General features: G+C 59.7%; 53 protein-coding genes and 1 pseudogene (1 of these 54 running past the window's edge). 26 read left to right on the top strand and 28 right to left on the bottom strand.

Going from position 1 to position 56,333, the window contains the following annotated elements:
• A protein-coding gene (locus tag ACR0ES_RS17730; protein WP_480482885.1) for a PhzF family phenazine biosynthesis protein crosses the window boundary here: on the bottom strand, positions 1-668 show its 5' portion. The gene continues 244 nt to the left of window position 1, outside the view; 668 of the gene's 912 nt are visible here — the first part of the coding sequence; its start codon is at positions 666-668; its stop codon lies beyond the left edge, outside the window.
• A gap of 136 nt (positions 669-804) precedes the next feature.
• On the opposite strand from ACR0ES_RS17730, the gene ACR0ES_RS17725 reads away from it, so the two are divergent.
• A complete protein-coding gene (locus ACR0ES_RS17725; protein ID WP_480871430.1) occupies positions 805-1,707 on the top strand; it encodes a LysR family transcriptional regulator in 903 nt (300 codons plus the stop codon).
• Between the two features lie 337 nt (positions 1,708-2,044).
• On the opposite strand, the gene ACR0ES_RS17720 is transcribed toward ACR0ES_RS17725, so the two are convergent.
• Both ACR0ES_RS17720 and ACR0ES_RS17715 read right to left on the bottom strand, forming a co-directional pair.
• Positions 2,045-3,700, bottom strand: coding sequence for an FAD-binding oxidoreductase (locus ACR0ES_RS17720; protein WP_480871429.1), 1,656 nt, complete (start codon positions 3,698-3,700; stop codon positions 2,045-2,047).
• Between the two features lie 69 nt (positions 3,701-3,769).
• The gene (locus tag ACR0ES_RS17715) at positions 3,770-4,390 is read right to left on the bottom strand and encodes a glutathione S-transferase family protein (RefSeq protein WP_480774255.1); all 621 of its coding nucleotides are present in this window, start codon (positions 4,388-4,390) and stop codon (positions 3,770-3,772) included.
• Positions 4,391-4,561: 171 nt separating this feature from the next.
• Here ACR0ES_RS17715 and ACR0ES_RS17710 point away from each other — a divergent pair, with 171 nt between their 5' ends.
• Positions 4,562-5,449 (top strand): LysR family transcriptional regulator, encoded by an 888-nt coding sequence (locus tag ACR0ES_RS17710; RefSeq protein WP_480774256.1) that lies wholly within the window; start codon positions 4,562-4,564, stop codon positions 5,447-5,449.
• Between the two features lie 571 nt (positions 5,450-6,020).
• Here the strand turns inward: ACR0ES_RS17710 and ACR0ES_RS17705 are convergent.
• Positions 6,021-6,338: a DUF3775 domain-containing protein gene (locus ACR0ES_RS17705; protein WP_209505065.1), complete on the bottom strand. Its 318-nt coding sequence runs from the start codon at positions 6,336-6,338 to the stop codon at positions 6,021-6,023.
• An 86-nt stretch (positions 6,339-6,424) separates the two neighbouring features.
• On the bottom strand, positions 6,425-7,198 hold the full coding sequence (locus tag ACR0ES_RS17700; RefSeq protein WP_209505066.1) for a DUF1365 domain-containing protein: 774 nt from the start codon (positions 7,196-7,198) through the stop codon (positions 6,425-6,427).
• 146 nt (positions 7,199-7,344) lie between these two features.
• On the opposite strand from ACR0ES_RS17700, the gene ACR0ES_RS17695 reads away from it, so the two are divergent.
• Positions 7,345-8,001, top strand: a complete 657-nt coding sequence (locus tag ACR0ES_RS17695) for a sigma-70 family RNA polymerase sigma factor (RefSeq protein WP_209598534.1) — start codon at positions 7,345-7,347, stop codon at positions 7,999-8,001.
• Between the two features lie 10 nt (positions 8,002-8,011).
• Entirely contained in the window at positions 8,012-8,662 is a 651-nt protein-coding gene (locus tag ACR0ES_RS17690; protein ID WP_209505067.1) for a ChrR family anti-sigma-E factor, read from the top strand.
• A 63-nt stretch (positions 8,663-8,725) separates the two neighbouring features.
• Here the strand turns inward: ACR0ES_RS17690 and ACR0ES_RS17685 are convergent, their stop codons facing one another.
• From ACR0ES_RS17685 to ACR0ES_RS17660, 6 genes are all read right to left on the bottom strand, one after another.
• Entirely contained in the window at positions 8,726-9,955 is a 1,230-nt protein-coding gene (locus ACR0ES_RS17685; RefSeq protein WP_480774258.1) for a DNA recombination protein RmuC, read from the bottom strand.
• Between the two features lie 57 nt (positions 9,956-10,012).
• Complete coding sequence (gene mutL / locus ACR0ES_RS17680) at positions 10,013-11,875, bottom strand: DNA mismatch repair endonuclease MutL (protein ID WP_480774259.1); 1,863 nt, start codon at positions 11,873-11,875, stop codon at positions 10,013-10,015.
• A gap of 262 nt (positions 11,876-12,137) precedes the next feature.
• The gene (locus ACR0ES_RS17675) at positions 12,138-13,067 is read right to left on the bottom strand and encodes a metal ABC transporter permease (RefSeq protein ID WP_480833346.1); all 930 of its coding nucleotides are present in this window, start codon (positions 13,065-13,067) and stop codon (positions 12,138-12,140) included.
• Entirely contained in the window at positions 13,064-14,269 is a 1,206-nt protein-coding gene (locus tag ACR0ES_RS17670) for a metal ABC transporter permease (RefSeq protein WP_480833345.1), read from the bottom strand. The genes ACR0ES_RS17675 and ACR0ES_RS17670 overlap by 4 nt, the downstream gene beginning before the upstream one ends.
• 3 nt (positions 14,270-14,272) lie before the next feature.
• Positions 14,273-15,076: a metal ABC transporter ATP-binding protein gene (locus ACR0ES_RS17665; RefSeq protein WP_480871428.1), complete on the bottom strand. Its 804-nt coding sequence runs from the start codon at positions 15,074-15,076 to the stop codon at positions 14,273-14,275.
• A 3-nt stretch (positions 15,077-15,079) separates the two neighbouring features.
• Entirely contained in the window at positions 15,080-16,033 is a 954-nt protein-coding gene (locus ACR0ES_RS17660) for a metal ABC transporter solute-binding protein, Zn/Mn family (RefSeq protein WP_480871427.1), read from the bottom strand.
• Between the two features lie 198 nt (positions 16,034-16,231).
• On the opposite strand from ACR0ES_RS17660, the gene deoC reads away from it, so the two are divergent.
• The 3 genes from deoC to ACR0ES_RS17645 all read left to right on the top strand — a co-directional run bounded on the left by deoC (position 16,232) and on the right by ACR0ES_RS17645 (position 20,645).
• The gene (gene deoC / locus ACR0ES_RS17655; RefSeq protein ID WP_480474226.1) at positions 16,232-17,230 is read left to right on the top strand and encodes a deoxyribose-phosphate aldolase; all 999 of its coding nucleotides are present in this window, start codon (positions 16,232-16,234) and stop codon (positions 17,228-17,230) included.
• Between the two features lie 47 nt (positions 17,231-17,277).
• Positions 17,278-19,611 carry an aldehyde dehydrogenase family protein gene (locus tag ACR0ES_RS17650; protein ID WP_480871426.1) on the top strand — a complete coding sequence of 778 codons (2,334 nt, stop codon included), beginning with the start codon at positions 17,278-17,280 and terminating at the stop codon, positions 19,609-19,611.
• A 224-nt stretch (positions 19,612-19,835) separates the two neighbouring features.
• Complete coding sequence (locus ACR0ES_RS17645) at positions 19,836-20,645, top strand: SDR family oxidoreductase (RefSeq protein WP_480538540.1); 810 nt, start codon at positions 19,836-19,838, stop codon at positions 20,643-20,645.
• 22 nt (positions 20,646-20,667) lie between these two features.
• On the opposite strand, the gene ACR0ES_RS17640 is transcribed toward ACR0ES_RS17645, so the two are convergent.
• The 7 genes from ACR0ES_RS17640 to ACR0ES_RS17610 all read right to left on the bottom strand — a co-directional run bounded on the left by ACR0ES_RS17640 (position 20,668) and on the right by ACR0ES_RS17610 (position 29,140).
• Positions 20,668-21,978 (bottom strand): M16 family metallopeptidase, encoded by a 1,311-nt coding sequence (locus ACR0ES_RS17640; RefSeq protein WP_480560499.1) that lies wholly within the window; start codon positions 21,976-21,978, stop codon positions 20,668-20,670.
• Positions 21,975-23,315 (bottom strand): M16 family metallopeptidase, encoded by a 1,341-nt coding sequence (locus ACR0ES_RS17635; protein ID WP_480487775.1) that lies wholly within the window; start codon positions 23,313-23,315, stop codon positions 21,975-21,977. Before ACR0ES_RS17635 ends, ACR0ES_RS17640 begins: the two co-directional genes overlap by 4 nt.
• Before the next feature lie 82 nt (positions 23,316-23,397).
• Positions 23,398-23,913, bottom strand: a complete 516-nt coding sequence (locus ACR0ES_RS17630; protein ID WP_480482853.1) for a DUF3035 domain-containing protein — start codon at positions 23,911-23,913, stop codon at positions 23,398-23,400.
• Positions 23,914-23,963: 50 nt separating this feature from the next.
• Positions 23,964-24,440, bottom strand: a complete 477-nt coding sequence (gene lspA / locus ACR0ES_RS17625) for a signal peptidase II (protein ID WP_480487777.1) — start codon at positions 24,438-24,440, stop codon at positions 23,964-23,966.
• Positions 24,440-26,029 carry a bifunctional phosphoribosylaminoimidazolecarboxamide formyltransferase/IMP cyclohydrolase gene (purH, locus tag ACR0ES_RS17620; protein ID WP_480871425.1) on the bottom strand — a complete coding sequence of 530 codons (1,590 nt, stop codon included), beginning with the start codon at positions 26,027-26,029 and terminating at the stop codon, positions 24,440-24,442. Before purH ends, lspA begins: the two co-directional genes overlap by 1 nt.
• 22 nt (positions 26,030-26,051) lie before the next feature.
• Entirely contained in the window at positions 26,052-27,791 is a 1,740-nt protein-coding gene (locus tag ACR0ES_RS17615) for a heparinase II/III family protein (protein ID WP_480871424.1), read from the bottom strand.
• 89 nt (positions 27,792-27,880) lie between these two features.
• Positions 27,881-29,140 (bottom strand): RsmB/NOP family class I SAM-dependent RNA methyltransferase, encoded by a 1,260-nt coding sequence (locus tag ACR0ES_RS17610; RefSeq protein ID WP_480871423.1) that lies wholly within the window; start codon positions 29,138-29,140, stop codon positions 27,881-27,883.
• A gap of 88 nt (positions 29,141-29,228) precedes the next feature.
• Here ACR0ES_RS17610 and ACR0ES_RS17605 point away from each other — a divergent pair, with 88 nt between their 5' ends.
• Positions 29,229-29,411 carry a DUF1674 domain-containing protein gene (locus ACR0ES_RS17605; RefSeq protein WP_209505084.1) on the top strand — a complete coding sequence of 61 codons (183 nt, stop codon included), beginning with the start codon at positions 29,229-29,231 and terminating at the stop codon, positions 29,409-29,411.
• Positions 29,412-29,415: 4 nt separating this feature from the next.
• Here the strand turns inward: ACR0ES_RS17605 and ACR0ES_RS17600 are convergent, their stop codons facing one another.
• The gene (locus ACR0ES_RS17600) at positions 29,416-30,270 is read right to left on the bottom strand and encodes a LysR family transcriptional regulator (RefSeq protein ID WP_480622587.1); all 855 of its coding nucleotides are present in this window, start codon (positions 30,268-30,270) and stop codon (positions 29,416-29,418) included.
• A 99-nt stretch (positions 30,271-30,369) separates the two neighbouring features.
• On the opposite strand from ACR0ES_RS17600, the gene tmpA reads away from it, so the two are divergent.
• Genes tmpA through ACR0ES_RS17585 form a run of 3 tightly spaced genes read left to right on the top strand, consistent with a single transcriptional unit; the run spans position 30,370 to position 32,758 of the window.
• Complete coding sequence (gene tmpA, locus ACR0ES_RS17595) at positions 30,370-31,506, top strand: 2-trimethylaminoethylphosphonate dioxygenase (protein WP_480774268.1); 1,137 nt, start codon at positions 30,370-30,372, stop codon at positions 31,504-31,506.
• A complete protein-coding gene (tmpB, locus tag ACR0ES_RS17590) occupies positions 31,503-32,093 on the top strand; it encodes a (R)-1-hydroxy-2-trimethylaminoethylphosphonate oxygenase (RefSeq protein ID WP_267363507.1) in 591 nt (196 codons plus the stop codon). The genes tmpA and tmpB overlap by 4 nt, the downstream gene beginning before the upstream one ends.
• Positions 32,090-32,758, top strand: coding sequence for an ureidoglycolate lyase (locus ACR0ES_RS17585; RefSeq protein ID WP_267363508.1), 669 nt, complete (start codon positions 32,090-32,092; stop codon positions 32,756-32,758). Before tmpB ends, ACR0ES_RS17585 begins: the two co-directional genes overlap by 4 nt.
• On the opposite strand, the gene ACR0ES_RS17580 is transcribed toward ACR0ES_RS17585, so the two are convergent.
• Positions 32,745-33,428 carry a DUF2306 domain-containing protein gene (locus tag ACR0ES_RS17580; RefSeq protein WP_480487788.1) on the bottom strand — a complete coding sequence of 228 codons (684 nt, stop codon included), beginning with the start codon at positions 33,426-33,428 and terminating at the stop codon, positions 32,745-32,747. The genes ACR0ES_RS17585 and ACR0ES_RS17580 overlap by 14 nt on opposite strands.
• Positions 33,429-33,467: 39 nt before the next feature.
• Positions 33,468-34,277: a 4-hydroxy-tetrahydrodipicolinate reductase gene (dapB, locus tag ACR0ES_RS17575; RefSeq protein ID WP_480487790.1), complete on the bottom strand. Its 810-nt coding sequence runs from the start codon at positions 34,275-34,277 to the stop codon at positions 33,468-33,470.
• Positions 34,278-34,369: 92 nt separating this feature from the next.
• Here dapB and rbfA point away from each other — a divergent pair, with 92 nt between their 5' ends.
• The 6 genes from rbfA to rpsO all read left to right on the top strand — a co-directional run bounded on the left by rbfA (position 34,370) and on the right by rpsO (position 38,533).
• Entirely contained in the window at positions 34,370-34,765 is a 396-nt protein-coding gene (gene rbfA / locus ACR0ES_RS17570; protein WP_209505090.1) for a 30S ribosome-binding factor RbfA, read from the top strand.
• Positions 34,762-35,505, top strand: a complete 744-nt coding sequence (locus ACR0ES_RS17565) for a phosphodiester glycosidase family protein (RefSeq protein ID WP_480506508.1) — start codon at positions 34,762-34,764, stop codon at positions 35,503-35,505. The genes rbfA and ACR0ES_RS17565 overlap by 4 nt, the downstream gene beginning before the upstream one ends.
• Before the next feature lie 54 nt (positions 35,506-35,559).
• Complete coding sequence (gene truB, locus ACR0ES_RS17560) at positions 35,560-36,465, top strand: tRNA pseudouridine(55) synthase TruB (RefSeq protein ID WP_480774280.1); 906 nt, start codon at positions 35,560-35,562, stop codon at positions 36,463-36,465.
• Between the two features lie 21 nt (positions 36,466-36,486).
• Positions 36,487-36,990: a DUF1643 domain-containing protein gene (locus tag ACR0ES_RS17555; protein WP_209598417.1), complete on the top strand. Its 504-nt coding sequence runs from the start codon at positions 36,487-36,489 to the stop codon at positions 36,988-36,990.
• A gap of 94 nt (positions 36,991-37,084) precedes the next feature.
• Positions 37,085-38,119 carry a calcium-binding protein gene (locus ACR0ES_RS17550; protein WP_480774269.1) on the top strand — a complete coding sequence of 345 codons (1,035 nt, stop codon included), beginning with the start codon at positions 37,085-37,087 and terminating at the stop codon, positions 38,117-38,119.
• Positions 38,120-38,263: 144 nt separating this feature from the next.
• Positions 38,264-38,533, top strand: a complete 270-nt coding sequence (rpsO, locus tag ACR0ES_RS17545; protein WP_170329634.1) for a 30S ribosomal protein S15 — start codon at positions 38,264-38,266, stop codon at positions 38,531-38,533.
• 88 nt (positions 38,534-38,621) lie between these two features.
• Here rpsO and ACR0ES_RS17540 read toward each other — a convergent pair whose 3' ends face one another.
• Complete coding sequence (locus tag ACR0ES_RS17540; protein ID WP_480560525.1) at positions 38,622-39,521, bottom strand: hypothetical protein; 900 nt, start codon at positions 39,519-39,521, stop codon at positions 38,622-38,624.
• Positions 39,522-39,682: 161 nt separating this feature from the next.
• The gene (locus tag ACR0ES_RS17535; RefSeq protein ID WP_480774270.1) at positions 39,683-41,395 is read right to left on the bottom strand and encodes an adenylate/guanylate cyclase domain-containing protein; all 1,713 of its coding nucleotides are present in this window, start codon (positions 41,393-41,395) and stop codon (positions 39,683-39,685) included.
• A 330-nt stretch (positions 41,396-41,725) separates the two neighbouring features.
• On the opposite strand from ACR0ES_RS17535, the gene pnp reads away from it, so the two are divergent.
• The gene (gene pnp, locus ACR0ES_RS17530) at positions 41,726-43,876 is read left to right on the top strand and encodes a polyribonucleotide nucleotidyltransferase (RefSeq protein WP_209505097.1); all 2,151 of its coding nucleotides are present in this window, start codon (positions 41,726-41,728) and stop codon (positions 43,874-43,876) included.
• Between the two features lie 176 nt (positions 43,877-44,052).
• Positions 44,053-45,057, top strand: coding sequence for a Hint domain-containing protein (locus ACR0ES_RS17525; protein WP_480871422.1), 1,005 nt, complete (start codon positions 44,053-44,055; stop codon positions 45,055-45,057).
• 12 nt (positions 45,058-45,069) lie between these two features.
• On the opposite strand, the gene ACR0ES_RS17520 is transcribed toward ACR0ES_RS17525, so the two are convergent.
• Entirely contained in the window at positions 45,070-45,705 is a 636-nt protein-coding gene (locus ACR0ES_RS17520; protein ID WP_480871421.1) for a DUF1326 domain-containing protein, read from the bottom strand.
• A 267-nt stretch (positions 45,706-45,972) separates the two neighbouring features.
• On the opposite strand from ACR0ES_RS17520, the gene ACR0ES_RS17515 reads away from it, so the two are divergent.
• Positions 45,973-46,662, top strand: a complete 690-nt coding sequence (locus ACR0ES_RS17515) for an outer membrane protein (RefSeq protein WP_480871420.1) — start codon at positions 45,973-45,975, stop codon at positions 46,660-46,662.
• Between the two features lie 130 nt (positions 46,663-46,792).
• Here the strand turns inward: ACR0ES_RS17515 and ACR0ES_RS17510 are convergent, their stop codons facing one another.
• Positions 46,793-47,443 (bottom strand): peroxiredoxin, encoded by a 651-nt coding sequence (locus tag ACR0ES_RS17510; protein ID WP_480871419.1) that lies wholly within the window; start codon positions 47,441-47,443, stop codon positions 46,793-46,795.
• A 214-nt stretch (positions 47,444-47,657) separates the two neighbouring features.
• Between ACR0ES_RS17510 and ACR0ES_RS17505 the strand changes: the two genes are divergently transcribed.
• Entirely contained in the window at positions 47,658-49,097 is a 1,440-nt protein-coding gene (locus ACR0ES_RS17505; RefSeq protein WP_480871418.1) for an aldehyde dehydrogenase family protein, read from the top strand.
• Positions 49,098-49,158: 61 nt separating this feature from the next.
• Here the strand turns inward: ACR0ES_RS17505 and ACR0ES_RS17500 are convergent, their stop codons facing one another.
• Both ACR0ES_RS17500 and ACR0ES_RS17495 read right to left on the bottom strand, forming a co-directional pair.
• On the bottom strand, positions 49,159-49,593 hold the full coding sequence (locus ACR0ES_RS17500; RefSeq protein WP_480871417.1) for a glyoxalase superfamily protein: 435 nt from the start codon (positions 49,591-49,593) through the stop codon (positions 49,159-49,161).
• Positions 49,594-49,770: 177 nt separating this feature from the next.
• Positions 49,771-50,622: a bifunctional helix-turn-helix domain-containing protein/methylated-DNA--[protein]-cysteine S-methyltransferase gene (locus ACR0ES_RS17495; RefSeq protein ID WP_480871416.1), complete on the bottom strand. Its 852-nt coding sequence runs from the start codon at positions 50,620-50,622 to the stop codon at positions 49,771-49,773.
• Positions 50,623-50,739: 117 nt separating this feature from the next.
• Here ACR0ES_RS17495 and nth point away from each other — a divergent pair, with 117 nt between their 5' ends.
• The 3 genes and pseudogenes from nth to ACR0ES_RS17480 form a co-directional block, all read left to right on the top strand.
• Positions 50,740-51,384 carry an endonuclease III gene (gene nth, locus ACR0ES_RS17490; protein WP_480871415.1) on the top strand — a complete coding sequence of 215 codons (645 nt, stop codon included), beginning with the start codon at positions 50,740-50,742 and terminating at the stop codon, positions 51,382-51,384.
• Complete coding sequence (locus tag ACR0ES_RS17485) at positions 51,381-52,370, top strand: adenosine kinase (protein WP_480774276.1); 990 nt, start codon at positions 51,381-51,383, stop codon at positions 52,368-52,370. Before nth ends, ACR0ES_RS17485 begins: the two co-directional genes overlap by 4 nt.
• A 265-nt stretch (positions 52,371-52,635) precedes the next feature.
• Positions 52,636-52,734: pseudogene (locus ACR0ES_RS17480) on the top strand (IS6 family transposase); the annotation flags it as partial.
• 83 nt (positions 52,735-52,817) lie between these two features.
• Here ACR0ES_RS17480 and ACR0ES_RS17475 read toward each other — a convergent pair.
• Positions 52,818-53,723 carry a LysR family transcriptional regulator gene (locus tag ACR0ES_RS17475; protein ID WP_480871414.1) on the bottom strand — a complete coding sequence of 302 codons (906 nt, stop codon included), beginning with the start codon at positions 53,721-53,723 and terminating at the stop codon, positions 52,818-52,820.
• 97 nt (positions 53,724-53,820) lie between these two features.
• Between ACR0ES_RS17475 and ACR0ES_RS17470 the strand changes: the two genes are divergently transcribed.
• Positions 53,821-55,347 carry a sulfatase family protein gene (locus ACR0ES_RS17470; protein WP_480871413.1) on the top strand — a complete coding sequence of 509 codons (1,527 nt, stop codon included), beginning with the start codon at positions 53,821-53,823 and terminating at the stop codon, positions 55,345-55,347.
• A gap of 38 nt (positions 55,348-55,385) precedes the next feature.
• A partial coding sequence (locus tag ACR0ES_RS17465) for an ABC transporter substrate-binding protein (RefSeq protein ID WP_480871412.1) occupies positions 55,386-56,333 on the top strand: 948 nt, incomplete at its 3' end.

Below are 56,333 nucleotides of genomic sequence, written 5' to 3'. Positions count from 1 at the left end.
AACATGCGTGCAGTAGCGTCGCGCCCGTCCGAGCATTGGGCCGTTGTGAACACATAATATCCTATCAGGTCCAGACGGTCGCTGATCGTTTTGATCTGCTCGAAATCGGGTTTGATCGAAGCCAGAGTTTCCCTGTCAGCTACTCCGATCACGACAAAACTGTTGCCGGTATTGACCAGAACGGGCGGCATTTCGTGATCCAGATTGCTCGGGGACAACCCCAAAGAGCCCAAAACGTCCTGCAAACTGACACCCTGAGAGGTCCAATCTTCTGGCGTTTCATATCTAGGGGCCAACTGTTCCATAAACGCGGCACCATCCTTGATCAGAATCCGGCGCGGGCCGTCCACAGTTTCTTTTGAGGTTACAGGATCAGGAATACGGCCAAGTGCTTCCAGATGGGAAAAAGCGGCAATGGTCGCATGGCCGCAATGCGCGATCCTGCGGTTCGGGGTGAAGAAGTCCAGTTTGAAACCTTCGGTCGCGGATTGCGAGACAAAAGCGGTTTCGGACAGGCCAACCTGTGACGCGACCTTCAGCATCTGCGCCTCGGTTAACCCGTCGGCATCCAGAACAACCCCAGCAGGGTTGCCCCCTAGCCCGTTGTCCACAAAACCGTGCACGATCTGAACAGTCACGTTTTGGCCGATGGCTTGGCTTACATTCATGGCATTTCTCCCATTTCCTGCGGGCGCTTTTGCCTTAGCGGAGTGATTGTGTCTTCGCCTGAGACATAGTGTGTTTCAATTGTTGGCAGAATGATATTAAGCTTGAATTTATTATTCACTATTTTGGAATAATTACATGGACAAGTTTCGCGCGCTTCTGGTCTTTTCGAAGGTGGCCGACCTGGGTGGCTTTGCTGCTGCTGCGCGCAACCTGAACATGTCGCCACCGGCTGTGACGCGCACCATTTCGGTACTGGAGGGCGAGTTGGGCGTCCGTTTATTCGTAAGAACGACACGATCTGTCATGTTGACCGAAAGCGGGCGCAGATTTCTGGAAGATGCCAAGCGCATTCTCGTTGATCTGGAACAGGCAGAAAACGCTGCGGTCGGGACCTATGCGGAACCTAAAGGATTGCTCAACCTCACTTCGTCTGTGTTGTTTGGCAGATTGTTCATCACACCAATTCTTGCTGATTTTCTGGGGCACTATCCCAAAATCGAGGCGCGAACGCTGTACGTGGACCGGATCGTGAATTTAATAGACGAAGGTGTGGATGTTGGCGTCAGGATAGGTCCGCTTGCGGATTCCAGCCTTATGGCGATGCGTTGCGGTTCTGTCAGACAGGTTGTTTTTGCAGCACCCGAATACCTTGAACAAGCAGGCGAACCCGAAAGCCCGGATGACCTGAACAGACATGTCCTGATCAATTCCCTAGCCCTGTCGCCGTCAGGCCAGTGGCAGTTTGACCACCTGGGCAACCCGAAGCTTGTGCGTGTTCATCCACGGATCAGCATGAATACCAACGATGCTGTAATCGAAATGGCACTTCGCGGTCAGGGTCTGGCCCGGCTTTTGTCCTATCAAGTCGCACCATATCTGGCGGACGGACGGCTAAAGGCAGTGTTATCTGATTTTGAACCGGCTCCTGCACCGGTTCACATCGTGCACCACGAAGGGCGGATGGTGTCCGCAAAGATTCGCGCATTTGTCGATTTTGCCGCAAGCCGCCTGAAACGTGAGGCAGCACTGGAATACTGAAGCGTCGAACTTCGACCTGCCACTCTTACTGCAGCTTGGGGAGGTTTCTGTGTCGGCAGGCGGCCGAGGGCGTCGCACTTTTCCTAAGACGTATATGCAATCGTAGGAACGACTTAGGAATAACAGCGAGAGGAACTGAGGAGTTGGTGTCTGACGCCTAAAAACTCGAACTACTCAAATACAAGCCGGTGAGTTTCGATTGAAAGCTGGAATGGCGAAATCATTCCGGCCGGTGAACGCTATCCCAACAACACAATGCAAACGAAACGAACAAAAGGCACGTATGTCCTTGCTCTGGTGGTTTGAGCTTCATTTGCCCACGCAGGATCACGTCAAATCACCCAGTGGGGCCAAAACTTTCGGTGTGAATATGTTCCGGAGAGATGCCGCGGCGTTCCAGATCGGCCTGGATCTCGGCCATGAAACTGACAGGGCCGCACAGAAAGTAATGCGCGCTGGCATCGTTGATCAGTTGCGCCAGAAGCGCCCCATCGACACGGCCATGCGAGTCATAGTCCATTCCGAACTCATCCTCTGGCGTTGGTTGGCTATAGGCCACATGCGTCGTGATCCCCGGCCGCCTAGAGGCCAGATCGTGAACTTCACCGGCCATTGGATGGTGCTGACCGTCCCGAGCACCGTGGATGAACCAGACAGGGCGGTTGCCGCGCTCGTCTGCGACCTTATTCAGAATGCTCAACATCGGTGTGATACCAACACCTGCGCTGACCAGAACCAATGGGCACCGGTCGCAAGTCATTGTGAAATCACCCGCTGGCCGACGGCTGTTGATGATTGCGCCCAGTTCCAGATGATCGTGCAGAAACTGCGATGCGATCCCTTTTGGCTCACGCTTGACCGTAATCCGATAGCGATGATTGTTCGGTCCGTTACTGAGCGAATAGGTCCGGCGCACCGGTTCGGCGATCCCTGGAATTTCAAGCTCGATTGGCAGGTATTGCCCGGGCTCGAACCCAGCCAAGTGGCCACCGTCGCGAGCTTCGAAAACAAACGAGGCGACATCGACGCTTTCACGGATCTTTTCGATCAGGCGGAGCGATCGGACAGAATCTGCATCCGAAGTCCATCTGAGGCTGACTGCCGCGCGGATTTCCACGACCTCGTCAATCTCCAGTGTCACCAGCCGCCGCGCCCCCGGGAAATTTGTGATCTCATCGCTGGCCCAGTCGATCGAGGCGACGCCGGTCAGTTGCAGCAAGCTGCCGCTTTCGAAATCGACGAACAGAAATCCCGCCCTTGGGTAGAGCAACAGGTTGCCGATAGTGTTGAAGTGGTTATTGCCGGCATAGTCGGGAAACCGCAGCCGCCGGTTGTCCAGAACCTGCACGAAACCACGGTCGCCACCGCGATGGGACGCATCCATCCCGTAAGTCGGGCTTTCGCCCTCTTCGCGATAGCCGCTGGCGATAAAGAAAGTATCGGCTGTTTCGATCCACCGGACCTGATCCGGCGTCAAGTATTGGCCGAGTGTTGTCGGTCCGGGCCTCGAGTCATCAACCCGGTGCCACGCGCGTTCACGGATATACTGCGGGCAGTTGCCAAAGGTCTGGTCAACGTGAAAATCAAAACCGGTCGGAGTGACGCGTCCGGCGCGGCCATTGATACGGTTGCGCCGACGCGTGGCCAGTTCAATACCAAGGATGCCAACATCGCTTTTGGGGTGAAGGGCACCGTGCAATGCATCGCCTTGGGCTGGCAAGGCAGTAATGGAAAGCGTTTTGTTATCTGGTGCAGAGACGAACCCGTCTGGCCCTTCCAATAACGTAACCCAGGGCCGACCTTGCGCATCGCGCGCGGCCATCACAAGAAACGGCAGGGCGGTATGAAAATCCCGATGCTGTTCGGGCATGTGGTCGCGGACAACTTTCCGTGCCCAGTGTTCAATGTCGCGGACACCCAGCCGCGCCTGCGCCATGTGTTCACCCCGATGAAAAGGGGAAGTGCTGCTGTCGCTGGGTTCGATGGAAATCATGGGGTCTCTCCTGGGGCGGCAAAGTTTGGACGCATGCGCCCGGTCCTGACGGCCGGGCGCGCTCTGGTGTCAGGCGGCGAGGCCGACCTTGGTGCTTTGCATGGCCACAAAGCCGGGCAACGCCTCAACCCGGGCCAGCAGGGCGCGGATATTGGGATAATCATCCAGTGAAACGTTTCCCTCAGGCGCATGGGCCGTATAGCTGTAGATCGCGACATCAGCGATGGATGGGCTGGTTCCGACCAGCCAGTCGCGTCCGTTCAAATGCGCCTCAAGCCGGTCAAAGGCGGATTTGGCGATGGCCTTGGCACGTTCTGCATCCAGTTGAGCGCCAAAAACGGTGATCAATCGTGCTGCCGCAGGGCCGTGGGCGATGTCGCCGGCGGCCAGCGACAAGAACTTCTGAACTTCCGCCTCGCGCACCGGATCAGTCGGCAGCCAATCAGGCGCGTATTTCCGCGCAAGGTACACGAGGATAGAGTTGGAGTCGGCGATCGCGATTTCACCGTCCTCAATCACCGGCACCTGCCCGGCAGGGTTCAGGGAAAGAAACGGCTCTTTCTTGTGTTCGCCAGACAGCAGGTCGACATCGATCAGCTCGTGATTGATGCCGCCAAGCTTGGCGAATAGTTCCACCCGGTGTGAATGCCCGGACAAGGGATGACGGTGGATACGGATTGCGTTTGGCATGTCTGTTTCCTTTCGGAGGAGTTTCTTGGGAGCGAGCTGGCGATGTTCGTCAGCGGTCACTGGCTAGAACATGGCAAAACCTTTCTTAGTTATAATCCTGCGTTTTATTCAGTAACTATGAACAAATTGGGTATAATTGACCAAACACCAACCTGACGAAGGAGCGCTGCGTTGGATACAATTGACACGATGCGGGCATTTATGGCGGTTGCTCATGAGGGATCGTTCACTGCCGCGGGGCGGCGGCTGGGCCTGTCTACCAAACTGGTCAGCAAGTATGTTGCCCAGTTGGAGGCCAAGCTATCGACGCAGCTGTTCAACCGGACAACCAGAAGCGTTTCGTTGACGGACGTCGGCATCGCGTACCTTGAACGCTGCCGCCCGATCGTGGAACAAATCGACGAGCTGGAAGACCTTGTTCAGGAGCGGCAATCGGCACTGGCCGGGCCAATCCGATTAACCGCACCAACCGGGTTCGGCAGCATCAACCTGACTCAGGCTTTGGCTTCGTTTCTGCGGGCGCATCCGAAGGTCGATATCGACCTTAAACTGTCGGACTCGCGCGTGGCGCTTGTTGAAGAGGGGTTCGATCTTGCCATACGGATCGGGGTGTTGCGGGATTCGACCCTGATTGCGCGGAAGCTGTCCGATATGCCGCTGATCGTCTGCGCGTCGCCTGATTATCTAGCGGAAAGGGGGCGTCCGGGTGATCCGATGGCACTGGCCACACATAACTGCCTGATTGACGAAAATCCGGCCGACGCAACAGCATGGAGGTTTCGAGCCGGGACAAGGGATATTGTGGTCAAGGTGGCGGGAATGTTTCATGCCAATGCCCCGGCGGCGATTGCCAACATGGCGATCGCCGGGCTGGGTATTGCGCGTTGCCCGCACTATGTGATTGCCCGCAGTCTGGAAGAGGGTACCCTAGAGCACCTGTTTCAGGACTATGAAACGGAAAACTTCGGCCTCTATGCGCTCTATCCACCCAATCGTCACCTGACGACCCGGGTGCGCGCGTTGATTGATTTTCTGGCGCAGCATTTTCGATCAGGCTGACATCCAGCAACTGAAACGGATCCACAGTCCAGCCACAACCGTGGCGGTTGTTCCGCAAATTCTTGAGAACGTTAGGCAGAACTTTCGTTTTGGTGCATGAGATGAAGAGTATTTCCCGCTTTGTCGAAAGCGCGGTAGAGATACATCCACTTTCCATGGACATGCACACGGACCTATATGGCGTCCATGCGCCAAGAATTCAGTGTAGGACGCTTCATCGATTGCGCGCGGTACGATCACCGGTGAAAACCGCTTGACCCACATGTTCTATGTAGCATGGTCCACGCGCAATCCCCGTTCAGCAATGATTTCCTCAAGGCCGCGACAGAAAACTGTCTACCTCAGTAGAAATACACGGCTTACAAAGCCGCACCTTTGGGAAAGTGGCGGCTTTTCAAGAAGATCACATAGAAACCTATTCGCAGCGGCTTCGAAGGCAAAGAGAAACCGAATACAGACTTTCACCAACCTCGCTCGAAAGCTTGACACCCCCGTCGCTGTTAGTCTGCCTTGGCGGGCAATATCCGGCGCCGCCAGACGCAGGCACCGGGCAGCGATGATGTCGCGCGGTCTACATCAGATCGTTTTCCACGTCTTCCGCAGATATCCCCAGTGCGTCCAGACCATTCTCAAGGTGGTCAGACATGTGCGGTGTTCCGATCAGGTAGTCTGCACAAGGGGTCGAAGCCTCGGACTTGGCGGTGGCGATGGCCTCGGCCAGATCTTCCGCAAAAAAGCTCTCGCGCCCGATCCACATGATGGCGACCAGTTCGGCCTGCTCGTCTTCGCTCATGCGGTCGATGAACGCCCGCAATTCGCCCTCGGCCCGGTTCAGCTCGCGGCCCATCATGGCGACCTGGGCGACTTTTCTTGCCGAGATTTCCAACATCTCTTCGACTCCTCGTGTTCGCGGTTGTTACGCCATCACAACCACTGGCAGGCGCCTGCGTCTTTGATCTTGAACAAACAGGCTGGTCACTGCCCCACACGCGATACTGGATGATCAGGCACAGGTTCCTTGCGAAACGGACGGAAGGCAGCTTTTTTCAGCCACAACCTGAAGGCCTGCCATAAGATCAGCGCAAAAGTGCGCCGCGAACCGAATGGGCGACGCAGAAAAGACCAAAGGATCACCCGGCTGGTCAATGGCTGGCGCGGTCCGGTCAGTGTCGCGATCAACCCGCCACCCGCGCGCGTGTAGTCGATCCACACACCAACCCGATCCGGGCTGTAGTCGAAGCGGAACGTATAGCTGCCTTCAATCTTCTGGAAGGGCGAGACATGCATCACCTTTTCGGCCGCCAATCGGTCGGTTGGTTCGATGGTTGAAAAATCCGGCTTATGGCACAGATAACTGTGGCGCGTTCCAAAGGTGTTCGTCACCTCGGCCACCACGGCGTAAAGCTGATCATCGCGGTCAAAGCAAAACCAAAAACTGACGGGATTAAAAACGTGGCCCAGCACCCTTGGCTGGGTCAGCAGCATGACCTGCGCGGGTTGCGGAATGTCCATCTCGGCAAATCGCGCGCGCAGCCAGGCGGCACCATGGCCTTGACCTGGCTCTCCTCCGTGATCGCGGGTTCGCCAGTTGGTGACATTTGTCCGGTCCATTGAAAACAGAAAAGGCGTGGTTAACCGGGCTTCGGGATCAAACAGGATGTAATCGACAGAATACCGGAAGGCGTTGTCGATTGCCCCCTTGCGGCCGTGATAGGTGTGGCCTGCAACATGATCTATCGTTTTTGCCATCCGATGCCTTCTGGTCCTTGCATAACCGCCAGAGCAGTCGCGATTTCTTTTTTGCCGCTGGTGTTCATATTACGAGACTTGGCCGGGAGCGGATCAAAATGTTCCGATAAAGTGATCCGGCTTGGGACATGCGCCGTAATATGGTTATGTTTACCGAGACCAATACAGCGACCTTGGACGGACCAGCGGTTGAAACACCCGCCCCTCAACCTTGGCGCGTCCACAAACGCATCAAGGGTAGGCGGGTGAACGAAATCAACAGCAAGCGCGAGACCAGGGCCGAATGGGTGGACCACGTCAGACGCATCCGGGATGCGCAGGATCAGGCGGCATTTGCCGAGCTGTTCCAGCACTTCGCGCCACGTATCAAGGCGTTCCTGATGAAGTCAGGGGCTGATGCCACCATGGCAGAAGAATGCGCGCAAGAAGTGATGGCGACCTTGTGGCACAAGGCCCACCTGTTCGACCCGACGCGTGCCACCGTAGCCACATGGGTGTTCACCATCGCTCGAAACAAGCGCATTGACGTGCTGCGCAAGCAACGCCGCCCTGAACCCGAAGATCTGGGTTGGGGGCCCGAGGCTGAGCCCGATCAGGATGACGTCATCGCGCTGCAACAGGAAACCGCGCAACTGCGCACCGCCTTGAAGGCGTTGCCGGATGCACAGCGGGACCTGATCGAGAAGGCATATTTCGGCGACCTGAGTCACCGGGAAATCGCATCGCAGACCGGGTTGCCGCTGGGAACGATCAAATCACGCATACGGCTGGCGCTGGACCGCTTGCGCCACGCGATGAACTGAGATGAGTAAGATGAGCAAGTTGATCAAACATCACCTGACGGATGACCTGCTGATGGCCTATGCCGCAGGCGGTCTGCCCGAAGCCTTCGATCTGATGGTCGCCACGCATCTGTCCCTGTGCGACCACTGCCGCGCGCGCGCTGAAAGTTATGACGCCGTTGGCGGACAAGTTCTGGACGAGCAGAGTGAGGGTGCCAGCATGAGTGAAACTTCCCTGGCGGCCACGATGGCTTTGATCGCCCAAGGTGCTCCGGCGCCCAAGCCCGTTCGCCCGGGATGTGCAGTTCTGCCAGCCCCGTTGCAGGATTACGTGGGCGGGACAGTCAAGGACATCCGCTGGCGGTCGATTGGCATGGGTGTCAAACAGGCGATCCTGCCGACCACCAAAGACGCCACCGCCCGCTTGCTGTTCATTCCGGCCGGTGCTGCCGTGCCGGATCACGGCCACAACGGCATGGAGCTGACAATGGTTCTGCAAGGGGCTTTCTCGGACGAGGTTGACCATTTTGCCCGTGGCGATGTTGAAATCGCCGACGAGGATCTGGAACACACACCTGTCGCGGATATCTCGGAAGACTGCATATGCCTGGCGGTTACGGACGCGCCGCTGAAATTCAACAAGCTGATGCCGCGCCTGTTCCAGCCCTTTCTGCGTATCTGAACCCTTGCAGGCGCTGGCCCATCAGAACCGGCCCGGTGCCGGTTCAGTTCTTCAACAGGATGTTCAGCCTTCGTGACGTGCCAGCGGCACAACCTCTGTTTCAGTATCGGGCGCGATTTCTTCGAAGTCGAAATTATCCAGCCGCTGCGCCCGGCGGCCAGCCTTTTCGGCACTGATCTTGATTTCCGAGATATCCTTGGCCGCCTGCCCGAAGTGACGGTCGAGGTTTGAAACGCGGTCGCCCAGACGGTCCACGTCCTTGTGCAGCAATCCCAGTTCTTTGCGGATCGCACCGGCCTGTTCACGCATGCGCGCATCTTTCAGGATCGCCCGCATCGTGTTCAGCGTGGCCATACAGGTGGTGGGCGAGACGATCCAGACCCTTGCGGCAAACCCTTCGCGCACCACATCGGGCAGGCGGGCGTGCAGCTCGGCATAGATCGCTTCGGACGGGACGAACATCAGGGCACCGTCAGCGGTTTCCCCGTCGAGGATGTATTTCTCGGAAATCGCCTTGATATGCACTTTCACGGCAGCGCCAAAAGCCCGCAGGCATCTTTCAACATCCGCCTTGGTCTGCGCGGCGGCAAGTGCCTCGAAATCCTCAAGCGGGAATTTCGCGTCAATCACGATCGGGCCGGGCGGGTTCGGCAGATGCACCAGGCAATCCGCGCGCCTGCCGTTCGACAAGGTGGCTTGCAGCGAATAGCTGTCCGCGGGCAGCGCCTTGGACACGATATCGTTCAGCTGAATCTCACCAAACATCCCGCGCCGCTGCTTGTTCGACAGGATATCCTGAAGGCTGAGAACATCGCCCGACAGTTTCGTGATATTGTCCTGCGCCTTGTCGATGGCGGCCAGACGTTCCTGCAGCTGCGTCAGTGATGTCGCCGTCTGTTTTGACGAACCGTGCAGGGTTTCCTTCATCCGTTCCTGCATCTCGGCCAGCGCGCGAGCCGATTTCATCGCGTTATCCGCCAGCCGGTCATTCATCTGCTGCTGAACCGAGGACAAGCGTGCCTCGACCGTCTGGATCACCTGCACCTGCGCGTTGGCCTGTGTGTCCGAAACATGCTGCAAGCCGCCGCGCAACTGTTCCTGCCCCTGCCCCAACTGCTGCACATGCTGACCCAGAAGCGCCATCTGCCGCGCCAGCGGTTCCGCCATCCGGGCCGAGCGATTGGCGGCACGCAACGACAGGAACAGCAGCAGCAGGATCAGCGCGACTGTTCCGCCCGCAACCAGAATCACGGGATCATTCAGCGCTATTTCAATACCTGCAATCTGGATCATGGGGTTCAGTATGTTCTCGTTTTGTTTCTGTCTTCTTAAGGCCTGTTTGACACCAAATCAACTGCGCCCGAACAGGCGTTCGATATCGCTTAGCTTCAGTTCCACATATGTGGGTCGCCCGTGATTGCACTGGCCGGAATGCGGCGTCGCCTCCATCTCGCGCAGCAGGGCGTTCATTTCCTCGGCCCGCATCCGGCGGCCGGACCGGACCGAGCCGTGGCAGGCAACCCGGCTGAGGATCGCCTCGATCCTTGCCTGCACCATCTGTGTTTCGCCCTGATCGGCCAGTTCGTCGAGGATATCCAGGATCATCGCGCGCGCATCGACCTCGCCCAGAATGGCCGGGGTTTCGCGCACGGCAATTGCGCCTCCGCCAAAGGGTTCGATGGTCAGCCCCAAACGGGACAGATCATCACAGACCGCCATCAGACGGGCGCAGTCGCCTTCGGACAACTCAACAATCTCAGGGATCAAAAGTGCCTGCGCCGCGACGCCTGTCTCGGCCATCTGTGTTTTCAGCTTTTCATAGACCAGCCGTTCATGCGCGGCGTGCTGATCAACGATCACCATTCCATCGGCAGTCTGGGCGATGATGTAGTTTTCATGCACCTGCCCGCGCGCAGCGCCCAGCGGAAGGTTTTGCGCATCAGGCTCCTGACCCTGTGATACGGGTGCAACCGGGGTCGGATCGACAATGCTGCCGCTGTAATCATGCGCCAGTTCCGCAAAACCCGGAGCCTGCGCCCGGTACGCGGCCTGGCGCGCTGCGGGCGACGGGCGATCCATCTGATAGACCCGCGCTGGTGCAGACTGCGCAGGCTCCGGTCTCATTGCACCCAGGGTCGCATTGGCCACGGTCGATGACGCACGATGCCCTGCCTCGGCCAAAGCGTGGCGCAGGCTGGACACGATAAGCCCGCGCGCAACGCCGGGATCGCGGAACCGGACCTCGGACTTGGCAGGGTGAACGTTCACGTCAACCAATGTCGGGTCGCAGTCGATGAACAATGCCGCGGCCGGGTGACGGTCCCGGCTGAGGAAATCGAAATAGGCCGCCCGCAAAGCGCCGGTCAGCATCTTGTCGCGCACGGGACGCCCGTTGACGAAAAGGTACTGCGCCACCGCAGCGCCACGGGAATAGGTCGGCAGGGCCGCATAACCAAAAAGCCTGAGACCGTCGCGCGTGGCATCGATCCGCAGCGCATTCTCGGCAAACTCGCGCCCTATCACACGGGCAAGACGGGCGTGCAGGGCATCAAACAGGTCGCCATTCTCGCGATCCGCGCGGAAGATAACACGGCCTTCGCCACCGCCCGAGACATCGCGCAGGGTAAATGTGACGGATGGTTCGGCCATCGCCAGCCGTTTCACCATGTCCGTGATCGCCTGCGCCTCGGCCCGGTCGGTGCGCATGAATTTCAGCCGTGCGGGGGTGGCGAAAAACAGATCGCGCAGCTCGACCACCGTGCCCGCGCGCAGGGCGGCAGGCTTGACCGAACCCATCTTGCCACCCGCAACATGGATCTGCGCCGCGTCCGCACCGGGCACGCGACTGGTTATGGTCAGGCGTCCGACAGCCCCCAACGAGGGCAAAGCTTCGCCTCGAAACCCGAAGGTGTGGATATTCAGCAGGTCCGATCCGTCGATCTTTGATGTGGCATGGCGCGACAGGGCAAGCGGCAAATCTTGGGCCGGGATACCGCAGCCATCGTCGGTCACGCGGATCAGTGTCTTTCCCCCGTCGGCGATTTCGACGGCTACACGCGCGGCCCCGGCATCAAGTGCATTCTCGACCAGTTCCTTGACCGCCGAGGCCGGGCGTTCCACCACTTCACCCGCCGCAATACGGTTGATGGCAGCATCGTCAAGCTGTCTGATCACGGGGCGATTTTCGCTGATATTGGGGTTTGTTTGCGCCATACCCCTAGACCTAGCACAACCGCGCACGATTCTGCCACCGGTTTGAGCATGTCTTCTGATCGGAAAGTGGCGCCCGGATGGCCGTGAATGAATCCCCATTCCGTACCATCCGGGCGTACCAAAGTGAGTGGTGTGTTCAGCTAATCAATGGGCAGCCCTCTAGCACGAGACTTCCCAAAAATCTGCTTAAGATTAACCTTAACGGCATCTGGGCAGAGTTTGGCCGATGACGCATAGGCATCTGCGGCAGGAAAATGCCGTCTCAGGCTGACGTCTGAACACCAACGCGTGTGCGGCATGGGCCAAACATGGCCGCCAGCGCCAGGATCAGCCCGGACATTGTTGCGATCATCCCTGCCGCACTGACCGCATCCGCTGCACCCAGCCACAGGGGCCCGTAGCCTGCTATCACATACCCCGTCACGGCGGAGGTTATAGCGATCACGACACTCCAGCCAATCTGTGCCTCAAGCCGGTTGGTCAGCATCCGCGCAGCTGCCGGAGGGCAGATAAACATCGCGATCACGATGATCGAGCCCACAGCGTCAAAAGCGGCAACCGCCGCGATAGCCGCAGTGATGACGAGCGCCATGCCCAGAAGTCCCGTGCGAATACCGATCGTGCGGGCGAAACCTTCGTCAAAGGTGGATATTTTCAGCGGCCGCCAGAACAGCCATGTAAACAGCATCACACCCACCAGTGTCAGCGCAATACGGGGCAGTTCCGGGGGCAATCCGGCAAGGGCATGAGCGTCCAGCAACGAGGACCACCCGGTCGCGTCCAGCCAGATCAGGCTTTCGAGATTGCCGTAAAGCGCATGTTCCACATCCAGATGCACGGTTGACGTATCCGTCTGCTCAAGCAGCAGAACGCCTGCTGCGAACATGGTGGTAAAGACCACGCCCATGGCGGCCCCGGGTTCGATCTGCCCCAGTCGGCGAATGGCCTCGATCAGGACAACAGCCAGAACCGCGGCCCCAGCCGCACCCAACATCATCGGCCAGGTGGATATGGCACCTGTCAGCAGAAACGCAACAACGATACCCGGCAGCACTACATGGCTGATCGCATCGCCGATCAGCGCCTGTTTTCGCAACACAAGAAAGTTGCCGGGCAAGGCACAGGCGATGGCCGCAAATGTTCCGATCAGCAGCGGCGTCAGAGACAGCGGAACGAATTCTTCACCACTCATGCCGGTATCCCCTGCGGTCCGCCAATCTGGCGGTCGATCTCATCAATCTGGTCGCGTGTCAGAACGGTCTCGATATCACGCAACCCGTCATAGAGCGCAGCTGTCGCCTCGTGCGCCTGATCGGCGCGCACGATTTCCCATCGCTTTTCATCCCGCAGGGCCTTGGCCGCGCGGGCCTTGCCGGTGTCCGTCGCCACGCCATCCGCCCGGACCAGCCCGGCACGCCGCAGCAAACGCAGGGTCAGGGGTTCATAGATCTTCTGCCCTTGTGCCAGCGCCAGAAGTCCCTGACGAATATGCACCCGGCGCTGAAACCGCAGATGCCGCAGCACCGCCGCCAGAACGCCACGCATCGGGGCGAAGAAGAGGGAGGCGAGGAAAAAGGCAAAGCTGACCAGTACGATGATCGGGCCGGTTGGAAGATTGGGCGCAGATGCGGATATGGCAGCGCCGATAAATCCGGCTAGTCCACCTGCCAACCCGGCCAGCAGAACAACGCGTTCCGAGCGGTCAGACCAGAACCGGGCGGTCACCGCCGGAATGATCAGCAACGCCACGATCAGGATCAGGCCGACGATTTTCAGACCGACCACGGTCACGGCCATGACCAGCCCCATCATGGCCAGGTCGATACGATGCACTGGCAACCCGCGCGCCGCTGCGTATTCGGGATCGAATGCGACAAGGGTCATCGGACGGCGGATGATCAGCACCAGCGCCAACGTCAAGGCGCCACCAAGTGCGATGATCACCGCATCGGCCCACAGCATTCCGGCGGTTGAACCCAACAGGAAACCTTCCAGCCCGGCCTGACGGCCAACCCCCATGGTCTGGATGACCGTCAGCAGCACGATCCCAAAGCCGAAGAACACGGACAGAACCGCACCGATCGCGGCGTCCTCGGCCAGGCGGGTGCGCCGTGTCAGCCAATTCATGCACAACAGACCAACCCAGGCGGAAATAGCGGACCCCACCAAAAGGCCCGGCAGGTTGCGCCCGTCCCCGCCCAGCGCGACCAGCACCATGAAAGCGATACAGACGCCCGGCAGGGTTGCATGGCTGATTGCGTCGCTGACAAGGGCGCGCTTGCGCAGAAACAGGAATGTCCCCGTCACGCCCGCCGACACGCCCAGCAATGTTGCACCGATGGCAACCAGCGTGGCGTTATAGCCAAGCTGAAGGGTCAGAGCATCCCAAAGCATGAACTATCCCAGCGCGCGTGAAATCTGATCGATCTGCGCCGTTGCCAACCTGCCACCATAGGCCGATTGCAGCGATTCCGCCGTGAACGCCTCGGCCACCGGCCCCTCGGCCACCTTGCGGGTATTGATCAGGAAAACGTGGTCGAAATAGTCGGTCACGGTGGCCAAATCGTGATGCACCACAACGACTGTCTTACCGGCCTCTTTCAGGGATTTCAGCACCGCGATGATGGCTTTTTCGGTGGCGGCGTCGACACCGGCAAACGGCTCGTCCAGCAGGTACAGATCAGCATCCTGAGCCAGAGCACGCGCCAGAAACACACGCTGTTGCTGGCCACCGGACAGCTGGCCAATCTGGCGATCCGCGAAATCGCGCATACCCACACGGTTCAGGCAATCCATCGCACGGGCCTTGTGGCGCGCGCGCAAGCGGCCCAACAGGCCCAGTTCACGAGACAGACCCATCAGAACCACGTCGATCACCCGTGTCGGGAAATCCCAGTCCACACTGGCACGCTGGGGAACATAGGCAACACGCGGGCGCTGCGAATTCAGCGGCTGACCAAATACGGTCACCTGCCCCGACAATGGCGTAACGATGCCCAGCGCCGCCTTGAGCAGCGTTGATTTTCCAGCGCCGTTTGGCCCGATAATGGCGGTCATCGCGCCAGGCGTAACCGTCATATCAACCGAAAAGACCGCAGGTTTTTGCCCGTAGGAAACCGTCAGGCCCCGAACAGCCAGAGGGCTGTTATCCAGGTTTTGTTCCTGGACCGTCACACCTTCGTTGCTGATCAGCCCCAGCATCTCTCAGAACCCCGCTGACAGTTTGCCGTTCATGCCGCGATCGGGAACTTCTCCGCCCAATGCGCCTGCGATGACGGTGATATTGTGATCCAGCATCCCGATATAAGTGCCTTCATAGGTGCCGTCCTCGCCCATGGCGTCCGAGAACAACTCGCCCCCGACCTTCACTTCGTGCCCTTTGGCTGCGGCCCCTTCGATCAGCGCGCGGATCGACCTGTCAGAAACCGAGCTTTCGACGAAGACCGCCGTGATCCGGCGATCAACCAACAGGTCAACCAGCTCTCCGATCCGGTTCAGGCCCGCCTCGGATTGGGTCGAGATGCCCTGAATGCCCAGAACCTCGAACCCGAAACTTTCACCGAAATAGCCAAAGGCGTCGTGGGCTGTGACCAGAACCTTGTTGTGGTCCGGTACCGAAGACAGGGTTTTCTCGGCATAGGCCGTCAGACGGTCTATGTCGGCCAGATGGGCTTGTGCATTCGCGGCAAAAATCTCGGCGGCTTCGGGGCGTGCCTCCGTCAGCGCGCGCTGTACTTCCAGAACAACCTCGCGCCACAGCGCGGGTGTCATCCAGACATGCGGATCATACTTGTCGGCATAATCATCATGCGCACGCAGCATGGACTGATCTACGCCTTCTGCAACCGCAATGACGGTCCGTTTCCGCACGAGGTCATGAAAAAAGTCTTCCATTTGCGCTTCGAGATACAGGCCGTGCCACAGAACCAGGTCTGCCCGTGTCATCGCAACAATATCGCTGCGCGTCTGGCGATAGGCATGGGGATCAACGCCGGGGCCCATAAGCCCTCTGACCTCAACCAGATCACCGCCGACCTGACGGGCCGCATCTGCAATCATGCCCGTCGTGGCCACCACTTTCAGCGGTGCCCCGGCAAAAGCCATGGCTGGCACCGAAAGGGCCAGAGCCAAAAATGCAAGGCAATGCTGACGAATCATTTCCAACCTCGATTTAGATACGTGTTGGATCAAATATGAGAACCATTCGCAACTAAGTCAACGCTAATGAGAATTATTCGCAAGAAAACCTCAATTATTTGTCCAAATGGTCAAAAATATTCGATCATTGCGCTGGAACACCTTCCATTCCCGGGCCACCCGTGCGATTTTGTCGCAAACCTCCCAAAGGACGTAACCATGGATACGCAGAGCTCAGAAAGCCCCGTGCGCACCGCGCATCTGCCGCAAGTGACCGAACCCCGGAACCCCGGAATGGAACTGGATCTGGACTGGGTGCGCGCCGTTCAGGCCAATACTTCCGCGATTGAACGCCGTGCGGCCACATTGCCGGGCCGCCGTTCGGTCAAGAAGGAATATCAGGCTGCGTGGCTGCTGAAAGCCATCACGATGATCGACCTAACCACGCTGTCGGGCGATGATACGGTGGGCCGTGTGCGCCGCCTGTGTGCAAAGGCCCGTCAGCCGGTTGCGCCTTCGGTTCTTCAGGCGCTGGACATGCCGCCGATCACAACCGGGGCGGTTTGTGTCTATCACGACATGATCGAAACCGCCGTAGACGCTCTGAAAGGCACTGGCATTCCGGTCGCTGCCGTGTCCACCGGCTTTCCCGCAGGCCTGTCCCCGTTCCATCTGCGCGTGGCTGAGATCGAGGAAAGCGTGAAGGCCGGGGCCGAGGAAATCGACATCGTAATCTCGCGCCGTCACGTGCTGTCGGGGGACTGGCAGGCCCTGTATGATGAGATGAAGGCGTTCCGCGTGGCTTGTGGCGATGCCCATGTCAAAGCCATTCTTGCGACCGGAGAATTGGGTAGCCTGCGCAATGTCGCGCGCGCCTCGCTGGTGTGCATGATGGCCGGGGCGGATTTCATCAAGACCTCGACCGGCAAGGAAAGCGTCAACGCCACCCTGCCCGTGTCGTTGGTGATGATCCGCGCGATCCGCGACTATTATGACCGCACCGGATATCGGGTCGGCTACAAGCCTGCGGGTGGTATTTCGAAAGCCAAGGACGCGCTGGTTTATCTGTCGCTGATCAAGGACGAGCTGGGTGATCGCTGGCTGGAACCGGATCTGTTCCGCTTTGGCGCCTCATCGTTGCTGGGCGATATCGAGCGGCAGTTGGAACACTATGTCACCGGGGCTTACTCGGCTGGTTACAGACACTCGATGGGCTGAGCCCGTGGGTATGTCTGGACAGTGAGTATTTGGGAAAAGATGAAGTCATGACAGTCAAAGAGATTTTTGAGACCATGGAATACGGCCCCGCCCCCGAAAGCGCCGCCGAGGCACTGGCCTGGCTGGTCGATCAGGGCGACAAGTTCGGACACTATATCGATGGTGCTTTCACCAAGCCGGGCAAAGGGTTTGACAGCCGCAACCCGGCGACCGGGGAGGTTCTGGCCAAGCTGACGCAGGCCAAGCAGGCCGACGTGGACGCCGCTGTTGCCGCCGCGCGCAAGGCTCAGCCGAAATGGGAGAAACTGGGCGGCGCGGGCCGTGCGCGGTATCTGTATGCAATTGCGCGACTGCTGCAAAAGCATTCGCGTCTGTTTGCGGTGCTGGAAAGCCTCGACAACGGCAAACCGATCCGGGAATCGCGTGACATCGATATTCCGCTGGCGCAGCGGCATTTCTATTACCACGCCGGTATGGCGCAGCTGATGGAAAGCGAGCTGCCCGACGCTGAAGCGTTGGGTGTGTGCGGTCAGATCATTCCGTGGAACTTCCCCCTGCTGATGTTGGCGTGGAAGATCGCGCCTGCGCTGGCAATGGGAAATACGGTGGTTATGAAACCCGCTGAATATACCTCGCTGACGGCGCTGTTATTTGCCGATATCTGCACACAGGCCGGTCTGCCGAAAGGTGTCGTCAACATCGTCACCGGAGACGGTACCGTGGGCGAGATGATCGTGGCCTCGGACGTGGACAAGATTGCCTTTACCGGCTCGACTGTTGTGGGCCGCCGCATCCGTGGGGCCACTGCCGGATCTGGCAAGGAACTGACATTGGAGTTGGGCGGCAAATCCGCGTACATCGTCTTTGATGACGCCGATATCGACTCGGCCATCGAAGGGCTGGTGGATGCGATCTGGTTCAATCAGGGTCAGGTCTGCTGTGCAGGTTCGCGCCTGCTGGTGCAGGAAGGCATCGCCGACCGTTTCCACGACAAGCTGCGCGCCCGGATGGACACGCTGCGTGTCGGCAATCCGCTGGACAAATGTATCGACGTGGGCGCGGTTGTGGACCCGGTTCAGTTGCAGACCATCAAAGGAATGGTCGAAAGCAACACAGCGGGCCATGTGCATCAAGCTGCCTGCGATCTTCCCGCAAACGGCTGCTACTACCCGCCGACACTGATCTCGGGGCTCGAGACCTCGGACCCGTTGATGCAGGAAGAGATCTTTGGTCCGGTGCTGGTGTCTTCGACTTTCCGCACACCGGAAGAGGCCGTCGAGCTGGCCAACAACACCCGGTACGGTCTGGCGGCGACTGTCTGGACCGAGAATGTGAACCTTGCGCTGGATATCGCGCCCAAGCTGGTTGCGGGCGTCGTCTGGGTGAATGCCACCAATCTGTTTGACGCCGCTGCCGGGTTCGGTGGGGTCCGCGAAAGCGGCTTTGGCCGCGAAGGTGGTTGGGAAGGGCTGACCGCCTATACCAGACCCAAGGGTAAGGCCAAGCCGCTGGCAAAGGTCGAGGCAGCCATGGGCGAAGGGGCACCGGTCGACCCGATTGACCGCACTGCCAAGTTGTATGTCGGCGGCAAGCAGGCGCGGCCCGATGGTGGTTATTCGAAACCGGTTTGGGGCAAGTCCGGCCTGCTGGGCCATGTGGGTCTTGCCAACCGCAAGGACGTGCGCAACGCGGTCGAGGCTGCGGCAGGTGCCAAAAGCTGGTCCAGAACCACCGGCCATCTGCGGGCCCAGATCCTCTATTACATCGGCGAAAACCTCTCGGCCCGTGCCGGTGAATTCGCGGCGCGGATCGACGCCATGACCGGCAGGAAAGACGGCGCGAAAGAAGTCGAGGCTTCGATCCAACGCCTGTTCACTGCCGCCGCCTGGGCCGATAAGTATGACGGCCAGGTCCATGGTGTTCCGATCCGGGGCGTGGCCATCGCCATGAAGGAACCCGTTGGCGTGATCGGTGCGCTTTGCGCGGATGAGGCACCGCTGCTGGGTCTGGTCTCGGCCATGGCGCCTGCGATTGCGATGGGCAACCGGACGGTTCTGGTGGCTTCTGAGCCCTACCCGCTGGCGGCGACGGATTTCTACCAGATCCTTGAGACTTCGGACGTCCCTGCCGGTGTGGTCAACATCCTGACGGGCAGCCATGCGGAACTGGCGAAACCGCTGGCCTCGCATCTGAATGTCGACGCGGTCTGGTCGTTTTCGTCCACCGACCTGTCGAAAGAGATCGAGGTCGTTTCAGCCGGGAACCTGAAGCGGACCTGGGTCAATAACGCGACGGCATTTGACTGGAGCATGGACCATTCCCGCCGCTTCCTTCAGGCTGCAACAGAAGTGAAAAACATCTGGGTGCCCTACGGCGAGTAGGGCTCCCGCCAAGGGAGCGTTTACTTTGGTACTACCGACTGAGAAAACCAATCGGACTTCTATCGCTCGTTTGGTGATTTTTTCTTTGGTCGGCGCATTTGCGTGCTTGGTATTCTTACTCGCAAATCGCGAAACTCTTGTGCTTCCGATGATTGAGGAGATGCGCAACGAACTCAGTCAAGAGAATGGCGCTCACCCAGTAGATCAAAGATAAAGGGCGTTACATGGATTTTTCAGGACAAACCGTCATCGTGATTGGCGGAACCAGCGGTATCAATCGCGGCATTGCCGAGGCTTTTGCGGCCTCGGGTGCCAAACTGGCCGTGGCCAGCCGGTCGCGGGAAAAGGTCGATGACACCATCGCCGCGCTGAAAGCCGCAGGCGCACAGGATGCGATTGGGGCTGCGTTTGATGTGCGTGATGCCGACGCTGTGGCGGCGGGACTGAAGCAATTCCATGACGCCTTTGGGGATTTCGATGTGCTGATCTCGGGCGCGGCGGGCAACTTCCCGGCGCTGGCGTCCGAGATGTCGGTCAACGCGTTCAAGACCGTGATCGATATCGACCTGATGGGCACGATCCACGTGATGAAGGGGGCGTATCCGTTCCTCAAACGCCCCGGTGCCAGCATCATCAATATCTCGGCCCCGCAGTCCTACCTGCCGTACGAAGGCCAGTCGCATGTTTGCGCCGCCAAGGCGGGGGTGGATCAGATCACCCGCACGCTGTCGATGGAATGGGGTGTCGAAGGGATCAGGGTGAATTCGGTTGTGCCGGGGTTCATCGAAGGCACCGAGGGTGCGAAACGCCTTGCGCCCACCAAAAACGCCCACGAAGAACTGCGCCGCGACGTGCCGTTGGGCCGCTGGGGCCAGCCGCAGGACGTGGCCAACGCCTGCCTGTTCCTCAGCTCGGATCTGGCCAGCTATATCAGCGGCACGGTTCTGGCCGTGGATGGGGCACTTTATCAGCGCGGATCGGGCAAGTTCGGCCAGATGATGGGCGATATGCTGCGGAGTATGAAAAAGGGGTGAGCCGCAACTCACCCCTTGCAGTTCAGTTGGTAGTTTCCAGCCCAACCGGCTTTCCAACAACAGTGAAATGCAGGCCGTCCGGGTCCAACAGTTCGGATGCAACGCGGTTCACGTCTTCCAGTGTGACCGCGTTCACCTTGTCATTGCGGGTGGCGATATAATCGATGGGCAATCCTTCCATCTGCATCCCCACCATGATCCCGGCAATCTGCCCGTTGCCATCAAAGCGCAGCGGATAAGCGCCAGTCAGATAGGTCTTGGCATCGTCCAGTTCCTTCTGCGTCACCCCTTCGGTGGCAGCATGCGCCCATTCGTTGCGAATAACCTCTATCGCCTCGGCAATGCGGTCATTGGCCGATGACACCGACCCCAGGTAAACCGAGGCCAGATCCTTGGGCACAAGATAGGTTCCAACCCCATAGGTCAGGCCACGCTTTTCGCGCACCTCCTGCATCAGACGGCTTTCGAACCCGCCACCGCCCAGGATGTGGTTCAGGATATAGGCGGCAAAGAAATCAGGATCGTCCCGATCTATTCCGGCATGGCCAAACAGCGCCACGGATTGCGGGGTGTCAAACTCGACAACACTGATCCCGCCGGGGATGGTCACGTTGGCCTTGCCCGGGATGGGCTTGCCCGTTTCCGGCAGGTCGGCGAGCAATGTGTCAAGCAATGCGCCCAGTTCTTCGGCCGTGATATCGCCGACGGCCCCCACATAAAGACGATCCTTGGCAAAAACGCTTTCATACGCCGTTACCACATCATCCCGTGTCAGCGCCGAGACGCTTTCGATCGTGCCCTTGCCTTCGGAACCATAAGGGTGATCGCCATAGGCGATCTGGGCAAAGTTGCGGCCTGCAATCTCGTTCGGGTCGGTCTGATCTGATCGCAGCCCGGACAGGATTTGTGCGCGCACACGGTCAACCGCGTCCTGATCAAAGCGCGGTTCGTGAATCGTCTCACGCAGCAGGTCGGCGACCTCATCCCGGTTTTCGGTCAGAAAACGTGCGGAAATCGAAACCGTGTCGTCACCGGCGTTATAGCGGAACGATGCGGCCAGCGCCTCAAGCTCGCGCGCATAGGTCCGCGCGTCCATTTCGCCGGACCCTTCCTCGATCAGCCCGCTCATCAGATAGACGGCGCCGCGCTTGTCCGGGTCGTCCAGCGACGTACCGCCACGAAAGCGTAGCTCGAGCGCGGTGAAAGGGATCGAGTGATCCTCGACCAGCCATGCGGTGATCCCGCCGGGCGAGGTCACTTCTTCAATCTCGATCTCGGCCAAGGCAGGCAGAGCAACCAGACAGGCAATCAGCGTTGCGAGAAACCGTTTCATTGCGTTACCTCATCATCGCGCATCAGCCAGCCGGTGACCGACGCCTCGGGTTGCAGAACATCGCGGGCGGCGGCGATGATTTCGTCGCCGGTCACAGCCTGAAGAATATCAGGCCATGCCTGCACGTCCTGTATTGTCAGGCCGCTGGTCAGGGCGCGCCCATAGCGGTTGCCGATCCCGTCCACATTGTCGCGCGCATAGGTCTGCGCGGCCCGCAACTGCATCTTGATGCGGTTCAGATCGTCCTCGTCGACACCTTCGGCAATGAAATCGGCCACGGCCTGGTCCATGGCATCTTCGGCCTCTTGCAGGGAAACCCCTTCGGCGGGAACGACCAGCAGATCGAATGTTGTGTCATCCAGCGACACGTCACGGTAGAACGCCCCGGTATAAACAGCCATTTTCTGATCAAATTGCAGCTTTTCGTTCAGGTAAGAGGTCGTGCTGCCCCCTAGAAGTTCCGCCAACAGAAACAGGGCTGCCGCCTTTTCCTGATCGCCCGGATCGCGTTCCGGCGCCAGGTAACTGCGCTGGATGTAGGGCTGCGCCACGCGAGGGTCCTTGAAAGTCAGACGACGTTCGGCGGTTTGCGGGGGTTCCTGCGACCGGACCCGTTCCGGCAAATCCGCATTGGCGGGAATCACACCGTAATACTGATCGGCCAGAGTGCGAACCTCGGCGGGATCAACGTCTCCGGTGACAACCAGAATGGCGTTATTGGGCGCGTAGTGGGTCTGGTAGAAAGACAGCGCGTCTTCCAGTTCCAGTTCTTCCATCTCGTGCTTCCAGCCGATGATCGGCACGCCATAACGGTGATTGAGGTATTGTGCCGCGCTCATCTGTTCGCCGAACAGGGCGCGCGGGTTGTTTTCGGTGCGCTGGTTGCGTTCCTCAAGGATCACATCGCGCTCGGTCACGATATCCTCATCGCTCAGGCGTATGTTCCGCATACGGTCCGATTCCATGCGCATCATCAACTCAAGCCGGTCGGCGGCGACGCGCTGGAAATAGGCAGTGTAATCATACGAGGTGAACGCATTATCGTTGCCGCCATTGGCCGCGACGGTAGCCGAGAACTCACCTGGCGCCAAAGTATCTGTGCCCTTGAACAACAGGTGTTCAAGAAAATGCGCGACACCCGACGATCCGATCGGCTCATCCGCCGATCCGGCGCGGTACCAGACCATGTGCTGCACGACAGGCGCGCGATGGTCTTCGACCACGACGACATTCATGCCGTTGTCCAAAGTGAATGTGGTGACCGCTTCTTTCCCGCCCCCGGCAAAAGCCGGGGTGGTGGCGATCAGGGCAGCCGACAAGGCCAGGGCCCGAACCATGGGGCATCCTCCGTTTCGTTTTATAGTATTCAAACTACGGTGGTGCGGCCCGGGTTCAAGCCCGATGACGGAAAGTTAAGAATTATTCATTCGGGGGCGAGGTCGGGGTTTCGACCCCGGCCCGGCGGGCGGCATCGGTTTCCGAATACGGATCGATCGACTGGCGTTCGTAGACCTGATTATAGCGGTCGACGGGGAACAGGCGCAGACCGGTCCAGCGGCCCCGGCGTTTGCGGAACGCGGCATCCTCGGCTTCGACCACTTGCCGTGCATCGGCTGGCACGCCATAACGGCTGGACGCCGTCACAAGCGCTGCATCCGACGACGGCACACCGGCATTGGGGTTCAGGGCGGCGGCATTACCGCCCAGCGCGATCACCGCATCGGCCTGAGGGGTCGGGTCTGTCAGATTTCCACCACCCGGCGTCGGTGCCGGCAGGAACGCGTAATCCTGAGGCTGGGTCAGCGGCTTGACCGGCAATACCGAAAACTCATCCGGACCCTGTCCCGGAGGCGCCAGATCCCGCAGTCCGGGATTCGAACATGCCGCAACCGCAGCGGCAACTGTCAGAACAAATATGGCGCGCGGCATCCGCATTGGTGTCTCCAGCCTGTTTCAGGCGCTTTTATCGCATATCATTCCGCGCGTCACGAGGGCTTTTTGCCGTCAAACAAAACCAGCCCCAGCGCTCCGGCGAATATGAACACATCCGCCAAGTTGAACACAAACGGGTTGTTGATGCCACAGCAGGACATGTTCAGGAAATCCAGAACAAACCCATAAAGAAGCCGGTCGACCACATTCCCAAGCGCTCCGCCGATCAGCATGCCGCCACAGAACAACATGAATTTCGAACGCGTCGAACGACCAAGCCAGACAAGCACACCGATGCAGATCACCACGGACACACCGATCAAAAACCAGCGCGCAGCCTCAGAGTCGCCCTGAAACAGGCCGAAATTGATGCCCCGATTCTCGCCGTATTTGAACACCAGCAGCGGTGGCAGAACATCGATACCGTCGGGCCGTTCAGCCACGCGCAGGACGTGAACGACCAGATATTTGCTGATCTGGTCGATCGCGAAGGCGGCCAAGGCCGCCCAGAGAAGCAGGCGTGACCGCATCAGTGACGGAAATGACGCATACCGGTGAAGACCATCGCCAGACCGGCCTCATCGGCTGCGGCGATCACTTCATCGTCGCGCATGGACCCGCCCGGCTGAATGACGCAGGTCGCGCCCGCTTCGGCGGCTTCCATCAACCCGTCGGGGAAGGGGAAAAACGCATCCGATGCCACGGCAGAACCGATGGTCAGCGGCTGCGGCAAGCCCAGCGTTTCAGCCATACGTTCGGCTTTCTTGGCCGCGATCAGGGCCGAATCCACACGGCTCATCTGCCCCGCACCAACACCCACGGTTGCGCCATCCTTGACGTAGACGATGGCGTTGGATTTGACGTGCTTGGCAACTTTCCACGCGAACAACAGGTCATGCATCTGCGTATGGGTCGGGGCTTTCTTGGTCACGACCTTGAGGTCGTCCATGCCGATGAACCCGTTATCCTTGTCCTGCACCAACAGCCCGCCGGCCACCTGACGGACGGTTTTGCTACCTTCGGTTACATCCGGCAGCGCCTCGGTCGTCAGCAGGCGCAGGTTTTTCTTGGCGGCAAAAATCGCCTTGGCCTCGTCCGAGGCACCGGGGGCGATCACAACCTCGGTGAAGATGCCCGTAATCTCTTGCGCTGTTTCTGCATCCAGCGGCTGGTTCAGCGCAACAATGCCACCAAAGGCCGAAGTACGGTCGCAGTCAAATGCCGCCTTGTACGCCTCAAGAAGGGTTGCGCCTGTGGCTACACCGCAAGGGTTGGCGTGTTTGATGATGGCGCAAGCCGCGCCTTTCGCCGGATCAAACTCGGCCACCAGCTCAAAGGCCGCGTCCGTGTCGTTGATGTTGTTATAGCTCAGTTCCTTGCCCTGATGCTGTACGGCGGTGGCGACGCCGGGGCGGTTGGTGCCGTCCGTGTAGAACGCTGCCTGCTGGTGGCTGTTTTCACCATACCGCAGGGTCTGCTTCAACTCGCCAGCAAATGCGCGGCGCTTTGGGGCGTCCAGTTGCAGCGCATCGGCCATCCAGTTCGACACGGCGGCGTCATAGGCCGCTGTTCGGGCATAGGCCTTTTGCGCCAGCCACTGGCGGAAGCCATAGGACGTCTTGCCGTAGTTTTCTTCCAGCTGATCCAGTAGGGAGGAATAATCCTCGACATCCACCACTACGTTCACGAAGGCATGGTTTTTGGAGGCCGCGCGGATCATCGCCGGGCCACCGATGTCGATATTCTCGATACATTCGTCATAACCCGCGCCCTTGGCGACGGTTGCCTCGAACGGGTAGAGGTTCACGACCAGCAGGTCGATGGCACCGATGCCATGTTCCTCCATCGCCGCGACGTGGGTGTCATTGTCGCGCAGCGCCAGCAACCCGCCATGCACCATCGGGTGCAGCGTCTTGACCCGGCCATCCATCATCTCGGGGAACCCGGTGATTTCGCTGACATCGCGCACCTCTAGCCCTGCATCGCGCAGCGCCTTGGCAGTGCCGCCAGTCGACAGCAATTCGATCCCGCGTTCGGACAGCGCCTTGCCCAGCTCGATCAGCCCGGTCTTGTCGGAAACGGAAAGCAACGCGCGGCGCACGGGGTGAAGGTCGGTCATGGGTCCAAAGGTCCTTTTGGCGTCAGTCAAACTTGGGCTCGTCCCGGTGCGTATCGCGCACGGCATAGGCTGTATCCTGCGCCTTGCTCAGCGTCCACCGGATGCGCGTCGCATACTCCATTGCGCGGCCAGATAGAACGATCTGTTTTGTCGCGCGTGGCTTTAAACGTCCTTTTTCAAGGTAAACACTTGGTTCGACAGATAATTTTCCCACACCATCATGGCGGAAAACCCAGATCTCGCCGCTTTTGAGCGCCATCGACACTGCCGCCCCGCCCAGATCCAGCGCAGCATCAACGTCAGGATGCAGATGAAAACGGATGTCATAGCCAACGCCCCTGAGGCCCGAGGCGTCCATCGCCCTGTCGAACTGACGCTTGGCCTTGTCGGTTGCGGTCAGCAGAATATCCTCGACCGTCAGCTCACGCCCGTCAAAGCGCAATTCGAATGTGCGCGCGTGGGTCAGCCCGAAGACTTTGACATATCCGTCATGCCCAGCCATGAAACGGATGCCTTCGAACGCATCTTCAAAATCGACCGGAACGTCCCGCGGCGCATCGACCAGCGCCTGACTTTCGCGGCCCGGCAACGGGTTGGCCAACCGCGCGCTCGAGAACCCGTCCAGACACAGGGTTGAGTGAGATGGGGTCGCACGCCCGGCACGGCGCCAATCCAACCCGAAACTGGCCCCCGATCCACAATTCACGATCAAAGGGCGACGCCCCGAGGTCAGCTCGAACGCCAGCGTGGATGCGTGCGCGTTGAATGAGGCCGCTCCGGACGGCGGCGCGCTGGCATCCACGATCACCGTGGTGCGTGCTGCGGACAAGCGGGCATAGCCCATTGGCAGTTCGGTCGCCGCCTTGTGCTTGACGCCGCTTTGCGCAAGCGCCTGTTCCAGCCGCCCTTCGACCCCGCGCCCACCGCCGTGAAACCGCGCCAGCGCGCCATCCGCATGGCGCAGACTGCGCAAGGTCGGTGCGATCCGCTTGATCGCCTTGGCCTGCGCAACAGGTGTGCCGCGTCCAAGATCGCTGAGCGCCGCCGACGTCCAGCTGAGCAGCATGAACACTTCAAGCAGCTCTTCCGGGTTGCGTGTTGGAATACCGCCCTGCGCATCCACTTGCCGGTCACACTCGCCAGCCAAAGCCCGCAAGGCCGGATCGGCCATCTGCTCCAGCCCCTCCAGCGCCAACCCGGCTTGTACTAGGCCGGCCAGCGCCTCGAAACGCGGCAACCCGGGCGTCGCAGCTTGCCAGCGTTTGGACAGGAACCATGTTTGTTGCGCCAAAGACCGAAAGAACAGTTTGCTTTGCTTCTCATCTGCCCCGCGCAGCAGAAAGAGTGCATGGTTGATCCAGCGCATCACACGCCGCCCGGTCAGGTCAGGTACCCAGCCCGGGCCCTGCCCGCGGCCATGCGCCTCGATCCAGCCCCAGACCCAGCGCTGCGCTTTTTCCCGTGCGCGCATATCACCGACGGCGGCCAGATCATCCAGCCATGCAAAACCATGGCGTTCCTCGTCAAAGCCGGCGCTGGGGGCAATGACATCCCACAACGCTGTATCGTCTGCCTCGACCAGATAGCCGGCGAACAAGAGATTCCCCGCAACCAGCTGCCGCCCGCGCGCAAACGAACCAACGGTGCGCGGCTGGGGCTGCGCAACAAACCCCGTGGCGGTCTTTTGCCGTTGGCTGAGACGCGCGTAGAAACGGTTCTGAAACCGCATCCACCGACTGGCCATGGTGTCCGAATTTGACATGCGCGTGTTACTCTGCCCCTTGCGCTCTGCTGGCGCTTGAGACCCAACGATAGACCGCGCCGATCGTCAAGTCATCGAAAAGCGTGCACTCAGGCGGATTTGTTCAGGCAGGCGATATAGAACCCGTCCATACCCCCTCGATCGGGCCAGTAGTCGGGCCGCAGACGCAGGCCGCCTTCCTCGGTGATCCAGTTGTCTTCGATGCCGGAGAGCTTCAGTGCCTCGCGATCAACACGCATGTCCGAATACATACCCAGCGCGTCTTCGATCTGAACCTCGCCCTCATCCGGCAGAAGCGAACAGGTGCAATAGACCAGCCGCCCGCCGGGTTTCAGCAGCGTCCATGCGTGGGCCAACATCTGCGCCTGCAATTCGATCAATCCGCCAAATTCCGAGCCATCCTTGGCAAACGGCAAGTCAGGATGCCTGCGGATCGTACCCGTGGCCGAGCAGGGCGCGTCCAGCAAAATCGCGTCGTACTGACCCTGATGGTCCAGCGCGTCACCCACGATGACTTCTGCCGTCAATCCGGTTCGCGCTAGGTTTTCGCGCACGCGTTCTGTGCGCGCCGCGGATACATCCAGCGCCGTCACATCCGCGCCCGCCGCAGCCAGTTGCATGGTTTTACCACCCGGTGCCGCGCAAAGGTCCAACACCTTTTCGCCCGCCTTCGGTGCCAGAACACGCACCGGCAGCGCGGCTGCCGCGTCCTGCACCCACCACTCCCCAGCCTTGTATCCCGGCAAGGCCGAGACCTGACCCGCTTCCAGAATACGCACAGACCCGGTGGGAAGTTTTTCGCCCGAAGGGCTTTCCGCCCCCGGCTTCAGTGTAAGGTCCAGTGGTGCGCCCGCGAAATGCGCCTGTTCCATTCCGGCCACCGCTTCGGCACCCCACGCCGCGAGCAGCGGGTCTCGCAACCACTCCGGCAGGCGCGGGACACGCATTTTCGGCCATGCTTCGGGACCCTCGGACGCGACCTTGCGCAAAACGGCATTCACCAGCCCTTTCAGACGCCCGTGCTTGCGCGAGCGGCTGATGATTTCAACCATGGAGTTCACCACCCCATGCGCAGCTTCCCCGTTGCACAGCTCGACCGCGCCCAGCCGCAGCGCGTTGTGTACGGTCAGGGCGGGTGTTCGGTTCAGGTGATTGTCCAGCAGACGGTCGGCGCGCTCCAGCCCGCGCAGGGTTTCCGACGCCAGCCGCTGGGCACGCGCGCGATCCTCTGGCCCCAACCGATCCAAAGCGCCCGCAGCGAGGCATTCAGACAACAGGCGGCCTTCGCCCAGAACCTGATCCAACAGATAGATTGCGCTGCGCCGTGCTGCTGTCGCGCTGTTTGTCATAGTACCGCCTTCATGTGACCTGTGCCCGCATTGCCATTGGCGGACGCGGGCGTATATCAAGGCTATGCACGGAAAGGAACCCGATGTCATGAGTGACGACCGCAAAGACCTGCCCCCCGCCGCCCAACGCGCGCTGGCCGAAGCGGAAGAACGCCGCCAAAAAGCCCAGGCCGAAGCCAGGGAAATGCCCAAGGAACTGGGCGGGCGCGATGGGCTGGACCCCGCCCGTTACGGTGATTGGGAAAAGAAAGGCATCGCCATCGATTTCTAGGCCCTCAGCCGCGCAGCGCCTTCAGAAAATCATCGATCAGGGCGCGCTGTTTTCTGGACTGCGCCCGATCTTCGGGCCATGTCAGCCAATATCCGTCCTTGGTCTGCAGCTCTGGCAGCTCTAACCTGCGCAACCGGCCATCCTTTAGATCACCGGACGCCAGCGGAACCGAGCCCAGCACAATCCCCATTCCGCGCCTTGCCGCCGAAACGGCGTGTTCCATCGAATCGAAACTGACATGTGATGGCGCGACGTCCCCGTGCCCGTATTTCCGGTTCCACTCGCGCCAACCCGGACGCTCGCCGCGCAGATCGATCAGGGGGGCACCCCATTCAACGCCCGGCGCGGCCATCGGCACCAGCACCTCATGCGCGATCAATGCCGCGTCGCGCCCGGCCCACACGCCGCGACCATAGCGGATTTGCAGCCAGGTGCGTTCCTCATCCAGCGACGACCGGCGCGCAACCGAGTCGGTCATCACCCGCACCTCGGGGCGCAGATTTCGGAACACAGGCAGGGCTGGTACAACAAGGGCGTGGATGTTTGATGACAACCCGGCGACCCTGAGTTCGCGTGGCGATTTTCCAAACAGATCCTCAGTGTTGCGTTCCAACGCCAGCAGGCTGTCCTGCACCAACGGCAGATAGCTTTCACCTTCGACCGTCAGCGACACGCCGCGCGCCTCGCGCACAAACAGGGACCGGCCCAGCCACGCCTCAAGATTGCCGATCCTTTGGCTGACGGCGGCCTGCGTCAACCCGAACTCTTTCGCAGCCGCCGAGAACCCGCCAAGCCGCCCAGCGGCTTCGAACACGCGCAACCAATCCAGCGGCGGTAATCCGGTCTTATTCTTAGCCATTAGTTTTTCCAAGCCTCAGCCGAAATAAGGATTAATTGTCGTAATGCCACGAACGGCGTATCTGCTCAACCAAAGCTCGCGCCGAACAGGAGACCCCCAATGCTGCGCACCGCCACCCACGACACCTCGATTGTTACAGTCGCGTTTGACACCGGGGCCAAGGCCCGTTTCCACGCCATCTGGCTGCGCGACAACGCGCTGGACGCTGATACCCGAGCGCCGGGCAACGGTCAGCGCCTGATCACCATCGGCGATATTCCTGCCGACATCTCGGTCAGTTCAGCCGAGGTGGTCGCGGGCGACCTGCAAGTCACGTTCCAGCCTGAGGGCAAAACCGTCACCTTCCCGGCGGACTGGTTGGCCGAAAACAGCTACGACCGCGATCATGACATTGCGCTGGGTCGCATCGCCCCCGGCATCACGACCTGGGAAAGTGGCATCGCCGCGCCCAGCGGCGATTGGAACGAGGTCCATGCCAGCCCGGCGGCCAAGCGCAATTGGCTGGCCGCTGTGGCCGAGTTCGGCTTTGCCAAGCTGACCGGCGGCCCGACCGAGCCTGAATCATTGCTGAAGGTCGCTGACCTGTTCGGCTATGTCCGCGAAACCAATTATGGCCCCTATTTCGAGGTGCGGACCGAGGTGAACCCGACCAACCTTGCCTATACCGGGCTTGGCCTTCAGGCGCATACCGACAACCCCTATCGCGACCCGGTGCCGACCTTGCAAATCCTCTATTGTCTGGAAAACTCGGCTGAAGGTGGAGAGTCCATCGTTGTTGACGGCTTCCGCGCCATCGAAAAACTGCGTGACGCAAACCCCGAAGGCTTTGCCCTGCTGGCTGGATATCCGGCGCGGTTCGAGTACAAGGGCTCGGACGGGGTCTGCCTGCGGTCGCGCCGCCCGATGATCGAGTTGTCGCCGGATGGCGAGTTGATCGGCATCCGCTTCAACAACCGCTCTTCCGCCCCCTTTGTGGATGTGCCGTTTGACAAGATGGAGGCTTATTACGCCGCCTATCGCCAACTGGGAGATATCATCGACGATCCGGCGATGGGCGTGTCGTTCAAACTGGAACCGGGGGAAAGCTTTATCGTCGACAACACCCGCGTCCTGCACGCGCGGCTTGGCTATTCCGGGGCCGGATCGCGCTGGTTGCAGGGATGTTACGCCGACAAGGACGGGTTGCTGTCCACACTGGCGGCGATGGAGATGGCGCAACCGGAGGCGGCGGAATGAAACCTGATTTCTCGACCCTGAACCGGGACAATATCGTCGCCTTCATCGGTGACATCTTTGCGCGCCGCGGCGGTGAAGAATATCTGGGCGAGCCTGTCACCATGGCCCAGCACATGCTGCAAGGCGCCACCATTGCCGAGCAGAACGGGATGCCCGAGGAAATTATCGTGGGCGCCTTGCTGCACGACATCGGCCATTTCACATCCGAGTTCGGCACCTACCACCCGGATGACACCGAAGACCGTCATCATGAGGACGCGGGCGCCGAGGTACTGGAGCAGTTCTTCCCTTCGGTCATCACCGATTGCTGCCGCTATCACGTGGCGGCCAAGCGGTATCTTTGTGCCACCAAACCCGAGTATTTCAATCGCCTGTCCGCCGCATCGGTTCACACGTTGGAACTGCAAGGTGGTCCGATGAGCGCCGAAGAAGTTGCCGCATTCGAAGCCAACCCGAACCTGAAAGAGATCATTCAGGTCCGCTATCTGGATGAGGCCGGAAAACGCGCGGATATGGAAACCCCTGACTTTGCACATTTTGCGCCGATGGTGCAGCGTATGGTCGACAAGCACATGGAGGCCGCATGAACGCCCCGGAATATATCTTTGAAGCCAGCACCAAACCGTCGTTGCCCTGGCACGAGGTTCCCCTGATCCGCGCGACGGACGCCTCGGTCAAAGGCTATGGGTGTCTGGTCGATGATCCCGAAGGGTTCGAGATCGAGATCACCCGCTGGCCACAACAGGGGTGGCGGCCGATCGATGAAGGCACCGGCGACGAAGGCGGCTGGGTCGAAGGCACCTTTCGTGGTGAGTGGAAGGGCGACGTACTTTATGGCGAGAACGAAGCGGTCAATGGCCACTATGTCCTCGGCTGGTCCACCGATCCGCAGCAGGCACAGACAAGCCGCCAAACAGCGCCCCGCGATCAGGTGCTGCTGTGGCACATGAACTACCACCCGGATGGCGGGCAGATGTTCTGGCCGCTCGACAACAAGCCCTTCATCATTCCTGCTGCATTGCCCGGCGACAACCTGACACCAGAAAAGGTGGTGGCGTTCTGGTGCGACGGTTCGCGCGGGCTGTATATCCATCCCGGTATCTGGCACGAGGGGATATTCCCGGTTGAAGACAACCAGCGGTTCCTCGATCGGCAGGGTGCGGTGCACGCCCGCGTCAGCGCTGATATCGGTCAGGAATTTGGCGTCTACCTCGCCTGCCCGCTGCGCGCCGACAAGATCAGGGATTTGTGATCAGAGCCCCCCGATGAGCAGATCGGCAACGCGCGATCCAAATCTGCGTAGCCAGCAGGTATGGTACGAAGAACGCGAAGTTCTGAACCTGATCGAAAGGGCCCGAGAAATCAGGCTCTGACCCCAACCCGCCGGTCAACAGATACCAAACCGTATAATGCACACGGTAGAGCCACGACCCCAGCGCCAGCCAGAACAGCCGCAGACCCCATGCCCAATGGCCAGCACGATCCGGGATTACAGCCATGCGCGCCACCATCAGAGCTGCAGTGAACAGGCAGAGCCCATACAAGAAAAACGCTGCAGACATCATCGGTCCACCGATCGTTCCCCGCAGGGGGATATAGGTCATTCCTGCCAGCCCGGTGATCAAAGCCGACGCAATCAGAGCCACACCCAAGCCGCGGTGAAACCGATTGTATTTCAGCCGAAGCCCTTTCAGCAGCTGCAGCGGCACAAGAGCCACCAACACCGTTCCGGCAAGGATATGCAACATCATCGCCGCATTAGCGACACTCTGGTCATAGGCAAACAAGTAGCTTTTTTGTGCCGCGCTCTCAGACAGCCCGACGCCGATCATGTCAAACCCCTGCGCGACGAAGGGCAGCAGGGTCAGATAGAACAGGACCAGCACCAATCCGGTCATCACACGTGATGTCAGGTTCCGCATACGCCCGAGTGTAACGCCGTCGAGCGGCCCGTCTATGGCTTACAGCCCAAGCACATCCACCATGTCATATTGACCGGGGGATTTGCCCTGCCCCCACAGCGCCGCTTTCAACGCGCCGCGGGCAAAGATGGCGCGGTCGGTGGCCAGATGGCGCAGGACGATGCGTTCTCCGGGGGCGGCGAACAGGACATCATGTTCCCCCACGATGTCGCCGCCGCGAATAGCGTGAAAACCGATATCTCCACGCTTGCGCGCACCGGTGATGCCGTCCCGGCCCCGGTCGGACACGTCCGACAACGCAACGCCGCGCCCCTCGGCTGCGGCCTCTCCCAGCATCAAGGCGGTGCCCGAAGGTGCATCTACCTTGTGATGGTGGTGACCTTCGATGATCTCGATATCGAAATCCTCATCCAGCGCAGCTGCGACCTTTTTGGTCAATTGCACCAGAAGGTTGACGCCAAGGCTCATGTTTCCGGCTCGTACGATCACCGCATGGCGCGACGCGGGTTCCAGTGCTGCGATCTGTTCGTCGGACATGCCGGTGGTGCCGATCACATGCACACAGCGCGCCTGCGCCGCCAGCGCAGCGAATTCCAGTGTCGCTTCGGGCGCGGTGAAGTCGATCACTGCCTGCGCCTGCGCAAAGGCCTCCAGCGGGTCGTCGGTGACGGTAACGCCCAGCGCCTGCCCGCCCATGACCGTGCCCACATCCTGACCGATCCAGTCATGGCCCTTGCGTTCGACCACGCCGACCAGACGCGCCTGATCGCTGTCCGTCACGGTCTTGATCAGCATCTGCCCCATACGGCCCGAAGCCCCTGTGATGACGATCCCCGGAATATGGGTCATTGCGCTGGTCCTTTTCGTTAAGTCGGCTCAAAGCCTCCTACCCGGTTCGCGCCCGCTTGGCAAAGCCCTGCTTTGCGCTTAGATCGGGGTTTATGGCAAAGAACAAATTCCACGATGGCCCCGGCCCGTCCCAACGGCAGCTGCGTGTCGGCGAACTGATCCGCCGCACCCTGTCGGAAGTTCTGGCGCGCGGAGATGTCCACGACCCCGACCTGAATCGCATGTCGATCACCGTGGGTGAGGTGCGCACCTCGCCCGATCTGAAGATCGCCACCGCCTATGTGCTGCCCCTTGGCGGCAGAGGGCAGGAGGACGTGATCGAACTTCTGGCCCGCAACAAGGGTGAGCTGCGGCGCATGGTCGGCAAGAAAGTCGGCCTGAAATTCGCGCCCGATCTGCGCTTTCGGCTGGATGACACGTTCGACCGTCTGGACGACACCCGCCGCATGTTCGAACAGGACGCGGTGCGCCGCGATCTGGACGAGTGATCCGCACGTTTGTCACATTGGCGACGCTTCTTTGGGCCGCGCAGGCAGGAGCGGTCACTTGTGAAAAGCTGACCCATGAGGACAAACGTTATACGGTTTGCAACGTCGATGCCGCCAATGAAGATCTGAGGCTGTTTCTTAACGGCGAAGACGGTCAGGTATTGGGGCATTTTTCGTCGGTCAACGAAGTGCTGGCCCCGGAAGGCGAACGGCTGGCTTTTGCGATGAACGCGGGCATGTATCACGACGACCGTTCACCCGTTGGCCATTATGTCGAGGACGGCCAGGAGCAGATGCGTGTGATCACCAACCCCGGCCCCGGAAATTTCGGGTTGCTGCCCAATGGCGTGTTCTGCATCCGTGAGGGCCGGGCGGATGTGTTTGAAACGCTTGATTACGTGGATCAGGCCCCCACCTGCCGCTTTGCCACCCAATCCGGCCCTATGCTTGTGATCGACGGAGAACTGCACCCGCGCTTCTTGCCCGATTCGACCTCGCTTTATGTTCGCAATGGCGTCGGCACCAGTTCCGATGGTACGCGTGCGGTGTTTGCGATCTCGGAAGATTATGTCACCTTCCACGAGTTCGGGCGTCTGTTCCGCGATGTGCTTGGCACACCAAACGCGCTGTTTTTCGACGGCAATATCTCGCGGATGTATGAGCGGGCCAGCAACCGCTCGGATCTGGGGTTCTCGCTGGGGCCGATTGTCGGCGTCGTCGAAGAAACGCCCGCAAATTGACAGTGGCAGAGTGATCCGTTAACTCGCGCGCCTTAGCAAGATTCAAGGTGCAAGATGGGACGCAAACGCAAGGGTCGCGACATTTCCGGCTGGCTGGTGGTGGACAAGCCCGCGGGCATGACCTCGACCGCCGTGGTCAACAAGGTGCGTTGGGCGATGGATGCCAAAAAGGCGGGCCATGCGGGCACACTGGATCCCGAGGCGACCGGCGTTCTGGCAATTGCCTTGGGCGAGGCAACCAAGACCGTTCCCTATATCACCGACGCCTTGAAAGCCTATACTTTTACCGTGCGACTGGGGCAGGCCACCAACACGGACGATGCCGAGGGCGAAGTGATCGCGCAAAGCGATGCGCGCCCCTCGGATGATGACATCAAACAGGCGCTGACCCCGTTTCTGGGCGATATCATGCAGGTGCCGCCCAAATTCTCGGCGGTGAAGATCGACGGCCAACGCGCCTATAAACTGGCCCGCGACGGGGAGGATGTGGAACTGACCGCCCGCCCCCTCTGGGTCGAGGAACTGATCCTTGTCGACCGCCCCGACGAAGATCACGTGGTGCTGGAAATGACCTGCGGCAAAGGCGGCTATGTCCGCTCGATTGCCCGCGATCTGGGCGAGGCGCTGGGGTGCCACGGCCACGTCAAGGAACTGCGCCGCATCTGGTCCGGCCCCTTCGAGGCCGAGGACGGGTTAAGCATCGAGCAGATCGACGAGATGGCGAAAACAACCGCGCTGGACGAATATCTGCACCCACTGGAAACCGGCCTGTCCGACCTGCCCGAGCTGAAATGCACCGCCGAGGGGGCAACCCGTCTGCGCAATGGCAATCCGGGCATGGTGCTGGCCTCAGACATTGAATACGGCGACGAGGCCTGGGCATCATTCGACGGCAAGGCCGTGGCCGTTGGCATCTATAAATCCGGTGAATTGCACCCCAGCCGGGTGTTCGTCGACTGAGAGCCGTGTTAGGCGAAGGGCATGATCACCCGTTCCCACACCAAGGGCGACGCGCCCTCGACCGCCATATACTCCGATTGCGAGAAATACCGCTATAGCCTGACCCGCATCTGGGACCCTGAAGGGCGCAAGGCATTATTTGTGATGCTGAACCCGTCAACCGCGACCGAGGTGCAGAACGATCCGACGGTTGAACGCTGTGAACGGCGCGCACGCGCGTTGGGGTTCGGGGCGTTTCAGGTCACGAACATCTTTGCGTGGCGCGATACCGACCCGCGCAAGATGCGGGCTGCCGCCGATCCGGTCGGGCCCGAGAATGACGCGGCCATTCTGGACGGCGTGCAATGGGCCGATCAGGTCATCGCGGCCTGGGGCACGCATGGCGCGCATCTGGAGCGTGGCCCTGCGGTGGAAACCCTGTTGCGCGGCACCGGCCAATCGCTGTTCCATCTGGGCCTGACCAAGGACGGCCACCCCAAACATCCGCTTTATATCGCCTATACGCAGCAGCCTGAGCTCTGGTGACAAGGGTTAACCATTTCAAAGGTTTACCTTTGACCCTGTGACGGGCGATATGGGATATTCCACCCTCGGAGCATCATGCTTTCGGAGGGGTTCCATGTTTCTGGCCGGATTGCTTGGACTGGCCGCCATCGGCGGCGCTGCTTACGCGATGAGCGATTTTCTGATCGAAGAGGACGACACGCCGGATGAAAACCCCGAAGGTGAACCATCAGCCGAGGTTGATACTGGTGAGTTTCTGGTCATCGGCGAGGGTGTCGAAGATCCGGAAAGCACCGACACCGAACCTTCGCCGGACAGTGACGAGGCACCCTCCACCGGGACTGTGATCTCGGAGTTTGAAGGCGATCTCGTGATTGCCGGTGACGATGGTTCGGACGTGATTACCGGGCAGGACGGTGTCGATCAGATCAACGGCTATGGCGGGGACGACACGATAAGCGGTGCCAAGGGCAACGACGTTCTGCACGGGGGCGACGGCGCGGATGAGATATCGGGCGGGCAGGGAAATGACATCCTGCACGGTGAGGCGGATGACGACCTCTTGTTCGGAGATGACGGGGAGGACGCCCTTTACGGTCACTTTGGTGACGACACACTGGATGGCGGTGCGGGTGAGGACGAACTGTTTGGCGGTCAGGGCGACGACAGGCTGGACGGTGGCGCAGGGGATGATGCGTTGCAGGGCGGGTTCGGGGACGATGTTCTGAACGGGGGCGAAGGTGAGGATACCGTCTTTGGCGGGGATGGAGACGACTTTGTTTTCGGGATCGAAGAGGGGGCCGCCGAAAGGGATTTCCTGAACGGCGGTGCGGGTGACGATACCATTCTGGCAGGCGGCAAAGACGTGGTAACGGGCGGAGACGGGGCCGATGATATCGTGTTGAACCCAGGCGACGATCAGGTGACCGTGATGGGGTTTCAACCCGGCGAAGACAAGCTGCTGGTGACGTGGGAGGATGAGACCGACCCGGCAATCGAGGTTGAGGTCGACGCCGAAAACGCCAACCTGACAAGGGTTTTCATAGATGGCCAAGAAGTTGCGCAGGTATATGGTGCCGAAGGGATGACAGCGGCCGACATTCAGCTGATCACCGAAGCCCAGTTGGCGCAATACGGGCAGATGGCCTGAGCCCGCAGAAACCCTTTGCCATTTGGGTCAATTGCGCTTATACGCGCCCATCCGCATCGGAATCGGTGCGGTTTTCTCCATGGGCCTGTGCTGGACGACATCCCGGCCTGCGCCATCAACTCTAACCTTTTAAAGGAGACCCCGATGTCGATCACTGCCGCTGAAAAAGCACGCGTCATGCAAGAATTCGCAACCAAAGAAGGCGACACCGGTTCGCCTGAAGTACAGGTTGCTATCCTGACCTCGCGCATCAACACCCTGACCGAGCACTTCAAGACCCACAAGAAAGACAACCACGGTCGTCGTGGTCTGCTGAAAATGGTTGCTCAGCGCCGTAAGCTGCTGGACTACCTGAAGGGCAAGGAAGAGGCGCGTTACCAGGACCTGATCAAAAAGCTGGGCATCCGCCGCTAAACGTATTTGTTACGTTTTGTACCGGTTCTGAACCCCGGTCTGTAAGATTTGTACGCCCGCCCAAATGGCGGGCGTCTTTGATTTCGGGTCAGATCGCCTGCCACTTTTTGTAGGTATCGACCGCCAAGGCGGTGTCGATCACGAACATCGCAACTGCGGTTACCATCGCCAGCATCGACACCCAGAACGACCCGCTTGCCGAGGCGACGGCCAGAGTCATGCCGCCGACGCAGGTGGCAATCGCGGCGGCTTTTTCCAGGCCGCTCATGTCGGTCAGAACGATGCCCGCAAGTTTGGTGAACCCGACAGACGCCTTGGCGACGCCCAGCATGGCCTTCATCATGGCCAGATCGCTGCCCGCCGTTCCGGCCTTGGCGATTGCACCGGCGTGGCGGCTGATCGGACCGCTGCATTTGACAGCAATCCCGGCCCCTGCGCGCGTGACCGTCTTGGTTCCGAGCGCCTGATAAACCCCCAGCGCGGCCATGGCCATCGTGATGATATCGGCAAACGCCTTGGCGGCGGCCCCGATAAAGGTGTTCAGCGCGGCTTTCTTGCGCTTTTTCCTGCTGGTGCCCAGCGGTGCCCCCAAAAGCGGCGTGTCCCCTTGCATCAGGATCAGGCTGTCCGCGGTTTCCTGCACTGAAAACGGCGCGGCATCGACGGGAACCGTGGCGGCTTCGGCCTCGGGTATCGGGTCGGGGGACAGGAACCGCGCCTTGATCTGCGCCTGTTGGTCGGCCGGAAGCGCCCGGATATCGGCCCCTTCGTCTGAGGCATAAAGCTCTTCCCATGCGCTTTCCATGATCGCGGCCACGTCCGCCGCGCTTGGTTCGGTGGCCGGGGCTGTCATCAGTGGCATCTTGGGGCCTGCATCAAGGTCGATGTCCTCGACCGCGTCCTCGGGGAGGTTGTCAAGCATCTCGATAAATGACTCGTCGAACACATCAGGGTTGAATGAAATGCCAGAGGCGGAATGGAGCTTCATGGGTAAACCTACTTTCATTAACTTTGACACAATAAGCCTGCACAATAGACGAGTTTTGAAATCTCTCTGTGGTGAACATCACACTTGAACAACCGGTCGCCGCCAACCGGGGGGCGCGGCGTTTCGTGGCCGCAGCAGAACGCGTGTCTGTAGATCAGCCGTTATTCGGGAAGACCGGCCTTTTTCCACCCTTCGCGCCAGCTTTCCGCACAGGCCGGAACGGTAAAGATTGGCAAACTGGTCTGATCCGAGGAAGCGGTGATATCGGGGCGCAATGCTTGCAGGTCGCTTATCGCCGCCTGCGCCGCTGCGGCATCCGACATCTGGCCCAAGGCGGCAATAAGCATCAGGTGGCTCATGACAAATCCTGACCGAACGGCCAGAGCGTCACGCGCTGCGGCGGCGGCCTCGTCATACCGGCGCAGTTGAAAAAGCGCACTTGCCCGGGCGATATGCGCCGCATGGCGCATCGGGTCTTTCGGGCTGAGTTCAATGGCATGTGTTGCGTGTTCCAATGCCTCGTCCGACCGGTTCAACATGCACAGGTTGATGGAGGCGAGCATGTGAACACTTGCAGCATTAGGGTTTTCGGCCAGAGCCTGTTTGAACGCCGCCCGCGCGCGCGGCAAGTCGCGGGCCAGCATCGAGATTGAATGCGCCGCATAAGCCATGGCAATGCCGTCGGCGCGGTCGCTCATGAGAACGCGTTCTGCCGCGCTGATGGCGGCCCTGGGCCCTTCGCCGATGGGATCGAGCCCCTGAACAAGCCGCTGAATGTGCAGCCAGGCCAGCAGCCCTGCGGCAGCGGCGTAATCCGGGTCGCGGTCCAGCGCCAGCGTCGTCAGCCGGATGGCTTCGCGATTGGCGTCATCTGTCAGCAGATGAAAATGCGACTGCGCCTGAAGATAGAGTTCATATGCTTCGAGGTTTTCGGTCGGCTTGGCGCGGGACCGGTTCGTTTCAGCGTGGCGCAGCGAAGGCTCGATCGCCGTGACGACCTCTTGCGTGACCTTGTCCTGAAGGTCGAAGATATCGTCCAGCACCCCGTCAAAGCGATCGGCCCACAGGTGGCTGCCATTTTCCGCATCGATCAACTGCCCGGTGATCCGGACACGCTGTCCCGCGCGGCGGACGGACCCTTCCAGCACATACCGAACCCCGAGCGTCAGGCCGACCTGGCGGATATCCGTCGTTTTTCCCTTGAAGATGAAGGACGAGTTGCGGGCCACGACCATCAGCCAGCGAAAGCGCGACAGTTCCGTGATGATGTCTTCGGTTATACCGTCGGCAAAGAACTCTTGCTCGGGGTCGCCGGACATGTTGTCGAAGGGCAGGACGGCGATCCCCGGGCGGGTGTCGGCGGGTGTTGCAAGATTGGCGGTTGAGCCCTTTGGCCAGCACCAGACACCAACGCGGCGCGTGATGTTCTTTAGCTCGGCCTGCCCGCCGCCGCCGAACAGACCCGCATCACCCCGGTCAAGGCTGTGATGCGCCGTGTCCGAGATCAGGATCTGGTCGGGTTTGGCCAGAGCCTCGAGCCGGGCAGCGACATTGATGCCATCACCGAAGATGTCCTCGCCTTCCGTGATGACCTCACCCGTGTGAATACCGATGCGCAGCCGCAGCCCTTCGGGCTTGTCGCAGGATTGCAGGGCAATCGCAAAATCCGACGCGTCTGACGTTGACTGGAATTCGGCGATCCAGCCATCCCCCATGCTTTTGATCAATGTGCCGTTGTGGGATTCCAGCAGGGCGGTGAGCGTGTCGTCACGGAACGATTTCAGCGCTGCAAGTGTACCCTGCCGGTCCTGATCCATAAGCGCCGAGTACCCGACAACGTCAGCCGCCAGCACTGTCGTAAGCCGTCTTTTCATTCGCACCCCCGATGAAAGTGAGGTTAGCGCAGTGATCCGGTTCTGTCAGGCCATTTCCCGGACGGGGGCAATGGCACGCAGCGCGCCATCATGCGGCCCCTGTGCCTTGCGACGCGCTGCGAGAGGTCAGAGCCTGCCTCAGCATGATCCGGCCAGCTTTTTCGGTTTCGCTTTCCTTCCAACGCATTCTCATGTATGCGCGCGGTATCTGAGACGTTGTGCCCTGACCCCGGCACTCGAACGGAAGATAAATGGGGTCGGCGGCAATGGGGCCGCCATGCAAAACCGGAGACCCGCAGGGGCGGGAGTGCTCCGTTCTAGGATACGCATATGTTTGATGTAACGAAGAAATCGATGCAGTGGGGCGAGGAGACGCTGACACTGGAAACTGGCAAGGTTGCCCGTCAGGCCGACGGCACCGTGATTGCCACGCTGGGCGAAACCAGCGTTATGGCCAACGTGACCTTTGCCAAGAGCCAAAAACCTGGTCAGGACTTTTTCCCGCTGACCGTACATTACCAAGAGAAATATTACGCCGCCGGTAAGGTTCCGGGTGGCTTCTTCAAGCGCGAAGCGCGCCCGACCGAGAAAGAGACGCTGACCGCGCGTCTGATCGACCGTCCGATCCGCCCGCTGTTCGTTGACGGTTTCAAAAACGAAGTGCTGGTGATGTGCACCGTGCTGAGCCACGATCTGGTCAATGATCCCGACATCGTTGCAATGATCGCCGCGTCGGCTGCGCTGACCATTTCCGGCGCGCCGTTCATGGGCCCGATCGCCGGTGCCCGCGTTGGTTTCGTGGATGGCGAATACGTCCTGAACCCGACCGTGGATGACATGCAGGACCTGCGCCTGAACCCTGAACAGCGTCTGGATCTGGTTGTTGCCGGCACCAAAGACGCCGTGATGATGGTGGAATCGGAAGCCTATGAGCTGTCCGAGGCCGAAATGCTGGGTGCCGTGACCTTTGCGCATGCACAGATCCAGCCGGTCATCGACCTGATCATTTCGCTGGCCGAAGACGCCGCGAAAGAGCCGTTTGAATTCGTCGCACCCGATTACTCGGAGCTTTACGCCGCTGTTTCGGCTGCCGGTGAAGAGCAGATGCGCGCCGCGTTCGCGATCACCGACAAGCAGGAGCGCACCGCCGCTGTTGCCGCTGCCCGTGAAGCGATCAAGGAAGCGCTGACCGAGGAACAGCTGGAAGACGCCAATCTTGGCTCGGCGATGAAAAAGCTGGAAGCCGGTATTCTGCGCGGTGACGTCGTCAAGGGCGGCAAGCGCATCGACGGTCGTTCGACCACCGATGTGCGTGCCATCGAAGCCGAAACCTCGCTGCTGCCGCGCACACACGGCTCTGCCCTGTTCACCCGCGGTGAAACTCAGGCGCTGGCCGTGACCACGCTGGGCACCGGCGACGATGAGCAGTTCATCGATGCGCTGCACGGCAACTTCAAATCGAACTTCCTGCTGCATTACAACTTCCCTCCGTACTCGGTGGGTGAAGTGGGCCGAGTGGGTTCGCCCGGCCGTCGCGAAATCGGTCACGGTAAGCTGGCATGGCGCGCGCTTCAGGCGGTTCTGCCTGCGCCGACCGACTTCCCCTATACCATCCGCGTGGTGTCCGAGATCACTGAATCCAACGGCTCCAGCTCGATGGCGTCTGTCTGCGGCGGGTCGCTGTCGATGATGGATGCGGGTGTTCCGCTGAAAGCTCCGGTTGCCGGTGTGGCCATGGGCCTGATCCTGGAAGATGACGGGTCTTACGCGGTTCTGACCGACATTCTGGGTGACGAAGACCACCTGGGCGATATGGACTTTAAGGTTGCGGGTACTGCAAACGGCATCACCTCGCTTCAGATGGACATCAAGGTCGCGGGCATCACGCCTCAGATCATGGAAACCGCCCTAGCACAGGCCAAGGACGGCCGGATGCACATCCTGGGCGAGATGGGCAAAGCCCTGTCCGAGACCAACGAGTTCTCGGTCCACGCGCCGCGCATCGAGACCATGAACATCCCGACCGACAAGATCCGTGAAGTGATCGGTTCGGGCGGCAAGGTCATCCGCGAGATCGTCGAGGTTTCGGGTGCCAAGGTCGACATCAACGACGATGGCGTCATCAAGATCGCATCGCCCGATGGGGAATCGATCAAGAAAGCCTATGACATGATCTGGTCGATCGTGGCCGAGCCGGAAGAAGGTCAGGTCTATACCGGCAAGGTGGTCAAGATCGTCGATTTCGGTGCCTTCGTGAACTTCTTTGGCAAGCGCGACGGTCTGGTCCACGTGTCCCAGATCGAAAACCGCCGCCTGAACCATCCGTCGGATGTTCTGAAGGAAGGTCAGGAAGTGAAGGTCAAGCTGCTGGGCTTTGACGATCGCGGCAAGGTTCGCCTGTCGATGAAAGTGGTCGATCAGGAAACCGGCGAAGAGATCGTTCCCGAGAAGAAAGAAAAGAAAGAGGAAAGCGCAGAGTAATCTGCCCACCCTCTGATTGAATGCGAAAGGCCCCGGTTTCGACCGGGGCTTTTTTTGTCCGCGCGGTCAGGAGTGTCGGGCCTCCCGTGGCTTGGTAAATCAATTATTAACACTTCATGCGTGTATTTACTCAACCATAAGGATGATCATGTTGCATTCAGGGATGCTTTTCGACCGTGGCCTCGATAACCGTTTTCGAAATCAGCGCAGACCCCTACAGCAATAAAAGCGTCGATATTACTGCCGCTTATTCCGTTGATATCACCGACAATGACTCCCTGTTGCAGGATCCCGACCCTGACAGCGCGCAGCTTGATCTGTCGGCCCTGCCCGGTTTTTCCGGGACAAGCCAGAATTTCAGCACCTTCGAAAGCTATTCGGGGACGGTGAACGGGGCGCCTGTCACCTTCATTCTGGTTCAGTTCTCGAACCCGCGCTACATCATCGTCACCTCGGGTCAGGCGCAGCTGAACGATACGATCACGGGGACCAGCTTTGGCGGGACGGCAGCGCCAAGCACCTATCAGACCTTGCCGTCTTTCGTGTGTTTTACCGCCGGGTCCCTGATCCGGACGCCCACCGGGCTGCGCCGTGTCGAAACGCTGAACCCCGGCGACCCGGTTCTTACGGCCAAGGGCCATATCCGCCCGGTGCGCTGGATCGGCAGGCGTCGCTTGTCAGCGCAGGAGTTGCAACAGGACCCTCATCTTTGCCCTGTCCGGATCATCGCGGGGTGTTTCGGGCCGAACAGCCCAAACCGTGATCTGGTCGTCTCACCACAGCACCGGATCGCCGTCACCTCGGCGATGATGGAGCTGATGCATTGCGAGACCGCGATGCTGGCCCCGGCCAAGGGGTTGATCAACGGGCGGACAATCGTTCAAGAGCTGCCCGCGCAAGGGGTCGAGTATGTCCATATCCTCTTTGACCGGCATGAACTGGTAAACGTCGAAGGCATCTGGTCCGAATCCTTCTATCCCGGTGACACGACACTGGGCGCGATGGCACCTGCCACACGGCGCGAGCTGTTCACCCTGTTCCCGGATCTGGCCTGCGGTGCCGATGGCTATGGATCAACCGCGTTGCCGGTGCTGAAACCCTTCGAGGTTCGGGTGCTGAGGGCGGATCTGACGTTGCCCTGCTGGACGCCCGTCCTGAACGCACCTGCGCGCGCCGCCTGACAGGGGGGCCGATCAGTGGGCAACACCGCTGGGCCCGTGTTTCAGAAAGTGCCACTGGCCATAGCTGTCCTTCAGGTCCAGCTTGATCGCGGCGTCAGAGCGGGTCGAGGCGCTGCCAATCTCGGCAATGGAAAACTCGATCCCGCCGGGAATATCGATGCGCACCCGATGCGCGCCGCCGCCATGCGGGGCCTGAATCGGCTGTCCGGTGGATTTCAGAACATCACCAACGGTAACGCTGGCCGTGCGCTCTTCTAGGTCCATCTCGAATTCGATCGGCAGGTAGAGCGTGTCATGAACCGTCTCGCACATTGCCCTGAACACGTACCAATGCGTCGCCATCTCTTCGGTTTCTTCACCGTGAAAGACCTTTTCCAGCGCGTCACGCTGTGCCGGGGTTGCTGCGGGATCAACGATCACCTGCATCTCGCCGCCGCCTTCAAAGATCGGCCCCGGCCAGGCATAGATCAGTGCGGCCCTAGTCCCGCTGAGGTCGGTGTCACCGAAATGCCCTTTGGTCACCTCCAGCACTTCGAACCCCCGGCAATCGCCATGGGTCGGCAACTCTTCGAACTGGCAGGGGCAAGAATAGCCGCAGTTGCAGTTCCCGAAACTCTCTCCTTCAACATACCAATCTGTAAAAGCCATGGTCTTCTCCCGCTAGGTACAGTCCGAAAGCCCGAGGTGATTGGTCGTATGCCTGAGTTTTGCCCCCCGCGCACCCTATCACAAATTGCCCCGAACCAGAACCTGAGGGCCATGAGACGGCAGATGAACGGGCCTGCCCAGCCCCGGATCTATTCATTCACGCGCGTCCAAAAACCTGTGAAACGAAGTGATAGCCCCGCGCCTTTCCTTTCCGTCAAGCCCGCCCACATCGAGGCCAAGCAGAGTTTTGGAGCTACGGAGACAATCATGTTCAAGCGCATTTTACTTACCTCAACGGCCCTCGCCGCCAGCGCGACGGCGCTTGCCGCGCAAAGCCTGGGCGACGGCACCTATGTTCAGGGCTTTGTCGGGTACAGCCAGTTGCAGGACAGCGATTTCGCAGGCACGATCGGCGGCGCGCCGCAGTCGGTCGACACGGAGTTCGACGCAGGGTTCGGTCTGGGCGTGGCCATCGGCAAGGAGATTCCGCAATGGTCCAATGACAGGTTCGGAACACGGGTTGAGCTGGAGCTGTCTTACCGCGACAGCGACGTGGATGGTGTGAACTTCTCGGGCAACGGGCCGGGGGCCGAGGGCAATATCTCGGGCGATGTCACGCAGACCTCATTGTTTGCCAATGTGCTGTTCGATTTCAAACAGGCGGGTGCGCTGACGCCCTATGCCGGGTTTGGTCTGGGGGCCACCTATTCGGATCTGGATTTTGCCTATGGGCCCGGTGTGGCGCTGGATGACAGCGACACCACCTTTGCCGCGCAGCTGATCGCCGGTGTGGCTTACGAGATCAACCCGTCAACCGCCTTTACCGTCGACGCCCGCTATGCCCGCGCCTTTGACGTCTCGTCGCGGCGACTGGCCCCGAACGGCGCGTTGACCGGCACCGTCGAAGACGATCTGGATACGTTCAGTGTCAATTTCGGGCTTCGGTACAAGTTCTGAGGTCCAGGGGCAGGTCTCCCTTCGGTTACCCTGCCCCCGCCTGCTTCATCTGGCCCCAAATATCCTCGGGGGGAAATCGTGCCGGCAGGCACGATGGGGGGCAGACAGCCCCCCTGACCCGGCACCCGCCTTAAGACGGCGCTTTGGTCTTGCGCAGATAGGGAAAGATCGTCTCGAACGCGCCGAATTTGGCCTTGGCGTCTTCGTTCGACACTGAGGGCGGGATGATCACGTCTTCACCCGGCATCCAGTTGGCAGGCGTTGCGACACCTTTAGACGACATCTGCAACCCGTCCAGCGCGCGCAGGATTTCGGCAAAGTTGCGGCCCACGGTCATCGGATAGGTCATCGACAGTTTCAGCTGCTTGTCCGGGCCGATGATAAAGACCGACCGCACGGTGGCGCTGTCAGCCGGGGTGCGGCCATCGGGCAGGTAAGCTTCGGCAGGCAGCATGTCGAAGGCTTTCGACACGGCCAGACCGTCATCAGCGATGATCGGGAAACTGGGATTGGCCTTGCCGTATTCCTCGATGTCCTTCTTCCATTTCTTGTGGTCTTCAACACCGTCAACCGACACGCCGATCACCTTGGTGTTGCGCGCGGCCCATTCGTCGTTCAGCTGCGCGACGGCCGAGAATTCGGTGGTGCAGACAGGCGTGAAATCCTTGGGGTGCGAGAACAGAATGGCCCAGCTGTCGCCAATCCAGTCGTGAAACTGAATGGTGCCCTGATCTGTTTCTGCGGTGAAGTTCGGGACCGTATCGTTGATGCGCAAACCCATGGCTACTTCCTTTCCTGTTGAAAATCCGAGTCGATTGCCTGAAACCTAATCACTTTGTGCGAAGGTTAAACCTTTCATCGTGGTCGCGGCCAAGGAATTCGCCGGTTTCACTGGAAAAATAATTTGATCAAATTATCTATTGCCCCCTCTTCGCTTGGGTGACAGAGTGTCGGCGAACAGCCGGATTCTAGCTGGACCGACAGGAGGGCTCAGGATGATCGAAAAGCGGAATTTCTATATCAATGGTCAATGGATCGCGCCGTCGCAACCCAATGATTTCGAGGTCATCAACCCCTCGACCGAGGAGCCGTGCGCGGTGATCTCACTGGGTGGGCAGGCCGACACGGATGCGGCAGTTGCCGCCGCCAAGGCCGCCCTGCCGGGCTGGATGGCAACGCCGGTAGAGGCCCGCATCGCGCTGGTCGAGAAGCTGATCGACATCTACCAGACCCGCGCGGAAGATCTGGCGCAGGCCATGTCGCTGGAAATGGGCGCGCCGATTGACATGTCGCGCAGCCAGCAGGTTGGTGCAGGCACATGGCATTTGCAAAACTTCATCCGCGCGGCCAAGGCGTTTCAGTTTGAACGCCCTCTGGGGGATCACGCCCCGAATGACCGGATCATCTATGAGGCGGTTGGCGTGGCCGCATTGATCACGCCCTGGAACTGGCCGATGAACCAGGTCACGCTCAAGGTCGGTGCAGCGGCGATTGCGGGCTGCACGATGGTTCTGAAACCCTCCGAGCAAAGCCCGCTGAACGCGATGATCTTTGCCGAGATGATGGACGAGGCAGGGTTCCCGCCCGGTGTCTTCAATCTGGTAAACGGCGATGGCGCGGGCGTTGGCTCGCAGCTGTCGGGTCATCCCGACGTGGATATGGTCAGCTTTACCGGCTCGACCCGTGCGGGTACGGCGATTTCGAAGAACGCGGCGGAAACGCTCAAGAAAGTGCATCTGGAGCTGGGTGGCAAAGGCGCCAATGTGGTCTTTGCCGATGCCGATGAAAAGGCTGTCAAACGCGGCGTGCTGCATATGATGAACAACACCGGCCAAAGCTGTAACGCCCCCAGCCGGATGCTGGTGCAGCGACCGATCTATGATCAGGCTGTTGAGATCGCCGCCGAGGTCGCCAGCAAGGTCACGGTGGGCAGTGCCGCAGAAGAGGGCCGCCATATCGGACCCGTCGTGAATGAGGTTCAGTGGACCAAGATTCAGGACCTGATCCAGAAAGGTATCGACGAAGGGGCGCGGCTGGTCGCGGGCGGCACCGGACGCCCCGAGGGGCTGAACAAGGGCTATTATGTCCGCCCGACGGTCTTTGCCGATGCCAACAACCAGATGACCATCGCGCGCGAGGAAATCTTTGGCCCGGTTCTGACCATGATCCCCTTCGACACCGAGGAAGAGGCTGTCGAGATCGCCAATGACACACCTTATGGCCTGACCAATTATGTGCAGACGCAGGACAAGGCGCGCGCCAACCGCATGGCGCGGGTTCTGCGGTCGGGCATGGTCGAGATGAACGGCCAGTCGCGCAGCGCGGGCTCTCCGTTTGGTGGGATGAAGCAATCCGGCAACGGGCGCGAAGGTGGCGTTTGGGGGCTGGAGGACTTTCTGGAAGTCAAATCCGTCGGCGGCTGGGCGGCTGAATAATACACCCAGCGCAATGCGAGATGAGAGGGCGAGGCAACGCGGTTGCCTCGCCCTTATTATGTCAGACAGACCGCACCACTAGCTGGGGTTCCCCGTCGGACGTATGGCGACGGGAACGACCGTCCCAGCCAATCTCTCCAGTCACGCGCTGGCGAAAGGCCGAGAAACTGTCGAACCGGACCACATCGACAGGCGTGTCGAACTGTAGGGTCACCCGGCGGTGTGCACCGTCCCCCAGCATTGTCAGACCACGAATTTCCGCCGTGAACGGCTGGCCCAGGTATCGACCTTCGACCCGGTCGCCCACGCGCAAGCGCATCCGGTTGCCCGCCATCGCGTGCAATGTGTTCCAGTCGCGCACCCCATGTTGATGAGCCACCAGTTCCAGCGCCTGACCGTGCGACAGCTGAACGCCGGTGTCGTGCAGTTTCCGTCGCAGGCGTTTGGCCTGCTCTTTCAGCTCCTCCAGCGGAGCGATGTCTTGTGACAGTGTCATGTTTTGCCTCGTTTCCTTGAACGGGCGCGAGTTTAGGACGGGGTTCGCATTACCATCCGCGCGCCGGGAAAGGGCAACAGATGTTTGTTCAACCGGGTTTCACCAAAGCCTATGGCCGCGAACGGCAGGGGACCCGAACCTGCGTTGCTTTTTGGCAGCGGTCGGGCCTTCTGTCAATCAGGCGTCGGCCTGCGCCGCCTCATAGGCCAGCATGGCCCTTTTGACCGGCAGACCCCAGTGATAGCCGCCCAACCCCCCTGATTTGCGCAGGGCGCGGTGACACGGGATCAGCCAACTGACCGGGTTTCGCCCGACCGCCGTGCCCACGGCGCGCACGGCCTGCGGCGAACCCACGCGCTGCGCGATCTCGGAATAGGTCGTCACCTGCCCCGACGGGATGTGCATCAGTGCTTCCCATACCTTGATCTGCAAGGGTGAGCCGATCAGGTAGAGCGGTGTCGGCTCTGACCGGTCGCTGGCCGTGCCGAAAGCGCTGAGAACCCATGGGCGCAGGCGCATCGGATCTTCGACATAATCCGCGTTGGGCCAGCGCGAAACCATATCCTCCATCGCCGCCTTCTCTCCGGTTTCGGCCCCGAAGGCGATGCCGCAGATGCCCTTGTCGGTGCCCATGACCAGCGCGGGGCCAAAGGGGCATTCGAACCAGCCCCAGAAGATCGTCAGACCCGCGCCCCTGCGGGCGTATTCGCCGGGGCTCATGGATTCCCATTTCAGGAACAGATCATGCAGGCGGCCACTGCCGGACAGGCCGACATTATGGGCGGTTTCAAGCGTGGTGAACCGTTCGCGCAGCAGCGCCTTTGCATGGCCCAGCGTAAGGTATTGCTGATACCGTTTTGGCGACACACCAGTCCAACGCGAGAACAGGCGCTGGAAATGCGCTGGGCTCATATCCATCTGGCGGGCCAACTCATCGAGGCTGAGGGTTTCACCGCCCTGATCAATCAGGTCGATTGCCCGGCGCATGACGTTATAGTGGTATCCGCTTTCGGGGGTCTGGACGTTCATGGTTGCACCTCGTTGTCTGGCACAAACCATAGCGCGCGCGACACGCTGCCGCGACCCGGAACTTGCGCATTGGCTTTGGGCTTGTGTCGCGGCCCCTCGGGCGGCATTAAGGCCCGGATGGCAAAGCAACTCGACTATCATACGATCCGCGAGATCTTTACGCGCTTTCAGGAAGCCGACCCCGAACCCAAGGGTGAGCTTGAGCATGTGAATGTCTACACGCTGGTCGTGGCCGTGGCGCTGTCGGCGCAGGCAACCGATGCGGGGGTCAACAAGGCCACGCGCGAGTTGTTCAAGATCGCCGATACGCCGCAAAAGATGCTGGATCTGGGCGAAGAGGGCCTGATCGAGCATATCAAGACCATCGGCCTGTTCCGCCAGAAGGCCAAGAACGTCATCAAGCTGAGCCGTATTCTGGTCGAAGACTATGGCGGTGAAGTTCCAAATTCCCGTGCAGCGCTGCAATCGCTGCCGGGTGTCGGACGCAAGACCGCCAACGTTGTGCTGAACATGTGGTGGCGGCAGCCGGCGCAGGCTGTGGACACGCATATCTTTCGCGTCGGCAACCGCACCGGCATCTGCCCCGGCAAGGACGTGGACGCGGTCGAGCGCGCCATCGAAGACAATATCCCCGCCGATTTTCAACTCCATGCGCATCACTGGCTGATCCTGCATGGCCGGTACCATTGCAAGGCGCGCAAGCCGCAATGCCCGACCTGCATCATCCGTGATCTCTGTCAATTCGAGGACAAGACAGTATGAAAACCTACCAGCTGACCGGTATCGGAAATGCCGTTGTGGACGTGATCTCGCAGGCCGATGACAGTTTCCTGGAACTGATGGGCATCGAAAAAGGCATCATGCAGCTGATCGAGCAGGAGCGCGGCGAGCTTCTGTATGCCTCGATGGAGCGCCGGGTGCAGACGCCGGGCGGGTCCGTTGCCAACACGATTGCGGGCGCAGGTGCGCTGGGGCTGGATGCGGCCTTTATCGGGCGGGTGCATGACGACGCGCTGGGCCGGTTCTATGCGGATGCGATGAACGAAGATGGCGTCGATTTCGTGAACCCGCCGGTTCCGGGCGGGGAATTGCCGACCTCGCGCTCGATGATCTTTGTCTCGCCCGATGGCGAGCGGTCGATGAACACCTATCTGGGCATCTCTTCGGAACTGTCGTCGCATGACGTGCCCGATGAGGTCGCCGGAAGCAGCCAGATCATGTTCCTTGAGGGCTATCTGTTTGACAAGGAAAAGGGAAAGGCCGCGTTTCTTGAGGCCGCGCGCGCCTGCCACAAGGGCGGCGGCAAGACCGGGATCGCCATTTCCGACCCGTTCTGCGTGGAACGGCACCGGGTTGATTTCCTGCTGTTGATCGAGAATGAGCTGGATTTCGTCATCGGCAACGAGGCCGAAATCAAATCGCTGTTTGAAACCGACGATCTGGAAGAGGCGCTGATCAAGACCGCCGAGATTTGCCCGCTGGTGGTTTGCACGCGCTCGGGTGATGGCGTGACCGTCCTGAACGGAGGCGCGCGCATCGACGTGCCGGTCAAGAGGATCGTGCCGGTAGACGCAACCGGTGCCGGTGACCAGTTCGCCGCGGGGTTCCTGTATGGAATGGCCACAGGGCGCGATTACGAGACCTGCGCCAGGATCGGCAACGTCTGCGCCCGCGAGGTCATCAGCCATATCGGCCCAAGACCCGAGGCGGATATGCTGGAATTGTTGCGGGAAGAAGGGCTGCTTTGAGCCCATTTTGTTGAAAAACCCCTCCTTTATCGAAGGCTGAACGGCCAATCCGCATGTTGCGGGCTGGGTATTGCGTTGTGATCCGGTCCGCGCGGTGGTTTTGTGAAGAGGTGCAACTGGCTTGAAGTCATTCGGACTACGGTTGGCCCACTCATTGAAGCGTGCTGCCTTTTTGAGCGTCCAATCATTCTTACCCTTAAGGGTGTTTGCTTGCTTTAACCTCTGTCTACGCGCAAGTGCCTTGGATTTTGGTCTTCGTTGCCCCAAGTTTGCGCCGGAGCACACAACGCGGACCCAGAAACACGTGCGGCGTGCCAGTGTCGATTGGCGCGTGGACGAGAGGCATATCCTGGTCGGTGGCAAAAGCGGGACCCATCAACGCATGCAACAGTCCCGCAATGCCGGTGTATCCGTAGAAGTCTGAACGTCAATGAACGCTTTGTTTTTTTAGCCGAGTTGTTTGGTCCACAAAACAACGCGTTCGATCTCTTGGATCAGGCAATCCTGAAAATCCCTGTCTATCTGTGAAGCGTTGATGCCAATTGGTTCAACGACCGCAAACCGATAGAGAGGAAGGTCCTCTACGATCCGCGGCCGTCCTTTGTTCCCTTGCAACCAATGAAAAGCCGTAAATGCATCCACGAGAGGCAACCCACCGCAGGATTTGCTAAGAGAAAGTGCAGCTAAAGATGTTTCGACAGTCACCGGTGGGCGCTCACCCTCTAGCAAGTCACTTAGCGACAAAGCACTCTCAACTTCGTTGCGCAGCCCGATGATCTGATAGGGCGCCATCTGTTCCAGTGTCAGCGCCCCCTGACCTGCGGCTAAAGGGTGACCTTCGGGAACAAAACAAATATGTGGTAAGCTTCCCTCAAACAGGACGTTCATTTGCTTCAGAGAGCGCGAAACATAGGCGAAGCCTGTTCTCATCGCGCCGAAACGGGCATAGTCCAGTATCCAGTTTGAAGATCGTACCCGCCAATCGATCCGGATGTTCTTTTCCGCTATGTTCAGCCGTCTCAGGGCCTGAGGCACGAGGTCTAATGAGGCGGCGGTTATTGTGGCAATTGACAAGGACCCGCGATCCTTCCGAGCGATCTGAGAGGCGATCTCGTCCAAGTTCGCAAGGGCCGAAAAATTGCGTTTAACCTCTTGATAGAATTCTTCCGCTTCGGGGAGCGGTGTCACACCCTTACTCCGGCGACGAAACAAAGGAACGCCAAACTCCCGCTCCAGATCCGACAAAAGCCGGCTGACGCTGGGTTGTGACAGATTCAACCTGCGACCAGCAGCGGAAACCGACCCGGTTTGCATGATCGCAGAGAAGACGTTGAGTTGGTTATGGGTGAACATAGGTATTCGATTAACAAATATCAGTCGAAACAGATAGTATTATTTCAAATGTAAGCGCTGTGGTACTGTCCCGTTGTTTCGGAGGGCAGCGCCAAGAATGAAGAAAAATGTCATTTTGATTATGACGGACCAGCAACGCGCGAACAGTCTGGGCTGCACCGGAAACAAGCATGTCAGGACACCGAATATAGACGCACTGGCCCAGCGGGGCGCCGTCTTTACCAAGCATTTCACACCGCACCAGATCTGCTCTCCAAGCCGGTCCACTTTGTTCAGCGGTCAGTATGCAAGGTCGCACGGCCTGACGCGCAACGGGGTTGCCCTGCCTGAGGATCTGAAACTGATCACCCATGACTTTCAGGCCATGGGGTACAAGACCCATGGGGTTGGGAAATTCCACTTCCAACCTATTCTGGCCGGGCCAGAGCATCTTATGCCGGATTCAAACGCCTTTTGGGACTTACCGGAAAGTGAGGGATGGTGCGGCCCCTTTTACGGGTTCGACGCGGTCGACATTCTGATTGGAGAATCCGTTAGTGCCACAAAGGGTGGGCATTATGCCCGTTGGCTGGAATCTGTCGCGCCGGGAGCGGCCGAGCTCTATCTCCCGGAAAACGCGCTTGAACCGCAATGTGGGGATATTGACGAAGTTTGGAAATCGGCCATCCCTTTCGACTTGCATTACAACTCTTGGATCACAGATCGGGCCTGCGAGTTCCTGACCGAAAATGACGGGTCAGACCCGTTCTTTCTGTTTGTTTCCTTTCCCGATCCGCACCATCCTTTTTCGCCCCCTGCGCCATGGTGCGACATGTACGATCCGGCGGACATGCCAATGCCCTCATATGTGCCTGATGAGCTGTCAGCGATGCCGTCTTTCCTGCGCGACGGCGATGATGAGGAAAAAGGTAAAAGCTATGTGGACTTCCTGCGCGATCCGGGACCACCGCGAGAACAGGGTTTTTTGCAGACAACATCGAGCTTCTCGGACGATTCAATTCGCCGTGCGATCGCGTATACCAATGGAATGATTTCGATGATTGACGCTTGCGTCGGCCGGATCATGGCACAGGCGGAGCATCAGGGTCTCCTTGAAGACACCATTGTCATTTTCACCTCGGATCATGGCGAGTTGTTGGGTGATCACGGGCTTATCCGAAAAGGCCCCAGCCCCTACAGATCGCTTTTGCACGTACCGCTGATCGCTGCAGGTCCGGGGATCGAGCCTGGCGAACGTCACGGGACAACAAGTCATCTGGATCTGCGCGCGACCCTGCAGGATTTTTTGGAGCTGGAGCATCAGCCGACCGAAGGGGTCTCTTTCGCTCACCTGATGACGCAGGCAGATGGCCCGGGGCGTCGCGAGTTTTTTGCCGAATATCACCCACGCACGCGCATGGACACCTACAACCAGACGGTAATGACAGACGAATGGCGTGTCACAATCTATCCTCAAAACGCAGACTGGGGAGAGATGTTCGATCTTCGCAACGATCCGGGTGAACACGTCAATCTCTTCTTCAAAGAAGAATACCGCAGCACGCGTGACGAGATCATTGAAAAATTGTCACGACACTTTCCGCCAGCTGCGGATGCAGGCGGAGTGTCACTTGCAACCTACTAATCAAATCTGAGCTCTCAAACGACAACGGGGAAGTCACCATGAACGAACATATCAAATATCTGGCAAAACAGGCAGCGCTTGGCAAAATGCCCCGCCGTGAATTTCTTGGGAAGGCGTCCGCCTTGGGGCTGGCTGCTGCAACAGCCAATCTGGCGATGTCGTCAGCGGTCAAAGCCGCTGGTCCACAAAAAGGTGGCACCATTCGCGTTGGCATCCAGGGCGGCGGCACAACTGACAGCCTTGATCCTGCGACCGCCGCAAACTCAACCGCTAATATGGTCGCCCGCCTTTGGGGTGAGACGCTCTTGACGCTTGCACCTGATGGCGGCCTTGAGCCAAAGGTCGCAGAAAGCTTTGAGGCTTCTGCCGACGCAAAAACGTGGACGTTCAAGATACGAGACGGCATCACCTTCTCAAACGGTCAGCCCGTCACTGCCGAGGATGTTCTACAGACCATCGACCGACACTCGAACGAAGAGACCAAATCCGGGGCGTTGGGCTTGTTGCGCGGTATCGCAAATATGCGAACAGATGGCGACCTGTTCATTGTCGAGCTGGAAGCGCCCAATGCGGACCTTCCATATCTGCTTTCGGATTATCACCTCGTCATTCAGCCTGGCGGCGGTAAAGAGGACCCAGCTGCTGCAATTGGCACCGGTCCTTATGTTTTGAAAGCCGCCGATATGGGTGTGCGTTTCGTGGCTGAACACAACCCCAACCATTGGGATGACACGATTGGTCATGTCGGCACGATCGAAGTGATTGTCATCAACGACAACACCGCACGAGTCGCGGCGCTGCAATCTGGTCAGGTCGACATGATTGACCGTGTGCCGCCCCGTACTGCACGTCTTGTTGACCGCGCGCCCGGTATCACGGTGCGCTCTACGTCTGGTGGACCTGTCCCGTTTTTGTGCCGCCCCAAGTGCTCGTTTAAGCCACTTTCCTTTCGAATGCGACAGGGCTTTTCCAGCCCAATGCTGAGT

This window comes from Ruegeria sp. N7 (assembly GCF_056531345.1).
Note: the sequence above shows the minus strand (reverse complement) of the source record. Positions and strands in the feature narration are given on the sequence as shown.

Coding starts and splice junctions, on each gene's coding strand:
- ACR0ES_RS17510 (WP_480871419.1), bottom strand. CDS start 47,443: ATGGGTTTGCGCATCAACGATACGGTCCCGAACTTCACCGCAGAAACA.
- ACR0ES_RS17520 (WP_480871421.1), bottom strand. CDS start 45,705: ATGGCTTTTACAGATTGGTATGTTGAAGGAGAGAGTTTCGGGAACTGC.
- ACR0ES_RS17615 (WP_480871424.1), bottom strand. CDS start 27,791: ATGTCAAATTCGGACACCATGGCCAGTCGGTGGATGCGGTTTCAGAAC.
- ACR0ES_RS17715 (WP_480774255.1), bottom strand. CDS start 4,390: ATGCCAAACGCAATCCGTATCCACCGTCATCCCTTGTCCGGGCATTCA.
- deoC (WP_480474226.1), top strand. CDS start 16,232: ATGGATACGCAGAGCTCAGAAAGCCCCGTGCGCACCGCGCATCTGCCG.
- ACR0ES_RS17535 (WP_480774270.1), bottom strand. CDS start 41,395: ATGAAAAGACGGCTTACGACAGTGCTGGCGGCTGACGTTGTCGGGTAC.
- ACR0ES_RS17675 (WP_480833346.1), bottom strand. CDS start 13,067: ATGAGTGGTGAAGAATTCGTTCCGCTGTCTCTGACGCCGCTGCTGATC.
- rbfA (WP_209505090.1), top strand. CDS start 34,370: ATGGCAAAGAACAAATTCCACGATGGCCCCGGCCCGTCCCAACGGCAG.
- ACR0ES_RS17650 (WP_480871426.1), top strand. CDS start 17,278: ATGACAGTCAAAGAGATTTTTGAGACCATGGAATACGGCCCCGCCCCC.
- ACR0ES_RS17700 (WP_209505066.1), bottom strand. CDS start 7,198: ATGGCAAAAACGATAGATCATGTTGCAGGCCACACCTATCACGGCCGC.
- ACR0ES_RS17725 (WP_480871430.1), top strand. CDS start 805: ATGGACAAGTTTCGCGCGCTTCTGGTCTTTTCGAAGGTGGCCGACCTG.
- ACR0ES_RS17690 (WP_209505067.1), top strand. CDS start 8,012: ATGAGCAAGTTGATCAAACATCACCTGACGGATGACCTGCTGATGGCC.
- truB (WP_480774280.1), top strand. CDS start 35,560: ATGGGACGCAAACGCAAGGGTCGCGACATTTCCGGCTGGCTGGTGGTG.
- ACR0ES_RS17685 (WP_480774258.1), bottom strand. CDS start 9,955: ATGATCCAGATTGCAGGTATTGAAATAGCGCTGAATGATCCCGTGATT.
- ACR0ES_RS17600 (WP_480622587.1), bottom strand. CDS start 30,270: ATGGCTAAGAATAAGACCGGATTACCGCCGCTGGATTGGTTGCGCGTG.
- ACR0ES_RS17640 (WP_480560499.1), bottom strand. CDS start 21,978: ATGAAACGGTTTCTCGCAACGCTGATTGCCTGTCTGGTTGCTCTGCCT.
- nth (WP_480871415.1), top strand. CDS start 50,740: ATGGCAAAGCAACTCGACTATCATACGATCCGCGAGATCTTTACGCGC.
- dapB (WP_480487790.1), bottom strand. CDS start 34,277: ATGACCCATATTCCGGGGATCGTCATCACAGGGGCTTCGGGCCGTATG.
- ACR0ES_RS17720 (WP_480871429.1), bottom strand. CDS start 3,700: ATGATTTCCATCGAACCCAGCGACAGCAGCACTTCCCCTTTTCATCGG.
- ACR0ES_RS17505 (WP_480871418.1), top strand. CDS start 47,658: ATGATCGAAAAGCGGAATTTCTATATCAATGGTCAATGGATCGCGCCG.
- ACR0ES_RS17610 (WP_480871423.1), bottom strand. CDS start 29,140: ATGACAAACAGCGCGACAGCAGCACGGCGCAGCGCAATCTATCTGTTG.
- ACR0ES_RS17580 (WP_480487788.1), bottom strand. CDS start 33,428: ATGCGGAACCTGACATCACGTGTGATGACCGGATTGGTGCTGGTCCTG.
- ACR0ES_RS17670 (WP_480833345.1), bottom strand. CDS start 14,269: ATGCTTTGGGATGCTCTGACCCTTCAGCTTGGCTATAACGCCACGCTG.
- ACR0ES_RS17665 (WP_480871428.1), bottom strand. CDS start 15,076: ATGCTGGGGCTGATCAGCAACGAAGGTGTGACGGTCCAGGAACAAAAC.
- pnp (WP_209505097.1), top strand. CDS start 41,726: ATGTTTGATGTAACGAAGAAATCGATGCAGTGGGGCGAGGAGACGCTG.
- ACR0ES_RS17485 (WP_480774276.1), top strand. CDS start 51,381: ATGAAAACCTACCAGCTGACCGGTATCGGAAATGCCGTTGTGGACGTG.
- ACR0ES_RS17540 (WP_480560525.1), bottom strand. CDS start 39,521: ATGAAGCTCCATTCCGCCTCTGGCATTTCATTCAACCCTGATGTGTTC.
- ACR0ES_RS17550 (WP_480774269.1), top strand. CDS start 37,085: ATGTTTCTGGCCGGATTGCTTGGACTGGCCGCCATCGGCGGCGCTGCT.
- ACR0ES_RS17515 (WP_480871420.1), top strand. CDS start 45,973: ATGTTCAAGCGCATTTTACTTACCTCAACGGCCCTCGCCGCCAGCGCG.
- tmpB (WP_267363507.1), top strand. CDS start 31,503: ATGAAACCTGATTTCTCGACCCTGAACCGGGACAATATCGTCGCCTTC.
- ACR0ES_RS17695 (WP_209598534.1), top strand. CDS start 7,345: ATGTTTACCGAGACCAATACAGCGACCTTGGACGGACCAGCGGTTGAA.
- ACR0ES_RS17645 (WP_480538540.1), top strand. CDS start 19,836: ATGGATTTTTCAGGACAAACCGTCATCGTGATTGGCGGAACCAGCGGT.
- ACR0ES_RS17585 (WP_267363508.1), top strand. CDS start 32,090: ATGAACGCCCCGGAATATATCTTTGAAGCCAGCACCAAACCGTCGTTG.
- lspA (WP_480487777.1), bottom strand. CDS start 24,440: ATGCGGTCACGCCTGCTTCTCTGGGCGGCCTTGGCCGCCTTCGCGATC.
- ACR0ES_RS17500 (WP_480871417.1), bottom strand. CDS start 49,593: ATGACACTGTCACAAGACATCGCTCCGCTGGAGGAGCTGAAAGAGCAG.
- ACR0ES_RS17660 (WP_480871427.1), bottom strand. CDS start 16,033: ATGATTCGTCAGCATTGCCTTGCATTTTTGGCTCTGGCCCTTTCGGTG.
- ACR0ES_RS17635 (WP_480487775.1), bottom strand. CDS start 23,315: ATGGTTCGGGCCCTGGCCTTGTCGGCTGCCCTGATCGCCACCACCCCG.
- ACR0ES_RS17555 (WP_209598417.1), top strand. CDS start 36,487: ATGATCACCCGTTCCCACACCAAGGGCGACGCGCCCTCGACCGCCATA.
- tmpA (WP_480774268.1), top strand. CDS start 30,370: ATGCTGCGCACCGCCACCCACGACACCTCGATTGTTACAGTCGCGTTT.
- ACR0ES_RS17495 (WP_480871416.1), bottom strand. CDS start 50,622: ATGAACGTCCAGACCCCCGAAAGCGGATACCACTATAACGTCATGCGC.
- ACR0ES_RS17470 (WP_480871413.1), top strand. CDS start 53,821: ATGAAGAAAAATGTCATTTTGATTATGACGGACCAGCAACGCGCGAAC.
- rpsO (WP_170329634.1), top strand. CDS start 38,264: ATGTCGATCACTGCCGCTGAAAAAGCACGCGTCATGCAAGAATTCGCA.
- ACR0ES_RS17705 (WP_209505065.1), bottom strand. CDS start 6,338: ATGTTGGAAATCTCGGCAAGAAAAGTCGCCCAGGTCGCCATGATGGGC.
- ACR0ES_RS17605 (WP_209505084.1), top strand. CDS start 29,229: ATGAGTGACGACCGCAAAGACCTGCCCCCCGCCGCCCAACGCGCGCTG.
- ACR0ES_RS17475 (WP_480871414.1), bottom strand. CDS start 53,723: ATGTTCACCCATAACCAACTCAACGTCTTCTCTGCGATCATGCAAACC.
- purH (WP_480871425.1), bottom strand. CDS start 26,029: ATGACCGACCTTCACCCCGTGCGCCGCGCGTTGCTTTCCGTTTCCGAC.
- ACR0ES_RS17630 (WP_480482853.1), bottom strand. CDS start 23,913: ATGCGGATGCCGCGCGCCATATTTGTTCTGACAGTTGCCGCTGCGGTT.
- mutL (WP_480774259.1), bottom strand. CDS start 11,875: ATGGCGCAAACAAACCCCAATATCAGCGAAAATCGCCCCGTGATCAGA.